This is a genomic window from Micrococcales bacterium (genome assembly GCA_016703125.1).
GTDB lineage: Bacteria > Actinomycetota > Actinomycetes > S36-B12 > UBA10799 > JADKAV01.
Genome location: JADJCR010000008.1, coordinates 57,672 through 113,905, shown reverse-complemented (window position 1 = coordinate 113,905; position 56,234 = coordinate 57,672). Strand labels below are relative to the sequence as shown.

Annotated in this window: 58 protein-coding genes and 4 pseudogenes (1 of these 62 only partly in view); 19 read left to right on the top strand and 43 right to left on the bottom strand. The window is 69.1% G+C overall.

Annotation, left to right across the window (positions count from 1 at the left end):
* Positions 1-403: 403 nt before the first annotated feature.
* Positions 404-547, bottom strand: a complete 144-nt coding sequence (locus tag IPG68_13080; GenBank protein ID MBK6764141.1) for a hypothetical protein — start codon at positions 545-547, stop codon at positions 404-406.
* Between the two features lie 93 nt (positions 548-640).
* Between IPG68_13080 and fabG the strand changes: the two genes are divergently transcribed.
* Positions 641-1,390, top strand: coding sequence for a 3-oxoacyl-ACP reductase FabG (gene fabG, locus IPG68_13075; GenBank protein MBK6764140.1), 750 nt, complete (start codon positions 641-643; stop codon positions 1,388-1,390).
* Between the two features lies 1 nt (position 1,391).
* On the opposite strand, the gene IPG68_13070 is transcribed toward fabG, so the two are convergent.
* The 4 genes from IPG68_13070 to IPG68_13055 are packed head-to-tail and all read right to left on the bottom strand — an operon-like array spanning position 1,392 to position 4,221.
* Positions 1,392-2,357 carry a DMT family transporter gene (locus IPG68_13070; protein ID MBK6764139.1) on the bottom strand — a complete coding sequence of 322 codons (966 nt, stop codon included), beginning with the start codon at positions 2,355-2,357 and terminating at the stop codon, positions 1,392-1,394.
* 19 nt (positions 2,358-2,376) lie between these two features.
* The gene (locus tag IPG68_13065) at positions 2,377-2,844 is read right to left on the bottom strand and encodes a nuclear transport factor 2 family protein (GenBank protein ID MBK6764138.1); all 468 of its coding nucleotides are present in this window, start codon (positions 2,842-2,844) and stop codon (positions 2,377-2,379) included.
* 45 nt (positions 2,845-2,889) lie between these two features.
* Complete coding sequence (locus IPG68_13060) at positions 2,890-3,582, bottom strand: M15 family metallopeptidase (GenBank protein MBK6764137.1); 693 nt, start codon at positions 3,580-3,582, stop codon at positions 2,890-2,892.
* Between the two features lie 51 nt (positions 3,583-3,633).
* Positions 3,634-4,221, bottom strand: coding sequence for an EamA family transporter (locus tag IPG68_13055; protein MBK6764136.1), 588 nt, complete (start codon positions 4,219-4,221; stop codon positions 3,634-3,636).
* A gap of 390 nt (positions 4,222-4,611) precedes the next feature.
* Between IPG68_13055 and IPG68_13050 the strand changes: the two genes are divergently transcribed.
* Complete coding sequence (locus IPG68_13050) at positions 4,612-6,690, top strand: alpha/beta-hydrolase family protein (GenBank protein MBK6764135.1); 2,079 nt, start codon at positions 4,612-4,614, stop codon at positions 6,688-6,690.
* Positions 6,691-6,728: 38 nt separating this feature from the next.
* Here the strand turns inward: IPG68_13050 and IPG68_13045 are convergent, their stop codons facing one another.
* A complete protein-coding gene (locus tag IPG68_13045; GenBank protein ID MBK6764134.1) occupies positions 6,729-7,529 on the bottom strand; it encodes an ABC transporter permease in 801 nt (266 codons plus the stop codon).
* Positions 7,526-8,509: an ATP-binding cassette domain-containing protein gene (locus tag IPG68_13040; GenBank protein ID MBK6764133.1), complete on the bottom strand. Its 984-nt coding sequence runs from the start codon at positions 8,507-8,509 to the stop codon at positions 7,526-7,528. Before IPG68_13040 ends, IPG68_13045 begins: the two co-directional genes overlap by 4 nt.
* Positions 8,510-9,066: 557 nt before the next feature.
* On the opposite strand from IPG68_13040, the gene IPG68_13035 reads away from it, so the two are divergent.
* A complete protein-coding gene (locus IPG68_13035; protein ID MBK6764132.1) occupies positions 9,067-9,438 on the top strand; it encodes a transglycosylase family protein in 372 nt (123 codons plus the stop codon).
* A 97-nt stretch (positions 9,439-9,535) separates the two neighbouring features.
* Positions 9,536-9,877, top strand: a complete 342-nt coding sequence (gene trxA / locus IPG68_13030) for a thioredoxin (protein ID MBK6764131.1) — start codon at positions 9,536-9,538, stop codon at positions 9,875-9,877.
* Between the two features lie 7 nt (positions 9,878-9,884).
* Here trxA and IPG68_13025 read toward each other — a convergent pair whose 3' ends face one another.
* Positions 9,885-10,061 (bottom strand): hypothetical protein, encoded by a 177-nt coding sequence (locus tag IPG68_13025; GenBank protein MBK6764130.1) that lies wholly within the window; start codon positions 10,059-10,061, stop codon positions 9,885-9,887.
* Positions 10,062-10,172: 111 nt separating this feature from the next.
* Complete coding sequence (locus IPG68_13020) at positions 10,173-10,367, bottom strand: DUF3073 domain-containing protein (protein ID MBK6764129.1); 195 nt, start codon at positions 10,365-10,367, stop codon at positions 10,173-10,175.
* A 238-nt stretch (positions 10,368-10,605) separates the two neighbouring features.
* On the opposite strand from IPG68_13020, the gene IPG68_13015 reads away from it, so the two are divergent.
* Positions 10,606-10,830, top strand: coding sequence for a helix-turn-helix domain-containing protein (locus IPG68_13015; protein MBK6764128.1), 225 nt, complete (start codon positions 10,606-10,608; stop codon positions 10,828-10,830).
* On the opposite strand, the gene IPG68_13010 is transcribed toward IPG68_13015, so the two are convergent.
* The 5 genes from IPG68_13010 to IPG68_12990 form a co-directional block, all read right to left on the bottom strand.
* Positions 10,831-11,526 carry a hypothetical protein gene (locus IPG68_13010; protein ID MBK6764127.1) on the bottom strand — a complete coding sequence of 232 codons (696 nt, stop codon included), beginning with the start codon at positions 11,524-11,526 and terminating at the stop codon, positions 10,831-10,833.
* Between the two features lie 5 nt (positions 11,527-11,531).
* Positions 11,532-12,053 carry a hypothetical protein gene (locus IPG68_13005; GenBank protein ID MBK6764126.1) on the bottom strand — a complete coding sequence of 174 codons (522 nt, stop codon included), beginning with the start codon at positions 12,051-12,053 and terminating at the stop codon, positions 11,532-11,534.
* 24 nt (positions 12,054-12,077) lie between these two features.
* Complete coding sequence (locus IPG68_13000; protein MBK6764125.1) at positions 12,078-12,227, bottom strand: hypothetical protein; 150 nt, start codon at positions 12,225-12,227, stop codon at positions 12,078-12,080.
* A 74-nt stretch (positions 12,228-12,301) separates the two neighbouring features.
* On the bottom strand, positions 12,302-13,357 hold the full coding sequence (locus tag IPG68_12995) for a phosphoribosylformylglycinamidine cyclo-ligase (protein MBK6764124.1): 1,056 nt from the start codon (positions 13,355-13,357) through the stop codon (positions 12,302-12,304).
* The gene (locus IPG68_12990) at positions 13,354-14,820 is read right to left on the bottom strand and encodes an amidophosphoribosyltransferase (GenBank protein ID MBK6764123.1); all 1,467 of its coding nucleotides are present in this window, start codon (positions 14,818-14,820) and stop codon (positions 13,354-13,356) included. Before IPG68_12990 ends, IPG68_12995 begins: the two co-directional genes overlap by 4 nt.
* Positions 14,821-14,990: 170 nt before the next feature.
* On the opposite strand from IPG68_12990, the gene IPG68_12985 reads away from it, so the two are divergent.
* Together IPG68_12985 and IPG68_12980 are read left to right on the top strand one after the other, a co-directional pair.
* A complete protein-coding gene (locus IPG68_12985) occupies positions 14,991-16,223 on the top strand; it encodes a Virginiamycin B lyase (protein MBK6764122.1) in 1,233 nt (410 codons plus the stop codon).
* An 8-nt stretch (positions 16,224-16,231) separates the two neighbouring features.
* Positions 16,232-16,585, top strand: a complete 354-nt coding sequence (locus IPG68_12980) for a hypothetical protein (GenBank protein ID MBK6764121.1) — start codon at positions 16,232-16,234, stop codon at positions 16,583-16,585.
* A 23-nt stretch (positions 16,586-16,608) separates the two neighbouring features.
* On the opposite strand, the gene IPG68_12975 is transcribed toward IPG68_12980, so the two are convergent.
* The 6 genes from IPG68_12975 to IPG68_12950 all read right to left on the bottom strand — a co-directional run bounded on the left by IPG68_12975 (position 16,609) and on the right by IPG68_12950 (position 22,144).
* Entirely contained in the window at positions 16,609-16,917 is a 309-nt protein-coding gene (locus tag IPG68_12975) for a hypothetical protein (protein ID MBK6764120.1), read from the bottom strand.
* A gap of 139 nt (positions 16,918-17,056) precedes the next feature.
* A complete protein-coding gene (locus IPG68_12970; GenBank protein ID MBK6764119.1) occupies positions 17,057-17,680 on the bottom strand; it encodes a GNAT family N-acetyltransferase in 624 nt (207 codons plus the stop codon).
* Complete coding sequence (gene purL / locus IPG68_12965; GenBank protein ID MBK6764118.1) at positions 17,677-19,908, bottom strand: phosphoribosylformylglycinamidine synthase subunit PurL; 2,232 nt, start codon at positions 19,906-19,908, stop codon at positions 17,677-17,679. Before purL ends, IPG68_12970 begins: the two co-directional genes overlap by 4 nt.
* Positions 19,909-20,049: 141 nt before the next feature.
* Positions 20,050-20,736, bottom strand: a complete 687-nt coding sequence (gene purQ / locus IPG68_12960) for a phosphoribosylformylglycinamidine synthase subunit PurQ (GenBank protein MBK6764117.1) — start codon at positions 20,734-20,736, stop codon at positions 20,050-20,052.
* Positions 20,723-21,589, bottom strand: coding sequence for a universal stress protein (locus tag IPG68_12955; GenBank protein ID MBK6764116.1), 867 nt, complete (start codon positions 21,587-21,589; stop codon positions 20,723-20,725). The genes purQ and IPG68_12955 overlap by 14 nt, the downstream gene beginning before the upstream one ends.
* 75 nt (positions 21,590-21,664) lie before the next feature.
* On the bottom strand, positions 21,665-22,144 hold the full coding sequence (locus tag IPG68_12950; GenBank protein ID MBK6764115.1) for a GNAT family N-acetyltransferase: 480 nt from the start codon (positions 22,142-22,144) through the stop codon (positions 21,665-21,667).
* Positions 22,145-22,166: 22 nt separating this feature from the next.
* Here IPG68_12950 and IPG68_12945 point away from each other — a divergent pair, with 22 nt between their 5' ends.
* Positions 22,167-22,646 carry a nitroreductase family deazaflavin-dependent oxidoreductase gene (locus tag IPG68_12945; protein ID MBK6764114.1) on the top strand — a complete coding sequence of 160 codons (480 nt, stop codon included), beginning with the start codon at positions 22,167-22,169 and terminating at the stop codon, positions 22,644-22,646.
* On the opposite strand, the gene IPG68_12940 is transcribed toward IPG68_12945, so the two are convergent.
* The 7 genes and pseudogenes from IPG68_12940 to IPG68_12910 form a co-directional block, all read right to left on the bottom strand.
* Positions 22,643-23,356 carry a TSUP family transporter gene (locus IPG68_12940; GenBank protein ID MBK6764113.1) on the bottom strand — a complete coding sequence of 238 codons (714 nt, stop codon included), beginning with the start codon at positions 23,354-23,356 and terminating at the stop codon, positions 22,643-22,645. The two genes, IPG68_12945 and IPG68_12940, sit on opposite strands and share 4 nt — an antisense overlap.
* Before the next feature lie 47 nt (positions 23,357-23,403).
* Positions 23,404-23,646, bottom strand: a complete 243-nt coding sequence (gene purS / locus IPG68_12935) for a phosphoribosylformylglycinamidine synthase subunit PurS (GenBank protein ID MBK6764112.1) — start codon at positions 23,644-23,646, stop codon at positions 23,404-23,406.
* 47 nt (positions 23,647-23,693) lie between these two features.
* The gene (locus tag IPG68_12930) at positions 23,694-23,855 is read right to left on the bottom strand and encodes a DUF2252 family protein (protein ID MBK6764111.1); all 162 of its coding nucleotides are present in this window, start codon (positions 23,853-23,855) and stop codon (positions 23,694-23,696) included.
* Positions 23,852-24,307 (bottom strand): DUF2252 family protein, encoded by a 456-nt coding sequence (locus IPG68_12925; protein ID MBK6764110.1) that lies wholly within the window; start codon positions 24,305-24,307, stop codon positions 23,852-23,854. The genes IPG68_12930 and IPG68_12925 overlap by 4 nt, the downstream gene beginning before the upstream one ends.
* Positions 24,280-25,047 carry a DUF2252 family protein gene (locus IPG68_12920; protein MBK6764109.1) on the bottom strand — a complete coding sequence of 256 codons (768 nt, stop codon included), beginning with the start codon at positions 25,045-25,047 and terminating at the stop codon, positions 24,280-24,282. Before IPG68_12920 ends, IPG68_12925 begins: the two co-directional genes overlap by 28 nt.
* Positions 25,048-25,096: 49 nt before the next feature.
* Complete coding sequence (gene galE / locus IPG68_12915) at positions 25,097-26,053, bottom strand: UDP-glucose 4-epimerase GalE (protein ID MBK6764108.1); 957 nt, start codon at positions 26,051-26,053, stop codon at positions 25,097-25,099.
* Positions 26,050-26,912 (bottom strand): annotated as a pseudogene (locus IPG68_12910) (phosphoribosylaminoimidazolesuccinocarboxamide synthase). Before IPG68_12910 ends, galE begins: the two are co-directional and overlap by 4 nt.
* 205 nt (positions 26,913-27,117) lie before the next feature.
* Here IPG68_12910 and IPG68_12905 point away from each other — a divergent pair.
* Positions 27,118-27,780 carry a phosphatase PAP2 family protein gene (locus IPG68_12905; protein MBK6764107.1) on the top strand — a complete coding sequence of 221 codons (663 nt, stop codon included), beginning with the start codon at positions 27,118-27,120 and terminating at the stop codon, positions 27,778-27,780.
* Here IPG68_12905 and IPG68_12900 read toward each other — a convergent pair.
* The 5 genes and pseudogenes from IPG68_12900 to fbaA form a co-directional block, all read right to left on the bottom strand.
* Positions 27,728-29,140, bottom strand: coding sequence for an adenylosuccinate lyase (locus IPG68_12900; protein MBK6764106.1), 1,413 nt, complete (start codon positions 29,138-29,140; stop codon positions 27,728-27,730). The two genes, IPG68_12905 and IPG68_12900, sit on opposite strands and share 53 nt — an antisense overlap.
* Positions 29,137-30,366 (bottom strand): phosphoribosylamine--glycine ligase, encoded by a 1,230-nt coding sequence (purD, locus tag IPG68_12895; protein MBK6764105.1) that lies wholly within the window; start codon positions 30,364-30,366, stop codon positions 29,137-29,139. Before purD ends, IPG68_12900 begins: the two co-directional genes overlap by 4 nt.
* A 115-nt stretch (positions 30,367-30,481) precedes the next feature.
* Positions 30,482-31,767: pseudogene (locus IPG68_12890) on the bottom strand (adenylosuccinate synthase).
* A gap of 202 nt (positions 31,768-31,969) precedes the next feature.
* A complete protein-coding gene (locus IPG68_12885) occupies positions 31,970-32,371 on the bottom strand; it encodes a pyridoxamine 5'-phosphate oxidase family protein (GenBank protein ID MBK6764104.1) in 402 nt (133 codons plus the stop codon).
* Between the two features lie 121 nt (positions 32,372-32,492).
* Complete coding sequence (gene fbaA, locus IPG68_12880; protein MBK6764103.1) at positions 32,493-33,515, bottom strand: class II fructose-bisphosphate aldolase; 1,023 nt, start codon at positions 33,513-33,515, stop codon at positions 32,493-32,495.
* 62 nt (positions 33,516-33,577) lie between these two features.
* Here fbaA and IPG68_12875 point away from each other — a divergent pair, with 62 nt between their 5' ends.
* Positions 33,578-34,153 (top strand): rRNA methyltransferase, encoded by a 576-nt coding sequence (locus IPG68_12875; GenBank protein MBK6764102.1) that lies wholly within the window; start codon positions 33,578-33,580, stop codon positions 34,151-34,153.
* Between the two features lie 22 nt (positions 34,154-34,175).
* On the opposite strand, the gene IPG68_12870 is transcribed toward IPG68_12875, so the two are convergent.
* Positions 34,176-34,826 carry a VTT domain-containing protein gene (locus IPG68_12870; GenBank protein ID MBK6764101.1) on the bottom strand — a complete coding sequence of 217 codons (651 nt, stop codon included), beginning with the start codon at positions 34,824-34,826 and terminating at the stop codon, positions 34,176-34,178.
* An 84-nt stretch (positions 34,827-34,910) separates the two neighbouring features.
* Between IPG68_12870 and IPG68_12865 the strand changes: the two genes are divergently transcribed.
* Together IPG68_12865 and IPG68_12860 are read left to right on the top strand one after the other, a co-directional pair.
* A complete protein-coding gene (locus IPG68_12865) occupies positions 34,911-35,438 on the top strand; it encodes an orotate phosphoribosyltransferase (protein ID MBK6764100.1) in 528 nt (175 codons plus the stop codon).
* On the top strand, positions 35,435-35,908 hold the full coding sequence (locus tag IPG68_12860; protein ID MBK6764099.1) for a hypothetical protein: 474 nt from the start codon (positions 35,435-35,437) through the stop codon (positions 35,906-35,908). Before IPG68_12865 ends, IPG68_12860 begins: the two co-directional genes overlap by 4 nt.
* Positions 35,909-35,910: 2 nt before the next feature.
* On the opposite strand, the gene IPG68_12855 is transcribed toward IPG68_12860, so the two are convergent.
* A complete protein-coding gene (locus IPG68_12855) occupies positions 35,911-36,930 on the bottom strand; it encodes an NAD-dependent epimerase/dehydratase family protein (protein MBK6764098.1) in 1,020 nt (339 codons plus the stop codon).
* On the bottom strand, positions 36,930-37,661 hold the full coding sequence (locus IPG68_12850) for an SDR family NAD(P)-dependent oxidoreductase (protein ID MBK6764097.1): 732 nt from the start codon (positions 37,659-37,661) through the stop codon (positions 36,930-36,932). Before IPG68_12850 ends, IPG68_12855 begins: the two co-directional genes overlap by 1 nt.
* Positions 37,662-37,721: 60 nt before the next feature.
* Here IPG68_12850 and IPG68_12845 point away from each other — a divergent pair, with 60 nt between their 5' ends.
* From IPG68_12845 to IPG68_12830, 4 genes are read left to right on the top strand one after another with little or no spacing between them, the layout of a single operon-like run.
* Entirely contained in the window at positions 37,722-38,882 is a 1,161-nt protein-coding gene (locus tag IPG68_12845; protein MBK6764096.1) for an aminotransferase class I/II-fold pyridoxal phosphate-dependent enzyme, read from the top strand.
* 60 nt (positions 38,883-38,942) lie between these two features.
* Positions 38,943-40,088: a CoA transferase gene (locus IPG68_12840; GenBank protein ID MBK6764095.1), complete on the top strand. Its 1,146-nt coding sequence runs from the start codon at positions 38,943-38,945 to the stop codon at positions 40,086-40,088.
* The gene (locus tag IPG68_12835; GenBank protein MBK6764094.1) at positions 40,085-40,723 is read left to right on the top strand and encodes a GntR family transcriptional regulator; all 639 of its coding nucleotides are present in this window, start codon (positions 40,085-40,087) and stop codon (positions 40,721-40,723) included. Before IPG68_12840 ends, IPG68_12835 begins: the two co-directional genes overlap by 4 nt.
* A gap of 18 nt (positions 40,724-40,741) precedes the next feature.
* Complete coding sequence (locus tag IPG68_12830) at positions 40,742-41,917, top strand: acyl-CoA dehydrogenase family protein (protein ID MBK6764093.1); 1,176 nt, start codon at positions 40,742-40,744, stop codon at positions 41,915-41,917.
* A 196-nt stretch (positions 41,918-42,113) separates the two neighbouring features.
* Here the strand turns inward: IPG68_12830 and IPG68_12825 are convergent, their stop codons facing one another.
* The 3 genes and pseudogenes from IPG68_12825 to IPG68_12815 form a co-directional block, all read right to left on the bottom strand.
* Positions 42,114-43,325, bottom strand: coding sequence for an ABC transporter permease (locus IPG68_12825; GenBank protein ID MBK6764092.1), 1,212 nt, complete (start codon positions 43,323-43,325; stop codon positions 42,114-42,116).
* Entirely contained in the window at positions 43,322-44,467 is a 1,146-nt protein-coding gene (locus IPG68_12820; GenBank protein MBK6764091.1) for an ABC transporter permease, read from the bottom strand. The genes IPG68_12825 and IPG68_12820 overlap by 4 nt, the downstream gene beginning before the upstream one ends.
* Positions 44,467-45,407 (bottom strand): annotated as a pseudogene (locus tag IPG68_12815) (ABC transporter ATP-binding protein). The gene IPG68_12820 and the pseudogene IPG68_12815 overlap by 1 nt, the downstream one beginning before the upstream one ends.
* Before the next feature lie 314 nt (positions 45,408-45,721).
* Between IPG68_12815 and IPG68_12810 the strand changes: the two are divergent.
* From IPG68_12810 to IPG68_12800, 3 genes are read left to right on the top strand one after another with little or no spacing between them, the layout of a single operon-like run.
* Entirely contained in the window at positions 45,722-47,083 is a 1,362-nt protein-coding gene (locus tag IPG68_12810; protein MBK6764090.1) for a DNA-3-methyladenine glycosylase 2 family protein, read from the top strand.
* Between the two features lie 2 nt (positions 47,084-47,085).
* Complete coding sequence (locus IPG68_12805; protein ID MBK6764089.1) at positions 47,086-47,559, top strand: methylated-DNA--[protein]-cysteine S-methyltransferase; 474 nt, start codon at positions 47,086-47,088, stop codon at positions 47,557-47,559.
* A gap of 21 nt (positions 47,560-47,580) precedes the next feature.
* Positions 47,581-49,275 carry a hypothetical protein gene (locus tag IPG68_12800; protein ID MBK6764088.1) on the top strand — a complete coding sequence of 565 codons (1,695 nt, stop codon included), beginning with the start codon at positions 47,581-47,583 and terminating at the stop codon, positions 49,273-49,275.
* On the opposite strand, the gene IPG68_12795 is transcribed toward IPG68_12800, so the two are convergent.
* The 5 genes and pseudogenes from IPG68_12795 to IPG68_12775 form a co-directional block, all read right to left on the bottom strand.
* Positions 49,268-50,374, bottom strand: coding sequence for an endonuclease/exonuclease/phosphatase family protein (locus tag IPG68_12795; GenBank protein ID MBK6764087.1), 1,107 nt, complete (start codon positions 50,372-50,374; stop codon positions 49,268-49,270). The two genes, IPG68_12800 and IPG68_12795, sit on opposite strands and share 8 nt — an antisense overlap.
* An 84-nt stretch (positions 50,375-50,458) precedes the next feature.
* Positions 50,459-52,993 (bottom strand): ATP-dependent chaperone ClpB, encoded by a 2,535-nt coding sequence (gene clpB, locus IPG68_12790; protein MBK6764086.1) that lies wholly within the window; start codon positions 52,991-52,993, stop codon positions 50,459-50,461.
* A 168-nt stretch (positions 52,994-53,161) separates the two neighbouring features.
* A complete protein-coding gene (locus IPG68_12785) occupies positions 53,162-55,090 on the bottom strand; it encodes a S8 family serine peptidase (GenBank protein ID MBK6764085.1) in 1,929 nt (642 codons plus the stop codon).
* Positions 55,091-55,698: 608 nt separating this feature from the next.
* Positions 55,699-55,890 (bottom strand): hypothetical protein, encoded by a 192-nt coding sequence (locus IPG68_12780; GenBank protein MBK6764084.1) that lies wholly within the window; start codon positions 55,888-55,890, stop codon positions 55,699-55,701.
* A gap of 266 nt (positions 55,891-56,156) precedes the next feature.
* Positions 56,157-56,234, bottom strand: a pseudogene (locus tag IPG68_12775) (M20/M25/M40 family metallo-hydrolase); it runs 1,449 nt beyond the window's last position.

Genomic DNA, 56,234 nt, shown 5'->3' with positions numbered 1-56,234 from the left:
ACGGACACCCGGGAGCGTTACGGACCGGTTGGATCGCTCCCAAACGCCCGAACCTCTCCCGCCTACGGCTGGCCGGCGCCGCCGGTGACCCCCGCCAACACCGGGGAGCGAAAAGCACCGGTTGGATCGCTCCCAAACGCCCGAACCTCTCCCGGCTTCAGCTGGCCGACCCCGATGTGCCGCTCGACGAGGTGCGAGCCTCATCCGGGAGAGTTGAGCCCTACCCGGGAGCGAAACGGACACCCGGGAGCGTTACGGACCGGTTGGATCGCTCCCAAACGCCCGAACCTCTCCCGCCTACGGCTGGCCGGCGCCGCCGGTGACCCCCGCCAACACCGGGGAGCGAAAAGCACCGGTTGGATCGCTCCCAAACGCCCGAACCTCTCCCGCCTTCAGCGCGGCGTCACGTGAACAGCGAAACCCCACCCGGGCCGACGAGCAGGCCCACCACGATGAGCACCACGCCCCACAGGACCTGCTTGCGGACGATCGCGAAGATGCCGCTGATGACGAGAATGACTGCCAAGATCCACAAGATGAATTCCATGTCCAGGCAATACCCGCCTTTTCCGGCCTCACACATCCCAGTGACCGGCCCGCGGAATAGGCTGACGGCAACGACTTCATCGGAGGGGACCCAATGACGCGCACTGCAATCGTCACCGGAGCGGCACGGGGCATCGGCGCCGCCGTGGCCAAGAAACTCGCCGCGGACGGCATGGCCGTGGCTGTGCTGGACCTCGATGAATCCGCGTGCCAGCCGGTGGTGGACGAGATTCGCGCGGCCGGTGGGCAGGCTCTGGCGGTCGGCGCGAATGTCGCCGATGAGACTGAGGTGGGCGCAGCGGTCGACCGCGTGGCGCAAGAACTCGGCGGACCGACCGTCCTGGTCAACAACGCCGGGATCATCCGCGACAACATGCTGCACAAGATGTCGGTGGACGATTGGGACGCGGTGATGAACGTCCACCTGCGCGGCGCGTTCCTGATGGCCAAGGCCGTGCAGCCCTACCAGCGCGAGGCCGAATGGGGCCGCGTCGTCAACCTGTCCAGCACCTCCGCGCTGGGTAACCGCGGGCAGGCCAACTACTCGGCGGCCAAGGCCGGGATGCAGGGGTTCACCAAGACCCTGGCGATTGAACTTGGCCGCTTCAACGTGACAGCCAATGCGATCGCCCCCGGGTTCATCCAGACCGACATGACCGCGGCGACCGCCGAGCGCATCGGCGTCGCCTTCGACGACTTCATCGCCATGGCCGCCTCGCAGATCCCCGTCGGCCGGGTGGGCCAGCCCGAGGACATCGCGAACACCGTCGCGTTCCTGGTCAGCGAGGGTGCCGGGTTCGTGTCCGGCCAGGTCATCTACGTCGCCGGCGGGCCGAAGGACTGAGTCAATCCATCGCTGCGACCCTGCGGCCGTCCAGGCGGCGGGCACCCGGATTCGTCGCGATGAGCACCGCCAGCACCACCAGCGCCAGCGAGGCCCACTGGGACCAGCCGAAACTCGCGGAACCCGTGGGCGCGATGAGGTCCATGAACACCGAGCCAAGCAGTTGCCCGGCGATGGACAGCAGCCCGAAGATCAACACGCCAACGCCCCGCACAGCCCAGGCCGCCAAAGCGATGAAGGCCACGCCGATGGGTCCGCCGAGGTAGAGCCACCACTGCCCCGGCAGACTGCCCAGCGAGATGGCGCCCGCCCCGAGGCCGACGGCGCTGGCCAGCAGCAATGCGCTGAACCCGACGATGAAATTCACCCCGGTGGCCACCATGGGCTCGCCGCTCACCGACGCCACCCGGCCATTGACCGCCTGCTGCACCGCGATCCCGAAACCCGCCGACACGGCGAGCAGCACGATCCAGGAGACCGCGTGGATCCCGGCGTGCAGCCCCGACACGACGACCGCCGTCAGCGCCACGCCGGCAGCCAGCACGCGGCGAGCATTGACCGGCAACTTGCCGGCGGGGCTCAATCCCGCGCGGTCGACCAGCAGCGATCCGGACACCTGCCCGGCCACCACGCCTACCGTGAATACCGTCACCCCGACCGACGGGACCACCAGGCCCTGGGTGGTGACCAGCCAGGCCCCGCCGATCCCACCGAGCACGTGCCACCACTTCAGCCGGCCGGAGCGCAGGATTGCCGGCAGCGCCGCCATCGCAGCCCGCAGCGGGGCGCGGCCTGCCAGGATCCCCCAGGCCAGCACCAAGCCGGTTCCGAAACTGATGGTCGCTGCGACCAGTCCGCTGCCCACATGCGCGGCAAGTTCGGCGTTGATCCGGGACTGCACGGCCACCATGGTTCCGACGAGCACTGCGGCCGCGACGGTGACGAGGCGATGTCTGCCGGCGGTCACGTGACCAGTATCCGCGCCGCTAGGAACGGCGCTTCTCGAACCCGTCGAGTTGCCGGTTCGCCAGCCGCTGCATGACGAACGGAAGGACCGGGGTCCGGCCCAGGACCCCACCAACCGGGCCGAAGGCCTGGCCGGCCCAGCGCGCGAAGTCGAACGTGTCGGTGTGCCGGCTGATGAGACCGTCGCGCAGTTCGAACCGGGCGTCGATCACGTTGTGCACCTTCCGGCCGGTGGCGCCGAAGGTGTAGTCGGCCTCCCAGTGCGCTCTGCCGGCCCCGCCGTCAACTTCGATGCCCGAGGCCCGGACCTCGAGGTCCTTGCCGGCCCGGCACAACATGCGCCACATGTTCTTGGCCCGTTCCCCGCGCAGTTCGCCGAACGCAGGGTCGCGGAACACCACGTCGTCGGAGTAGCACGCGGCCATCGTCTCCGCGTCTCGCTGCGCGAAAGCGTCGTAGAAGCGGTGGATCACATCGGCGTCAGTCACCTGCTCACCCTACGGCGCCGCGAATCCGCGGGTTCAGCGCGAGTCTCACCCCGACCACGGGAACGACGGGTAGCCGGTGTCGAAGTGCTGGTAGTCCGGTGTGGGGATGTCCTGCCATATCCAGCCGCGCTTCGTGAACGCCCGCCAGACCTTCCCGCCCTCCAGAATCTTGCCCTTGCCACGGGTGCGGGTGATGTGTTGCGTACTGGGCATGAAGCAATCGCAGCGCGGATCGAACCAGGGGTTCTCCAGCGGATTGATATCGACGGCTCGGCCGTTGGCGTGCGGCGAAGAGTAGGCGCTGGCATTGGCCTGATCGGCCTGGCGGCAGTTGTACGCCGACGTGTTGTCCGCGGCCATGCTGGCGTCGTCGTCGCCGTCGAAGTGCTCGATCGGTTTCATGGAACGGATCGGGAAGCCCGCCTTGAAGATGTCGGTGAAGATCGCGGCCACATCTTCGGCGACGTCGCGGTTGACCACCAGCACCCCGCGACGCACATGGCCACGCCAGTTGTGGAAATTGACCTCCACCCGGCGCAGATCGGCGCGCGTCGCCGGGCACCCGGTCCGCACCACGCCAGCTTTGCGCATCGCCCGCCACTGCGCGTCCGGTATGCGCCGGATCTGCGGATCTGCGCGGGCGGGAGTCGGGGCCGGCGAGGTGACCGAAGGTGAGGTATCCGCCGGCGGCGGTGCCGGCGTGCTGCAGGCCGCCAATAGCACGGCAGCCGCGATCATCGGGAAGCGCACGCTCCCATCATGGCCGCAGACCGACCTGCCATCCCGCAATCAGCGGGCTGCGCGCCGTTCCCCGAGGCCCACGGCAGCCAGCCCACCGAGTACCAGCGCGACCCCCAGCCAGCCGGCGGCACTCACCTGCTCCCCGAGGATCAGCACCCCAAGCAGCGTCCCACCCACCGGCTCGAGCAGGGTGAGGGTCGCGATGTGCCCGGGCTGCAGGACCGGCAACCCCAGCCCGAACAGGGTGTACGCCAAAGAGGTGGCTGCCAGTCCGAGCCACAAGGCCAGCGCCGCGCCGCCCGGGGTGAACACCCACCCAGCACCGGCGAGGAAGGGCACCAGGAACAGCGCCCCGATGGCGAACGGCGCGGCCATGACCACGCTGGTGGGGTGGCCCTCCCGGGCGACTTTGGCCCCGAAGACGGTGTAGATCGCGTACATACCGCCGGCCATGATCGCCGACAGGACCCCGAGCCCGGCGGCATCCCCACCGCCGGTGAGCAACGCAAGGCCCGCTACCGCCACTGCCGTCGCGCCGGCCCACAGCCACCCCGGGGCGCCCTCGCCCACCGCCCATCCGAGCAAGCCCGCCAGCAACGGTGCTGAGCCCAGGGCGACGAGTGTCCCCACCGCCACGCCGGTCTGCTCGACCCCCAGGAAGAAGAACGCCTGGTAGCCCGGCGACGCCGGCGGACATCAGCCACACCACCGGCCGCCGCAGCAGCGTCACGAGTTCGGCGCGCCATCCGCGCCACAACACGAACGCGACCATTCCCGCCGCGCCGACGAGCAGGCGCACAGCTGCCACCGACGGCGGCCACGCATCCGGGACTAGCAGTTCGGCGGAGGTGCCCGACGTGGAGAACAGGGCGGCGGCGGCCAGGACTCCCAGTACCCCGCGGCCGACCTCGCTGCGCAGGCCGGCGCCGCGGGCTTGCTGGTCGACCACCGCATCAGCCTAGTGACGGGCCAGCGAAGCCCCCTGTCACAGGGCGTCACCGGCCGCGACCCACCAGAATGATCGGCATGCGCCTGGCGAGCACCGTGTTCGGAGGACTGATCCGGCACTTCACCACAGACCAAGCTGTGCGCGCCGGTGTGATCACTGCGGCATGGGCCGCTGCCGCGAGTTACTCGCGCGGCCTGCTGCCCCGGACGTCCGTCCAGCAGGCGGCTGCCCTGGGCGTCAGCGCAACCGCGTACTACGCCTTGGGGACCACCACCTGGGCCACGGTGTCCAGCATCTCGGCAGGCTTACCGGGTTCCCGGCCTGGCCCGCGCGCCCGCCTCGTCGCAGCCACTGTGAGCGCCGCAGGTGGCAAGGCCGGAGAGGTGGCCCTGCGCCCGCGCAGTGGTGACAACCTCGTCGCCGGCATCGCCTGGTCGGAACTCAAGCTGTTGTCGGTGGCGGGACTGGCGGGTGGGCTGGTGACCATCAGCGACCTCGTCGCCCACGATCTGCTCAAGTTGCGCCGCACCGCCGCCACCACGCTGCTGCTCGACCTTGGGATGGGCACCGTCATGGCCGGTGGCACCTTGGTCCGCCGGATGCGCCGCGGCCGCCGGTACGAAACCGACAACCGCTTGCTCAACGCGGTCAAGCAGACCGAGGACGGGACCTCGATGGCGGCCCGCGCGCGCACCGCGGCAGTCGCCACCGCGACCGTCGCCGGGTCGGCGGTGGGCCTGGCCACGCTGGCCCTCACCGAGCAGACCGGGGCACACCTGATCACCAGTGGAGTCAATGCCCTGGCGGGCACGGACCTCGAGGAGTTCAGCGACTTCATCGGTCACGGCGTGATGTTCACCGGGTTCGCCGGGCTGGGCGTCATCGGCCTGCGACAGGTCCGCGGGCTGACGCAGAAGAAGTCGGAGGTCCTCGAACCTGCCTACCGCGAGCACCCCACCTCCCCCTACGTGTCGTGCGGGCCCACCAGCGAAGTGCCCTTCGACGCCATCGGCAAGGAGGGCCGCCGCTTCGTCGTCATGCGTTTGAGCCCGGCGGAGATCGAGCAGGTCATGGGCGGTAACGCCGTCGAGCCCGTGCGCGTTGTCATCCCCCGTGAAGGTTCGGTTTCGCAACGCGCGGAGCTGGCGGTACGGGAGCTCGCTGCCACCGGTGGCCTGCAGCGCAGCGTCATCTGCATCGCCTCGCCCACCGGCGTCGGGTACGTGAACTACGTGATGGCTGAGGCTCTCGAGTACCTGACGCGCGGCGACTGCGCCGTCGTCGTGCCCCAGTACGCCTACGTCCCCAGCGCACTGGCGCTGAACAAGACCACCGAGGGCGTGGCACTGCAGACCGCGGTGATCGAGGCGGTCAACCGCCGTCTCGATGAGTTGCACCCGACCAAGCGCCCCCGAGTGGTGCAGTTCGGTGAGAGCCTGGGCGCACAGGTGGCCGCCGATGTCGCCGGGCCAGAGGGCGTGCCCCGCTTCGACGCGACCGGCCTGGACGCCGGGCTCTACCTGGGTGTTCCCTTCCGCAGTTCGCTCTGGAAGGCGTGGATGCGTGACCCCGAGCAGATGTCCGACGGCGGTAGATTGATCAACGTCTTCGAGGCCGGCGAGATCGGCACCGGCAGCCGGCGGCACGTGATGATCAACCACCACGACGACCCCATCAACAAGTTCTCCTACGAGATGGTCGTCCAGCGACCGTGGTGGTTCGGCCCACCGGAGACCAGACCGCCAAAGGTCCCGCGGGAGACGCTTTTCCGCCCGGTCATCAGTTTCGTCGTCGCGCTGATCGACCTGGTCAACGGCATGGACTCCAAGCCGGGGGAGTTCCGGCTACTGGCCCACGACTACCGCATCGACCTCGCACAGGCTCTCGAGAAGACCTATGCGCTACCCGCCACCGCAGACCAGCGCGACCTGATCGAATCGGCACTGCGCCGCCGCGAGCACGAGTGGGCGGAGAAGCGCCTCATCGCCCGTACCGGGGAGAAAGCCCTGCGCCAACTGCGCGACACGATCAACTCCTGGGGTCAGGAGACGGTGAACATCCAGTTCGACGAGAACCCGGGGGATGAGGCGTCCTCGCGGTTGATCGACTACCTGAACGCCCGCCTGGGTCAGTCGGGCAGCTCAAGCGTTCCGTAGCCGCGATCTACTGGACTGCAGTTGGCAGATAGCCGGGCCTAGCGACTCGCGTTGCGGTATTTGCGGATGGCCAAGGGCGCGAAGATGACCAGCAGCACGACCATCCACACAATGGTCACGAGGATGGGGTACTGCCCGGGAATGCCGTCTCCCACGTAGGGGTTCGGGTTGCCGAACAACTCACGGGTGGCTGCCGTCAGCGTGCTCACCGGGTTCCACTCCGCGATCGGTTGCAGGACCGGCGGCAGGGAGGCGGGCGGTACGAAAACGTTCGACACGAATGTCAGCGGGAAGATCGTGACGAAGGTGAGTTGCTGCGCGGTCTCGGTGTTCGGCACGGACAGCCCGATCCAGATCCCCAGCCACGCCATGACGTGGGCGAACGCCAGGAGCAGTACCACGGCGAGCAGGAACTGCGCCAGGCCGTTGTGCACGCGCCAGCCCACGGCGACGCCTGCGACCATGAGCACCACGAGAATCCCGGCCTGGTAGATGGTGTCGGCCACCGTACGCCCGGACAGCACAGCGGATCGGGACATCGGCAGCGAGCGGAACCGGTCGATCAGGCCCTTGCCCATGTCGTCGGTCATGCCCACCGCAGTCGTCGCAGACGCGAAGGCGATCGTCTGGGCGAAGATGCCCGGCATGAGGAACTCCTTGTAGCTGCCGCCATCGGGCAGCGGGATCGCCCCGCCGAACACGAACGCGAACAGCAGCACGAACATGATCGACTGCAGAACTGCGAAGATGGCCAGTTCCGGGATCCTCGGGATGCGCTTGAGGTTGCGCCACGTGATGACCAGAGCGTCCGAGACCGCAGTGTTCTCATGGGTGCTCATGCGTTCTCCTCCACCTGGTCGTCGGCTGTGTGGTGCCCCGTCAGTGCCAGGAACACGTCATCGAGGGTTGGTCTGCGCAAGGTCACGTCGTCGATGGCCACACCCGCCTCACCCAGCGCCTGTACGACGGCCACCAGTTGCTGGGCACCCCCGGTCGAGGAAGCGGTGAGGCGCCGGGTGTGCTCGTCGAGTTCCACCTCGCCGGTCACCATCGTCGCCAGCAACTCCCGTGCGGGGCCCACGTGCGACCTGTCGCGCACCACGACCTCGATGCGCTCACCACCCACCTGCGCCTTCAACTCGTCGGCCGTGCCCTGCGCGATGATCTTCCCGGTGTCGACCACGGCGATGGTGTCCGCGAGTTCGTCGGCCTCTTCGAGGTACTGCGTAGTGAGCAGCAGGGTGGTGCCGTCGCGCACCAGATCCCGGATGACGTCCCACATGCCGAGCCGGCTGCGCGGGTCCAGTCCGGTGGTGGGCTCGTCGAGGAACAGCAGGTTGGGCTGTCCGATGAGTGCAGCCGCCAGGTCCAATCGGCGGCGCATCCCCCCCGAGTAGGTCTTGATGGTGCGACTGGCGGCGTCGGTGAGACTGAACTGCCCCAACAACTCCTCTGCGCGCTGCTGTGCCGGGGCCTTGGACAAGCCGTACAGCCGGCCGAACATGTAGAGGTTCTCCCAGCCGGTGAGGTTCTCGTCTACGGCCGCGTACTGGCCCGACAGCCCGATGGCGCGGCGCACGTCCTGCGCCTGCGTGACCACGTCGAATCCGGCTACCCGGGCCGTGCCGCTGTCCGGGCGCAGCAGCGTCGTGAGGATCCGCACCGTGGTGGTCTTCCCCGCGCCGTTGGGGCCCAGCAGACCCAGCACCGTCCCCTGCGGCACCTCCAGATCGACCCCGTCGAGGGCACGCACCTCGCTGGAGCCGCGCTTCGCCCGGTAGATCTTGGTCAGGCCCTCGGCCTGGATGGCACTGGTCATGAAGCCGACCCTAAGCGGCACCCGTGACACCGCGCCACGTCATTTTCCACCGCCCCCGGCGGGGAGGGGCGGGGAGCACCCGCCGGCGTCCCTGCAACCCAGGGCGGGAGAGACCCGGACAGCCGGGAGCGAAACGCACCGGTTGGATCGCTCCCCGTCGTACGCACCTCTCCCCGATGCAGCTGGCGGCCGACGCCGGCCACTCTCGTCCACAGCCCCACGCCGCCCCACAACGGATTCCGTAGACTGGACCTCAGTGCGAGGTGATACTCGTCACACACTCCCCACGAGCACGGGTGCTATTCGTCACACTCGGTTGAGGTACCCCCACCGTCTGTGTCACCGTCGAAGAGTCGCGTCGGAGAAGTCTTCGATGCTGCGAGGGCCCCGGCCCTCGTTGACCGCCCCACGGACCGCGGCGCAGTAACGGCCGCGTGAGGGGACGTCCGACCAAGGAAAATGTCTTGCGTAAAGCAGTAGCAATGCCTCTTGCCGCCCTGGCCATCGCCGGGATCGGCGCCTCGACGGCCGCCCCGGCCCTGGCCTCCTCCCCGACGGTGGCCAGCAAGGACTCCGACCGCGGGAAGGACCGCGCTTCGCGCTCGAAGCCGGCGTCCTACCCGATCCAGGTCAAGTACGTGACCCGGTACAAGCTCGGCCCCAAGCAGCTCAGGGAGATCGCTGCGTCGAAGGCCTGGGCCAACGGCTGGAAACCGCGTAAGGTCCGCCAGTGCGAATCCGGCGGCAACTACGGCATCAACACCGGCAACGGGTACTACGGTGCCTACCAGTTCGCGGCCGGCACCTGGCTCGGCGTCGGTGGCGCCAAGTACGCCCGCTACGCCCACCAGGCGCCGAAGTTCGCCCAGGACCACATGGCCTACCGGCTGTGGAAGCGGTCCGGGTGGGGCCCCTGGGGTTGCGCCTGATCCACCGCCGAGGACTCCCGGTGCCCGTTGGGGCCCGGGAGTCCTCGCGTGTCTGGTGCCGGGAATGCCCCGCCCCCGCTAGCGCGTTGCAACCATCGTGACGACCACTGAACTCACCGATGTGAACTTTCAGGATCAGACGGCCGGCAAGGTCGTGGTGATCGATTTCTGGGCGGACTGGTGCGGCCCGTGCCGTTCGTTCGCCCCGGTGTTCAGCAAGGTTTCCGGGACCTACGAGGACGTGGTGTTCGGGAAGGTCGATGTGGACGCCAACCCGGCGCTGGCCCAGGCTTTCGGCGTCAGTGCCATCCCCACGTTGGTCGTGATGCGCAACAACGAGGTCTTGTTCTCCCAGGCGGGGGCGCTGAACGAAGCCAGCCTGCGCGCGACCGTCGACAAGGCCCTCCAAGGGCCCAGGCGAATGACGTTCCGCTTCTAGCGCAGCGTCAGAGGACGCTGATGCGAGCGTCCGGCGCCAGATGCAGCTCGAAGCGCCGCGCCGAGACCTGGCTGACGGCGTCGATCACGACCTTGCCGTACTCCTCGCAGAAGTGAAACACCACGAGGTGATCGCCGTCGAAGTTGATGGTGTCGCCGTTTCGTACCTGATCTGCCCTAACCACATCTCTAAGGATCGGCTATAACCGGGGTGATCTCGATCACAAACCGCCAAGGATCGGGTCACGGAACGGTCACGAAGTCCTACGGGGCGGCTAGCGGCGCAGAACGGCGGGTCAGCGACTGGCGTCCTCGTCCTGCGTCGCGTACTCGTCGTAGTCCTCAAACTCGTCGAGGTCGTCGGCACTGTCCGGCGACTTCGACTGTCCGCTCAGTTCGGCTTGCAGAGCAGCAAGGTCCGTCTGCGGCGTGTTGTACTTCAGTTCACGCGCAACCTTCGTCTGCTTGGCCTTTGCACGGCCGCGCCCCATATGGCTCGACCCCCTCGCCCGGGATACGTCCCGAAGGTCAGTTGACAGTTTCCAATGCTGGGCATCGAGCCCACACGCCAAACCTTACCCCGTGGCGGGCGAGATTCGCACCTCCCCCACCCGGATTACGCGCACGGCGAGCAGGCGTTGGGCGGGCCGGGAGCGCCACCCGGTTGCCGCGGTCCGGGATGGGTGCGAGACTCGAGGCCGACCCTCTTATCGGACAAATGGAGCGACGATGAGCGCCAACCTCAGCAACCCCGAGGAACTCCTGACCCCGTCCGAGGTCGCCGCCCTCTTCCGCGTGGACCCCAAGACGGTGACCCGCTGGGCCAAGGCCGGCAAGCTCTCCTGCGTCAAGACCCTCGGCGGGCACCGCCGCTACCTCGCCAGCGAGGTCAACGCCCTGCTCGAAGGTTCGCTGCCCCAGCCGCGCACACCCGGCCCGCAGATGGGCATCTGACTACACCACCTTGAGAGGTCCCGGGTAGTCCGGCGGGGCCGTTACGGCCACCAACGGGATGAGGTAACCGGTGAAGGCCGGCTCGGCCGTGCAGACCTCCGCGGAGTTCAGGTAGTACCGCGTCTGGTTCAGCACGGAACTCGCCGGCCCGTTGACCTTGTAGGCGCGGGCCGGTAACAAACTCGTGGCGGTCGACCCCCGGCTCACCACCCGGAAGGTGGGGTCCTGCGCAACGATGTCGCGCTCGATGGTGTCCGTGGCGGCCGCGAACGGGGTGCCCGTGCACGCGGCGTTGTCGAAGTACGGGATCGCCCCTCCTGGGATCAGCCATCCGTTCGGGTAGTAGAAGTACAACCCGCCTTCGATGAGGACCGGGAAGACGGGGATCGGGTAGTTCGGGGTCCCCATCGACCGCCCGATGATGGTCCCCTTGCCGTCCACCACGTAGCCGAAGCTGTTCGCCGGGCCCACCGGCCCGTCCGGCCCCATCCCCCCGGTCGGTCCGGCCTTGGTCCAGGTGCGCTTCTTCCAGCCCTTCTTGCACTTCTTCGACTTCCCGAGCAGCAGACGCATCTCACCGGTGGACTTCTTCACACAGGCCGTGTACTTCTTCGCCGCTGAGGCCGGTTGCGTGACCGCTAGTCCGCCGCCGGCGAGCAGGGCAGCGGCGGCCCCCGTCGCGATGATCTTCTTCATGCCCGTCAGCCGATCGTGAGCGGTCCGGGCACATCCGGCGGCGCCGCCACCGGACTCAGCGCGACCAGGGTCCCGTTGTACGGTCCGCCGTCAGCCACGCACGCGCCAGCACTGTTCAATTCGTACAGCTGCACCGCCACAGCGTTCTCCGTGGTGGTGGTGAACTGCCACGCCAGTGCGGGCCCGAGGGTGGGCGACGTCCGGCGGTACACCATCCGGGTGGGGCCACCGGCAGATCCGGTCAGGAGTTGCGCGGTCAAGGGCGAATTGGCATCCATGTACGCCGCGCCGGTGCAGGCGTTGTCCTTGAATTTCGGGGACCCGATGCCGAGCGGGTAGAGCAGACCGCTTGGAGTGTAGGTATACGCGCCCCCATCGATCTGCACGAACAGCAGGGGGTAGCCCTGCGGGAGGATGCCGAGGAACGTACCCAGCGTCGCCCCGGTCCCGTCCTTGACCTTGAGGTTGGGGCCCTGTGCACCCTGGTTACCCTGCGGGCCAGTCGCGCCCTGCTCGTTCCAGGACACCTTCTTCCAGCCCTTCTTGCACTTCTACTTGGTGAGCAAACGCATCTCACCGGACTTCTTCTTCACGCCGACCTTGACCGTCTTCGCCTGCGCCGCGGGCACCTGAACCCCGGCCACCATGCCGCCGGCCACGATGGCCGTGGCCACGGTGATCCGCACGAGCCTTCCGAACATGAGGCACCTCCTCGGTGGGTGTTCAGCACCCTACGCATTCGGCGGGGCCGGTGTCCATCGGCTGCGTCAACTACCTACGCGAGGTGGACCGAGCCGCCGGCGCCGCCCTTGGCCGGTGCGTCCGAGACGTCGGCGTCGGTGCGGGTCCGGACCTGCCCGCAGACCCAGGCCTCGACGCCGCGCTGTGCGAACATCGCCAGCACCGGGTCCGGATCGGGGACGACGGCCACCATGCCCACACCCATGTTGAAGGTGCGTTCCGCATCGGGTCGGGTGACGCCGGCGCCGAGCAGGACTTCGAACACCGGCGGCAGGTCCCAGGTGCTGCGCTCGATGTCGGCGTGCAGATGATCGGGCAGCACCCGCGCGAGGTTGCTCGCCAGCCCACCCCCGGTCACATGCGAGAACGCGTGGACGAGGTCGGCCCGCGCCAGCGTGAGGCAGTCGCGGGTGTAGATGCGCGTGGGCTCGAGCAACTCCTCACCCAACGTCCGCCCGAATTCGGGCACGTCGGTGCCGATGTCCCACTGCGCGAAGAACACCTTGCGGGCCAACGAGTACCCGTTGGAGTGCAGCCCGGAACTGGCCATGGCCACGACGGCGTCTCCGGGCCGCACCCGTTCCGGGCCCAGCAGCCGATCGGCTTCCACCACTGCGGTGCCGGCCCCGGCAAGGTCGTACTCGTCGGGCTGCATGAGCCCCGGGTGCTCGGCGGTCTCGCCCCCCAGCAGGGCGCAGCCCGCCTGTTCGCAGCCGGTGGTGATGCCGCTGACGATCGCCGCGATCCGTTCCGGAACGACCTTGCCGGTGGCGATGTAGTCGGTCATGAACAACGGCTCGGCCCCGCAAACCACCAGGTCGTCCACGACCATGGCGACGAGGTCGATGCCGATGGTGTCGTGCACGTCCATCATGCGCGCCACAGCGATCTTGGTCCCGACGCCGTCGGTCGCGGTGGCCAGCAGGGGGCGGCGGTAGCCGGCGAGCGCGGAGGCATCGAACAGCCCGGCGAAACCACCGAGACCCCCGACGACCTCCGGCCGCATCGTGGCGGCGACGCGCTCGCGCATCAACTCGACCGCGCGCTCCCCGGCTTCGACATCGACTCCGGCGTCGGCGTAGTCACTCACCCAGACACCTCGAGCACGTGCTTGGACCGCAGCTCCGGATCGGCCAGCGCCACCGGGTACTCGCCGTCGAAGCAGGCCCGGCACAGCTGGTCCGTGGCGACCCCGGTCGCCTCGATGAGCCCCTCGAGGGAGACATAACTCAGGGAGTCCGCCCCGATGGACGTGCGGATGTCATCGACCGACAGCCCGGGGGCGATGAGTTCGGCGCGGGAGGCGAAGTCGATGCCGTAGTAGCAGGGCCATTGCACGGGCGGCGAGGAGATGCGCACGTGCACCTCGCGGGCGCCCGCCTCCCGCAGCATCCGCGCGATCGCCCGTTGCGTGTTGCCGCGCACGATGGAGTCATCGACGACGACCAGCCGCTTGCCGGAGATCACCTCAGCCAGCGGGTTGAGTTTGAGCCGCAGGCCGAGCTGTCGGATCGTCTGGGAGGGCTGGATGAAGGTGCGTCCCACGTAGGCGTTCTTCACCAGGCCCTGTGCGAAGGGCAGCCCCGACTGCTGTGCGAAGCCGATGGCCGCCGGCGTGCCGCTCTCCGGCACCGGGATCACGAGGTCGGCGTCGGCCGGCGCTTCGATCGCGAGCTTGCGGCCCACTGCGGCGCGCACCCCGTGGACGCTGCGCGCGTTGAGAATGGAGTCCGGGCGCGCGAGGTAGACGTACTCGAATAGGCAACCCTTTGGCGCCGGGCGCGCGAACATCGTCGAACGCACCCCGTTGTCATCGATGGCGACCAGCTCGCCGGGCTCGATGTCCCGCACGTAAGAGGCGCCCACGATGTCCAGCGCAGCAGTCTCGCTGGCGACGACCCAGCCACTGGCCAGGCGGCCCAGCGACAACGGCCGGATGCCCTGCGGGTCCCGCGCAGCGTAGAGGGTGTGCTCGTCAAGGAAGACCAAGGAGAAGGCCCCCCGCATGAGCGGCAGTTCGGCCATGGCCGCCTGTTCGATGCTCTTTCCGGGATGGGCAGCCAGCAGGCCGGTGATGAGGTCGGTGTCGGACGTCGCGATCACCGTGCTGTCCAAGGGCAACTCGCCGGTGTCCAGGGTGGCCAGCCGTTCGGCCAGTTCGTGGGTGTTGGTGAGGTTCCCGTTGTGGCCGAGGGCGAGGTGCCCGGTCGCGGTGGTCCGGAACGTCGGCTGGGCGTTCTCCCAGACGCTGGACCCCGTCGTGGAATAGCGGGCGTGGCCGATCGCGATGTGGCCCCGCAGGGAGTCGAGCAGTGAGTCGGAGAAGACCTGCGAGACCAGCCCCATGTCCTTGTAGACCAGCACTTGGCGGCCGTCGCTGGTGGCGATCCCCGCCGACTCCTGGCCGCGGTGCTGCAAGGCGTACAGCCCGTAGTACGTCAGTTTGGCGACGTCCTCACCGGATGCCCAGACCCCGAAGACCCCACAGGCGTCCTGCGGGCCTTTCTCGCCGGGGAGCAGTTCGTGGTTCAATCGCCCATAGCCGCGCGCCACCTGTTCAGTGTGGCACACCACCCCGGGGCCCGATCATGCGTCTGAGCCATCGGTGCGGACGTAGACTGGAGGCACAACCACCGCATGTGGGGCAGTGCGGTGACCGTTTCGACTCGCGGTGGGGACGATTCGCCGCACCCCGCAGGCGGGTGAAACGGAAGGGCACCCTGATGTCCGGCTCGACTTTCCCCCGCATCCTGCTCACTATCCTCTTCGGCCTCGGGCTGGTGATCGCGCCCGCGCAGGCCGCCGCACCGCCAGGTGTGATCACCGAGTACGACCTGCCCGCAGGCAGTGAGGCCTCAGAGATCGCCGCCGGGCCGGACGGCAACCTCTGGTTCACAGAGAACGACCGCCACATGATCGGGCGGATCACCCCGGGCGGCAGCGTCACCGAGTTCCCCCTGGCCACCGGTGCCGAGCCACTGGGAATCGCCGCGGGGCCTGACGGGAACATGTGGTTCACCGAGTACGGGGCACAGGCGATCGGGAAGATCACGATGACCGGGGTGGTCTCCGAGTACGCGCTCACGCCGGGCCGCGGCCCCGCCGACATCACTGCCGGACCGGACGGGAACATGTGGTTCACCGAGGCCAACGGCAACCGGATCGGGAAGATCACGCCCGCGGGCATCATCACGGAGTTTCCACTGCCCGACACGTGGGTCCTGCCCAACGGGATCACGGCCGGGCCCGATGGCAACCTCTGGTTCACAGCCAACAACATGATCGCCCGGCTGACCCCGGCCGGCGACTTCACGGGCTTCCCGCTCGTGGGCGTCGGTGACGTTCCGTTCAGCATCGCGACCGGGCCGGACGGGAACCTGTGGTTCACCGAGTACCAGGGCGACGCCATCGCCCGGATCACCCCCGCAGGCGTCATCACCGAGCAGGACCTCGACACCAGCGGCGCCGACTACCCGTATGGCATCGCCACCGGGCCGGACGGCAACCTCTGGTTCGCCGCGTCCGGGACCAACGCCATCGGGCGGATCACGCCCGGCGGCACCATGACCCAGTTCCCCACCCCCACCACGAACAGCTCCCCCTGGGGGATCGCCGCCGGGCCGGACGGGAGCATGTGGTTCACCGAGTTCGACGGCGACAAGATCGGGCGGATCACGTCCGGCATCGCGGTCGCGGACCGCAAACCGGCGCTGAACGGCACCGGACAGGTCGGCCTCCCATGGTCTGCGACGCCGACGTGTGGGGACCGGCGTCCAGCGTCACGATCGGCTGGCAGCGCGATGGCACACCCATACCGGGGCAGACCGGGCTGGCTTACACACCGGTGGACGGTGATCTCGGTTCGGCGATCACCTGCACCAGCACCGCTCGGCTGCCCGGCATGCTCACCTCCTTGCAAGCGACGAGCAATGCGATCACGGCTGTGGCGCAGGTAACAGGTCCCGTGGGGCCGCCCGGACCCCCCGGGGAGACCGGACCGACCGGTCCTCCCGGGGACATCGGCCCGACCGGACCGCCAGGACAGAACGGCACCGTCACCCTGGCCGCGGTGTGGGCGCCGGGGGCGAAGTCCGTCAGGGCCGGCATGACCCTGAAGGTCCAATACGGCGTCACCAACGCAGCAGCGCTCACCGCCCAACTCAAGGGCAAGAAGACCCTCACCAAGCAGGTCCAGGCCAAGGCCGGCACCAACACCCTGAAATGGAAAATGCCCAAGAACCTGAAGGCGGGCAAGTACACCCTGCGGTTGCTCTACCAGGGCACCAGCCGGGCCAGCACGAAGGTGAAGGTCCGTTGAGCGGAGGAAGTGGAGAACGGGTGCTATCCCGCCGGTTCGCCACTTCCAGCCCGTGGGATCAGCGGGAGCCACGCGGAGAGGTCACTGCGCTCGCCGCTGGCCGCCACCCGGCCGGCGTCCACGGCATCGGACCACGTCAGGTCCCCGCTCACCAGACCGAGCCACGTCGCGGCGTCACATTCCACGAGAGCCCGCGGCGTCCCCCGCCGGTGCTCCCCGCCGGGGACGGCCTGCACCGCCCCATAGGGCGGGACACGGATCTCCACGGACCGGCCCGGAGCGGCGGCGGCGAATGCTGCGAGCGCGGCCTTGACCTCCTCGCGAATGCTCACACTGACGAGGCTACGGGCGTGGCGAGGATTCGTCGCTGCAGCGACGGATGGCCATCACGCCCGTAGTCACTGGCCAACGATCCGGCGGTACCGCGGCTTCCAGATCGCGGCGAGTCAGTCTGCCCGTCGGGCGGCGCGGTCATGCTCCGGTGGTACTCCGCGGGAGGCCGCGTGGCCCATCCAGCGCGGACAACTGCCGGCCGTCGGCGTCGAAATTCGCCGGGGCGAGCCAGGACTGCAGCAGTGCGCGCCGGGCGGGCCACTCCCGGTCGAGCAGGGAGAACCACGCGGTGTCCCGATTCTCCCCTTTGACAATCTTGTGCTGGCGGAATACCCCCTCGAAGGTGAAGCCGAACCGCAGCGCCGCCGCCTTCGACGCCTCATTGCGGTCGTCGCACTTCCACTCCACCCGGCGCGCACCCAGGCCGAAGAGGTGGTCGACGAGCAGGAACAGCGCCTCGGTGGAGGCGGGGGTGCGCTGCATCTGCGGGCCCCAGAGGATGTGCCCGATCTCCGCCACCGCATTCGGCAGGTCGATCCGCAGCACCGCCGCCCGTCCCACTGCGTGTCCGTGCACCACCGCGGCGAAGAAGAGCGGGTCCGTGCTGGCCATGGCGGCGGGGAACCAGTCGTCGAAGTCGTCCGGGCGTTCCGGGAGATACCGGAAACCGTCGGTGATGCCGGCAATTTCCGCGTGCCCAGGCCCCAGCGGCTCGAGGCGCACGTACCGCCCCGCCAGAGGGACCGGCACAACCGGTCTCATGCGAACAGCGCAGGCAGCACCCCGGCCGCGCGTCGTGCCATCTCGTCGATGCCGACATTCACGTCGCCGATCTGCAGGACCGGCCCGAGCCCGGAATCCACCACACCGATCCGCTCGCACGGGAACCGGCGGGCACCGCACATCTCGGTGAACCGCAGTTCCTCCGAGCGCGGCACAACGACCAGGGCCCGGGCCGCCGACTCGGAGAACAGGAACGTGAAGGGGTCCACGCCGTCCGGCACCCAGGTCCGCGCACCGGAACCGGCACGCATCGCCATCTCGGCCAGGGCCAGCCCGACCCCGCCGTCGCCGACGTCGTGGGCTGCGGTGAGCATCCCGTCCCGCGAACCCGCCACCAGGATCTCGGCGAGGACCCGTTCGGCCTGCAGGTCGACCAGCGGGGGGGTGCCGGTGAGGATCCCCTGCAGCGTCGCGACCGCGGAGCCACCGAACTCGGGCCTCGTCGCGCCCAGCAGGTAGATCAACTCCCCGTCGGGCCCCCAGGCCATCGGGGTGCGCCGGGCGACGTCGTCGAAGACCCCCAGCACCCCGACGACAGGCGTGGGGTGGATCGCCGCATCCCCGGTCTGGTTGTAGAAACTGACGTTCCCGCCGGTCACCGGGATCCGCAGCTCCTGACACGCGTCGGCCAGGCCGGTGACAGCCTGCGCGAACTGCCACATCACCGCGGGATCCTCCGGGGAGCCGAAGTTCAAGCAGTTGGTCACGGCCAGCGGTACCGCCCCGGTGGCAGCGACGTTGCGGTAGGCCTCGGCCAGGGCCAGTTGCGTGCCGGCGTACGGGTCGAGTTCGACGAAGCGCGCGTTGCAGTCGGTCGCGATGGCCACGCCGCGGCCGGTCTGCTCATCAACCCTCAACACCCCGGCGTCCTCGGGCTGCGCGAGCGCGGTGTTGCCCCGCACGTACCGGTCGTACTGATCGGTGACCCAGGCCTTCGACCCGTGGTTGGGGGAGGCCAGCAGCGACAGCAGGGTCTCGTGCGGGTCGGTGTGCTCGGGCTCTGTGGGGATCGCCTGCCGGGCCTTGAGCGGGGCGGGCTCGGCCAACGGCCGGTGATAGACCGGGCCGTCATGGGCCACGGTGCGCGGCGGCACGTCCACGACGACCTCGCCGTGCCACTCGATGACCAGCCGGTCGCCGTCGGTCACCTCGCCGATGACGGTGGCGGTGACACCCCACTTGCGGCAGATGGCCATGAACTCGCCGCGGTTCGTGGGCGTGACGACGGCGCACATGCGCTCCTGCGACTCGCTCATGAGGATCTCCTCAGGACTCAGCGTCGCGTCGCGCAGCGGCACCCGGTCCAGCCACACATGCATGCCGCCATCACCGTTGGAGGCCATCTCGGAAGTGGCGCAACTCAATCCCGCGCCGCCGAGGTCCTGGATGCCCTCGATGAGCCCGGCATGCAGCAGTTCCAGCGTGCACTCGATGAGCAGTTTCTCAGTGAACGGGTCCCCGACCTGGACCGCCGGGCGTTTGCTCGGGCCGGTCTCGTCGAAGCTCTCGCTGGCCAGCACACTCACGCCGCCGATGCCGTCACCGCCGGTGAGCGCTCCGTAGAGGACCACGAGGTTGCCGGTACCGCGGGCGCTGCTGACGTGGATGTCCTCGTGGCGCATGGCCCCCACGCACAGGGCGTTGACCAGCGGGTTGGTCTGGTAGCAGGGGTCGAACACCGTCTCGCCGCCGATGTTCGGCAGGCCGAGGCAGTTGCCGTAGCCGCCCACACCGGCAACCACGCCATGCACCACCCGGGCAGTGTCGGCCTGCCCGGGATCGCCGAACCGGAGCTGGTCCATGACCGCCAGCGGCCGGGCACCCATGCTGAGGATGTCGCGGACGATGCCGCCGACGCCGGTGGCGGCGCCCTGGTACGGCTCGATGTAGCTCGGGTGGTTGTGGCTCTCCACTTTGAACGTGACGGCCCAGCCGTCGCCGATGTCCACGACCCCCGCGTTCTCCCCGATCCCGACCAACAGCGCCTCGGATTCGGGGGCCTTCTCACCGAACTGTCGCAGGTGGACCTTGCTCGACTTGTACGAGCAGTGCTCGCTCCACATGACCGAGTACATGGCCAGTTCCGAACTGGTCGGTCTGCGGCCCAGGATGTCTCGGATCCGCTTGTACTCGTCGGGCTTCAGGCCGAGTTCGGCGAAGGGCTGCGGCTGGTCGGGGGTCTGGGCGGCGTGCTCGACCGAATCCATGGCTCTGAGTCTAGGTGGCCGCGCCTCGCGTCCCGATGCCACGCCCACCCGGGAGAGACCCGCACAACGGGGAGAGACAAAGACCGGTTGGATCACTCGGCGAACGTACGCGTCACCAACACCTTGCCCCGCAGTGCCCGGCTACACCCCGGCGCGCTCCAACAGCGAGGTGAACAAACCGAGGCCGTCGGTGCCCGGCCCGGTCAGTGGATCGATCGCGTGCTCGGGGTGCGGCATCAGGCCCACGACGTTGCCGGCCGCGTTGGTGATCCCGGCGATGTCCCGCCGCGAGCCGTTGGGGTTCCCGCCGACATAGCGGAAGACCACGCGGCCCTCCCCTTCGAGACGGTCGAGCGTGGCGTCATCGGCCATGTAGGCGCCCTCGCCGTTCTTCACCGGCACGACGATCTCCTGGTCCGTCGCGAAGCCTTGGGTCCACGCCGTCTGCGTGTTCTCGACGCGCAACGCCTGATCGCGGCACACGAAATGCAGGCTCTGATTACGCACCAGGGCGCCGGGCAGCAGATGCGCCTCGCAGAGGATCTGGAAACCGTTGCAGATGCCCAGCACCGGCAGGCCGCGCTCAGCGGCGTCGCTGATCTCCTGCATCACCGGGGCGAACCGGGCGATGGCACCGCACCTGAGGTAGTCGCCGTAGGAGAATCCGCCGGGTAGCACCACCGCATCCACTCCGCGCAGGTCGTGGTCGGCGTGCCACAGGGTCACCGCCTCACCACCGGCGTAACGCACCGCCCGCGCGGCATCGACATCGTCCAGCGTCCCGGGGAAGGTGACTACTCCTACGCGCACACCCTCACGGTACGACAGCCACCGAGCAGGCGGCCTTGTGCACCACCGCGTGGCTGACCGAACCGAGCAGCAGCCCGCGGAACCCACCGAGTCCACGCGAGCCGACCACGAGCAGGACAGCCCCCTCGCTGGCCTTCACCAGGGCCTTCACGGGCGACCCCTTGACGACCTCCTGGCGGACCTTGACGTCCGGGAAGTTCTCGCGGAAGCCAGCCATCGCCTCGGAGGTGTCGCGCAACTCCGCATTGCCGTAGTCGCGGATCAGCACCTCGGGCTCGTAACTGGGCACCTCGACCATCGACCACGTCGGCGGGATCTCCCAGCTGTGCAGCACATGCAGCGGCTCGTGGCTGAAACTGGCCTGCTCGAAGGCCCATTCCAGGGCTTTGAGGGAGTGTGGTGACCCATCCACACCCACGACGATCCCGTCGGCCCCCTTCGCCGAGGGGCGCACCACGACGGTGCTGCAGCGCGCATGGGTGGCCACCTGCCGCGAGACACTGCCCAGCAGGAATCCCGTGAGCCCGCCGGAACCGTGACTTCCCACCACGGCCAGTTCGGCACCGTCCGAGCGTTTGACGAGGGCGGCAGCGGTACGCCCGACGACGATCTCGCCGACGGCGTTGACACCCATGTCCGCGGCGATCTGCACCCCCTGGTCATTGGTCGCCCGCGCCTCGCCGCGCAACTCCTCAACCAGTTCCTCCTGCAACGACCCGGGGGCTCCGATACCCAAGTCGGCCGCGGGCATCGTCCAGGTGGTGAGGACTTCCAGCGTGCGTCCGCGGTCCTTGGCGGCCTGCGCCGCCCACTGCAGTGCGTGGGCCGAGCCTTCCGACCCGTCATATCCGACGATCACCGAACCTGACATCTCTCCACCCTCCGTCCGACCACGCCGACCGGTCACCGTCAGGCGCCTGACGCCGACAAACCCTCCAGCCCCAGTCTACGCCCGCGCCATCGGGCGTAGCCGGGTCCGATTGTCCGCGCGCAGGCTCAGCACGACGTAGTGATGGGGGCCGATGCCGGGCTTGTCCCACTGGTCGCCGACCACCCGCCAGCCGCCGCGTCGGTACAGCCCCAGCGCGGCCGTCCGGGCAGTCGCCCACACCCCGCCGGCCCCAGCCCCCCGGGCCGTCGCCACGGCAGCCGAGAGCAGATCCGCTCCCACCCCGCCGCGGTGCTCGGGCAGCACCGCCATGGAGCGCAACTGCCAGTGCGGGCGGGGCAGGGGCGCCAGATCCGCACGCAGCCACGGTGCCGGTCCGACCGAGACTGCCCCGACCACCTGACCGTCGACGTCTGCCGCGAGGTGCCGCCACGAGGCCGGATGTGGCCGGTCCCCGGGCAGCGGGCCGTGCGGGCGCAACACCAGCGTCTGCACCCCGCGCACCTCGTCCGGGGACGCCGGTCGGACCCGCATCACAGCCTCACAGTAGTTTCAGGCCATGGCATATCGAGACGTCATGCGTTGGCTGGGACATCAGAAGTGGTTCGCGTGGACCGCCGCGCGGATGGCGCCGCTGGACGCGAAGGTGGTGAAGCGGACCGGAGGCCGCTTCGGGCTGCTGGGCAACTACGGCCTGCCGCAGTGCCTGCTCACGACGACCGGCCGCAAGTCGGGCCAGCAGCGCACCGTCACCCTGCTCTACGGGACGCGCGCGCCCGACGAATTCGTGCTGATCGGGTCGAACTTCGGGCAGAAGCACCACCCCGCGTGGGCGCTGAACCTCGAAGCCAGCCCCGAGTGCGTGTTCACCGTCGAGGACATTCCCCGTGACATGACTGCGCGGATGGTCACCGATGACGCCGAGCGCGAGCAGATCTGGCAGTTGATGTACGAGATCTGGCCGGCATACAACGCGTACCGGGGGCGTGCGGGCCGGGACATCAAGGTCTTCGTCCTCACCCCCGCATCCCAGCCCTAGACGTTCGCGAAGACCAGGCCGAGCCCACCAAGACCGGCCACGACCAGCACCGCGAGGCGGGCCGCCCGCGCCGGGATCCGCCCGGCCACGGCAGCCCCGGACGCCGTGCCCAGAACCAGTGCGGCGAGCATCCACCACGGCGGCTGCACGTACCCGATGATCAGCGCCGTGACCACGTTCTGGATGAGGAAGAAGAACTGCAGGGTCGCGCGCGAGTGCTCGGGCGTCCACCCGGCATTGGTCGCGTACATACCCACCGGTGGACCGCCCACGCCGCCCACCACATTCAGGACGGCGGAGGCCACGCCGGTCGCGATGCCGCCGCGGATGCCCCGCAGACCCGGCCACACCACCCCTCGCGCAAGGAAGAGGACGCCGATCAGCACGGCGATGCCGGCGCCCACAGCCACCACCGAGGTGTCCACGCCCGCCAGTGCCGCCACCACGACCGGCGTGGCGATGAGGGTGGGGATCAGCAGCCCGACGGCGTCGCGCACGCCGACGTGACGCCACTGATGGGTCAGGGGGAGCAGCGAGGCGACGGCGGCCAGTACGACGATGATCGCCACCCCGTCGTGCGGCCCGAACATGGCCAGCGTCGCCGGCGCCGCGATCAGGGAGAAGCCGAGCCCAGTGAGCGACTGGGCGAACGCTCCGGCAGCGAGCGCCACGGCGACCAGGACCGGTAGCCACTGCGCGAGATCCGGCACCGCTCACCCCCTCCACCGCCCCAGGCGGGAGTGAACAGAGTCGTCGCTCACTCCACAATCAGTATGTGATTCTCGATCACCGGGTTGGCCAGCAGGGTCTCGGCGAGGTGCTCGAGTTCGATGCGGCGCTCAGCGGTGATCGGCCCGTCCACCTCGATCTCGAAGCGCTTGCCCTGTCGCACGGATACGACACCTTCGAAGCCCAGGCGCCCCATGGCGGCCTGCACGGCCTGCCCCTGCGGGTCGAGCAGTTCGGCTTTCGGCATGACTTCGACGATGATTCGCGGCACGGCACAACTGTAGGCGCAGACCCTGGCATCCGGCGGTACGGGACCGGTCAGTCGGTTCCCGACGCCTGCTCGTCGGCGACGAACTTCGCGAACTGCGAGTAGTCGGCCTCCACCACGTCGGCGTACCGCACGGCGTAACGGGCGACGGCTTTGACGAACGAGTCGGAGTTGCCGAGGTAGGCGTCGATGGCGATCCGGTCGCCGGTCACCGCGTGGGAACGCGCGAGGGTGAAACCGCACAGCCGGGCGAAGCGCGGCAGCGTTCCGCGCTGGTCCGCTGGAACGCCGCCAGCACCGGCCGCAACTGGCTGATGCAGTAGTCCCGGTCCTGCCAGCGGCTGTAGCCGAGCAGCGGGTCTGGCTCCGACTGGATCAGGGCCTGACCAAGAGCGATCCGGCGGGCCTGGTTGCCGCGGTGGCGGAACTCCGGCAACACGTAAGGCTGCAGAACCGACTGCCGGGCCTCTTTGAGCTGCAACGCCAGCCACTCGTGTCGCCGGGCGCCCTGCAGCAGCACGATGAAACTGCGCAGGCCCACATCTGAGACGCCCCGCACGAGAATGGCCACGTCGACGATCCGGTACTCCGTGAGCATCTGCTGGATTTCGGGCGACACGGACGCGTAGTAGCCGCTCATGACCGCAGTGATCCCGTCATGCACCTCGACCGCCTCGCCCTCGGACAGCCACTCGGTGAGCGCGTGGATCGGGGGGTCGTGGCGCAGGCGTGGCGCGGCCGCATCGGGTTCGACGATGGCCGCGTACGCCATCGGCTCGTCCGTGAAGGCCAGGGGCGCTTCCTCATCACATCCGACGGCAATGCGCGGGTCAGCTCGCTGTCGGGGATGCCCGCGAACCACAGGTTGAGCCGGTCCTGGGCTGCGGCCCAGGCGATCCCCCGGCGGTACCCGTCGACGGCAGCCCGCGCCACCGCCCGCTGGTCCTTCCCCGCGGCCCCACGCGCACGGGCCGCCAGTGCCATGCCGGCAGCCATACGTTTGACGTCCCACTCCCACGGGGCCCGCAGCGTCTCGTCGAAGTACCCGACATCGAAGACCGCGCCACCACCCGGGGTCCGGTAGTACCCGAAACTGCCGGCGTCGACGTCCCCGCTGGCCTGCACGTTGACCTCTGAGACCGGCGTGACGGCCAGGTCCGCGGCCATCACCACGTCGCTGCCGCGGAAGTACGAGTGGGCGTCGACGGCCATCCGCTGGTGGCGCACGGGGATCAGGGCGGGCAGCCGTTCGGCGTCCTGCTCGAGCACCAGTCGCAACGGGTCGGGCCTGACCTGGGAGCGGTACAGATCCGCGTGGGCGTCGTGCGGCACGCGGCTGCGGGCGTCGATGCCGCGCTGGATGCGCTCGTCGAGCGATCCCGCGGTCTTCAGCGACTGCCACATGCGACCGAGTGTACGGACGGTTCGCGGGTCATGGCCCGCGGCGCGGACGTCAGGCGTCCCAGGCACGCCAGGCGCTGTCGACCATCTGCCGCAGGTCGTGGGTGGCCCGCCAGCCCAGCGCGGCGCGGATCTTGTCCACGGTGGCGACCAGTTGCGCCGGGTCGCCTGGCCGCCGGGGGCCGACCTGCGCGCGGACATCGCGGCCGACCACCTCGGCGATCACGTTCATGACCTCGAACACCGAGACGCCCTGCCCGCGACCGACGTTGTAGATCTCGCCGACCGGCTCGGCTTCGCACGCCGCGGCCGCTGCGACATGCGCGTCCGCCAGGTCCGCCACGTGGATGTAGTCGCGGATGCACGAGCCGTCGGGGGTCGGGTAGTCGTCGCCGAAGACCTGCGGGCGATCCCCGTCGGACAGCGCCCGGAACACCATCGGGATGAGGTTGAATACGCTGGCGTCGCCCAGTTCCGGGCTGGCGGCACCGGCCACGTTGAAGTACCGCAGGGAGATCCAGGACAGGTCCCGGTTGACCGCGGCGTTTCGCGTCATCCACTCCCCGATGACCTTCGTCTGCCCGTACGGCGATTCGGGCGCCAGCGCCGCGCCCTCATCGACGAACTCCGCCGAGGGCGTGCCGTACACCGCTGCCGACGAGGAGTACACGAAGCACCTGGTGCCGGTTTCGGTCATGGCCTCCAGCAGCGACAGCATGCCGTCGACGTTCTCCCGGTAGTAGTACTCGGGCCGCTCGACAGACTCCCCCACCGCCTTCTTGGCGGCCAGGTGCACGACACCGGTCACGTTGTGGTCTCGCAGGGTTGCGGTCACCGCGGCCGTGTCGCCGACGCTGGCCTGGACCAGCGGTGCGCCGGCGGGCACCTTCCGCGCCAGCCCCGTGGACAGGTCGTCGAGAACCACCACGTCCCGGCCGCTGGCCTGCAACGACCGCAGCACGTGGGCGCCGATGTAGCCGGCACCGCCGGTCAGCAGCCAGGTGGTCATGCGAACACCTCCCCGGTCAGGATCTCGTAGGCCCGGACGTACTTGGCCCGGGTGCGCTCGACGATGTCGTCCGGCAGTGGTGGCGGCGGTTGGTCCCCGGCGGGATCCCAACCGGACTCAGGCGCAGCCAGTCGCGCACGAACTGCTTGTCGTAACTCGGCGGGGCACTGTCCACCGCCCAGGCGGCCGCATCCCAGTACCTCGACGAGTCGGGCGTCAACACCTCGTCGGCCAGCACCAGGGCGCCGTCCGGGCGCACGCCGAACTCGAACTTCGTGTCGGCCAGCAGCAGCCCCCTGTCGGCGGCCACCTCCTGACCCCGCTGGTAGATGGCCAGGGACAGCTCCCGGACCGCGACTGCCTGCTCGCGGCCGAGCAGGGCGACGACCTGGTCGAAACGGATGTTCTCATCGTGGTCACCGATCGCGGCCTTGGTCGCCGGCGTGAAGATCGGTTCGGGCAGGCGTTGCGATTCCAGCAGGCCCGACGGCAGGGCCACGCCGCACACGGCGCCGGACGCGCGGTAGTCGGACCAGCCCGACCCACTCAGGTACCCGCGCACGACGCACTCGACCGGCAGCATGGCCAGGCGCTGGCACACCAGGGCCCGGCCTGCCACCCGCGCGGGCACATCCGTGGAGATCACGTGGTTGTCCACGATGTCGCGCACTTGGTGGAACCACCACAAGGACATCCGCGTGAGGATCCGGCCCTTGTCGGGGATCGGGGTCGGCAACACCCAGTCGTAGGCGCTGATCCGGTCGGAGGCCACGAACAGCAACTCGTCGTCGCGGGCGTACAAGTCACGGACCTTGCCGGAGTACACGTGCTCCCAGCCAGGGATGAGGTCGGCGGTCACCACCCCACGCTAACGTCGCGAGTTGGCCCGTCCGGCAGGGCGGTTGGCGATGGAGCGCCGGCCCGCCTCGGAGTGGGCGGGAGTGATCGGTACAGCCGGGAGCGGTTCTGCACGGGTGGATCGCTCCCGGGCGTACGGAGCTCTCCCGCCTTCCCGTACGGTCCCCCCGGCCGGAGGCCCCGTCGATCCGGCAGACTCGTGCGGGATGGACCGCCGCCTCGCCGCCCTTGCCGCCGTCTTCTGGCTCGCGGCCAGTGCCCTCGCGTGCCGGGTCGTCAACACGTCGACGGTCCCGCTCATCGACGTACGCATCGCCACCGCGGCGCACGACCTCGCTGTGGCCAACCCGTGGTTGGCCGGCGTGGCCACGTTCTTCGCCGTGATGGGAAGCGCGGCGGTGCTCACACCGCTGACCGTGGCCGTGGTGATCGTGCTCGCGCGCGCCGGTCGCGTGTGGTGGGCCGCGTGGGTGGGGGCGTGCGGACTCGGCGGAGTCGTGGTCTCGGAGATCGTCAAGTACTCCGTCGACCGGGCGCGGCCGGTGTGGCCGGATCCATTCGTGACCCTGACGTCCCCGTCGTTCCCCAGCGGCCACAGCATGGCCGGCATCTACGGCTACGTGGTGTTCGGGGTGGTGGCCTGGCACCTGCTGTCCTGGCGCTGGCCCGCGGTGGTACTCATCGCCTTCGGCGTCCTCATGGGACCAAGTCGCGTCCTGCTCGGCGTCCACTGGCCCACCGACGTGCTGGCCGGGTGGCTGCTGGCAGCGGCGTGGTGCTGCACAGCCGGCGTCATCGTCCGACGGGTGCGTGCGGCTAGAGGATCGCCCCCGGCGCGTACGCCGCCGCCTGCGGGTACTCCCCGGTGATCTCCCCCACGACCGCGACGATGCGCTGCACCTGACTGGCCGCAGCGCCGGTGAACTCCAGCGGCGCACCCATGAGCGCCTCGAGTTGCTGGGCGTTCAAGGGCAGTCGCTCGTCGTCGGCCAGGCGCTGGATCAAGGCCGGGTCGGCACCGGTCTGGCGCATGTCCAGAGCGGCCGCAACGGCGTTCTCCTTGATCACCTCGTGCGCGGTTTCCCGGCCGGCGCCGGCGCGCACGGCGGCCATGAGGATCTTCGTGGTAGCCAGGAACGGCAGGTACTTGTCGAGTTCCTTGCCCACCACTGCGTCGAACACCCCGAACTCGTCGAGCACCGTGAGCATCGTCTCCAGCATCCCGTCGATGGCGAAGAAGGCGTCGGGCAGCATGACCCGGCGGACCACCGAGCAGGACACGTCGCCTTCGTTCCACTGCGAACCGGCGAGATCGGCGGCCATCGTCTGGTAGCCGCGCAACAGCACCATGAAGCCGTTGACCCGCTCGCAGGACCGCGTGTTCATTTTGTGCGGCATGGCGCTCGACCCGACCTGTCCGGCGCGGAAGCCCTCGGTGACCAGGTCATGGCCGGCCATCAGCCGGATGGTGGTGGCCAGGCTCGAAGGTCCGGCGCCCAATTGCACCAGCATGCCGATGACCTCGTGGTCCAGCGACCGGGGATAGACCTGGCCCACCGAGGTGAGCACCTGCGCGAAACCCAGGTGCCCGGCGACGCGCAGTTCCAGGTCGCCCAGGGCCTGCTCGGAGCCGAGCAGGTCGAGCATGTCCTGCGCCGTCCCGACCGGACCCTTGATCCCCCGCAGCGGGTAATCGGCCAGCAGGTGCTGCAGGCTGCGGAACGCGACGAGGACCTCGTCCGCGGCCGTAGCGAACCGCTTGCCCAGCGTGGTGGTCTGTGCGGCGACGTTGTGCGAGCGTCCGGTGAGGGCCAGCGCCTCGTGCTCGGCGGCCAACCGGGCAAGGCGGGCAAGCAGCGCCACGCTCTTGTCGCGCACGAGCAGCAATGCCTGCCGGACCTGCATCTGCTCGACGTTCTCGGTCAGATCCCGACTGGTCATGCCCTTGTGGATGTGCTCGTGACCGGCGAGTGCGCAGAACTCGTCGATGCGCGCCTTCACGTCGTGGCGGGTCACCCGTTCCCGCGCGGCGATGGACTCCAGATCGACGTCGTCCACGACCCGCTCGTAGTCCTCGATGACCCCGGCGGGCACGTCCACACCGAGGTCGGCCTGGGCCCGCAGCACGGCCAACCACAGACGTCGCTCGGCGATGATCTTGTTGCGCGCCGACCAGATGTCGGTCATCGCCGGGGACGCGTAGCGGGTCGCCAGGACGTTGGGGATCATCGGCTGGCCTCCAGGGCGATGTCGGTTCGGTAGTGGCTTCCCGGCAACTGGATGCCGCGCAGCGTCTCGTAAGCGCGTTCGCGGGCGCCGGCCAGGTCATGGGCCACGGCCACGACGTTGAGCACACGGCCACCGGCCGAAACGGTCTGCCCGTCTCGCTGCGCGGTGCCGGCGTGCAGGACACCGGGCACATCGGCGCCGCTGATGACGTCTCCGGTGCGCGGCGCCTGTGGGTATCCGGCCGCGGCGAGCACCACGGTGACCGCGACGCCGGCGCGCCATCGCAGCGGGGGATGAGCCGCCAGTTCACCACGGGCCGCCGCGGCGAGCAGACCTCCCAGCGGCGTCTCGAGCAAGGCCAGCACGGCCTGCGTCTCCGGATCGCCGAAGCGGGCGTTGAACTCGATCACCTTGGGACCTTTGCTGGTCAGCGCCAGGCCGACGTAGAGCACGCCGGTGTACGGGGTGCCGCGAGCGGCCATCTCATCGACGGCCGGTTGCGCCACGTGTTCCACCGTCCAGCGGGCCAGATCCGGGTCCGCCCAGGGCAACGGGCAGTAGGCCCCCATGCCGCCGGTGTTCGGCCCGGCGTCGCCGTCGCCGACGCGCTTGAAGTCCTGGGCGGGCAGCAGGGGGACCACGGTGGTGCCGTCGCTGATGCAGAAGACGCTGGCCTCGGGCCCGTCGAGGAACTCCTCGATGAGGACCGCACCGCCTTTGGCCAGGCAGGCCTCACCGTGCAGCAAGGCTTCGGTGTGGTCCCCGGTGACCACCACCCCTTTGCCTGCAGCCAGGCCGTCGTCCTTGACGACGTAGGGCGGGCCGAAGGCGTGCAGTTCCCGGGGGAGATCGGCGGCGTCGGTCACCGTCCGCGACTGCGCGGTGGGGATCCCTGCGGCGTGCATGATCTGCTTGGCGAAGTCCTTGCTGCCCTCCAGCCGGGCAGCTGCCGCGGTGGGGCCGAACGCGAGGATCCCCGTGGCCCGGCAAGCGTCCACCGCCCCGGCGACCAGGGGCGCCTCAGGGCCGATCACGACCAGGTCGAAGCCGCGGGCCAGGCCGGCGACGGCACCCGCATCGGTCACGTCGACGGGCTCGGTGCGCACTGCCTGCGCGATGCCCGCATTGCCGGGGGCCGCAACCACTTCGGTCACGTCCGGGTCGGCCAGTAAGGACAGGACGAGGGCGTGCTCCCGGGCTCCGGAGCCGATCACCAGTACGCGCACGCCTCAAGGGTATGGGGTGGCCGACAGCTCACTCACGCGACGTTGGGTGGGGTTCATGCAGTGCGATGAGCATCAACCAACTGCACGAGTGCCATCCAACGCGCCGGGAAGGCCTTCAGTCCACCAGGTCGTGCACCAGGATCGTCTCGGCGCGGTCCTGACCCACGCCGATGGCCGAGATCCGGCACCGGGCCTGCTCCTCCAGGAAGCGGACGTAGGCCCGTGCGGTGGCTGGTAGGTCGCGCACGGTCCGTGCGCCGCTGATGTCCTCGTCCCATCCGGGCAGGTACTCGTACACCGGAGTCGCGGCAGCGAAATCACGCTGGTTCATGGGGATGTCCTCGAAACGCTGCCCGTCCACCTCGTAGGCCACACAGACCGGGATCTGCTCCCACCCGGTGAGGACGTCGAGTTTGGTGAGGAAGATGTCGGTCAAGCCGTTGATGCGACTGGCGTTGCGGGCGATCGGGCCGTCGAACCACCCGCACCGGCGGTCCCGGCCGGTCGTCACACCGACCTCGCCGCCCACCGAGCGCAGCCGCTCGCCGTCGGCGTCGAACAACTCCGTCGGGAAGGGACCGGCCCCCACCCGCGTGGTGTAGGCCTTCAGGATCCCCAGGACCCGCGAGATCCGGGTCGGGCCGATCCCGCTGCCCGCACACGCGCCACCGGCGGTCGGGTTCGAGGAGGTGACGAAGGGGTACGTGCCGTGATCGATGTCCAGCAGCGTCCCCTGTGACCCCTCGAGCAGGATGTACTTGCCCTGATCGAGGGCGTTGTTCAACAGCAGGCCGGTGTCCTGCACGTGGCGGGCGAACAACGGCGCGTACGACAGCACTGCTCGCACACCAGATCCACGTCGATGGCCCGCCGGTTGAAGATCTTCACGAGAACCTGGTTGCGATGATGCAAGGCTCCGGCGACCATGTCGCGCAGCCCCTCCGGGTCGAAGAGGTCCTGCACGCGGACGCCGATGCGGGAGACCTTGTCCATGTAGGTCGGCCCGATGCCCCGCCCGGTGGTGCCGATCTTCTTCTTGCCCGCGAAACGCTCGGTGACCTTGTCCAACTCCACGTGGTACGGCGCGATGATGTGCGCGTTCGCGCTGATGACCAGCCGGTCGGTGTCGATGCCGCGCTCCTGCAGACCCTGCATCTCCCGCTGCAGGACCGCTGGGTCGATGACCACTCCGTTGGCGATGACCGGGATGCAGGTGGGGGTGAGGATGCCGGAGGGAAGCAGGTGCAGCGCGTACTTCTCGTCGCCGATGACGACGGTGTGCCCGGCGTTGTTGCCCCCCTGGTAACGCACGACGTAGTCGACGCGCTCGCCGAGGATGTCCGTCGCTTTGCCCTTGCCTTCGTCGCCCCACTGAGCGCCGACGAGCACGATCGCTGGCATGTGGCCTCCCTCGTTCCCCAGATGAACCTACCCCACCCGCGAGACCCACCGGGGGCCTCGGCTACTGCGCACTCCTGCTGCGCTTCGGCTCACGTCAGTGATCGTGTTGAACAAGCGGTCGTCGGTCAGGCAAGGCACGTTCTGCGCACCGCGTCAGCCACAGATGGATCGCCTCCGGTCCCGCATCAGGTTGCTGGGCAGGCTAGGCGTGCCGGCCCTCCGCCACGAACTTCCGACCGCTCAAGTGGCTGGGTTCGATCGACACGTACTGGGTCTTCGGCTCGATGTTCCACGGGAACAGCGGCAAGGACTCAGCTGCCTCCACCTCGGCATCGTGGCTGAGCACCCGGGCCATGCCGGCCAGGACCACGGACCACGCCTCGTTGGTCGGCTCGTCGTACCCGTCGATCTCGAACGCCACCTCGCGGTGGGCCATGACCGACGCGAGCTTACTGCCCTCGGCGGTCTTGAACATGATCTCCCCGTCGTGGACGAGGTAGTTCACCGGGAAGATGTCGGGTCGGCCGGCGACGACCACCGCGAGCCTCCCGATCTGGCCGGATTTCAGATGGTCCCAGCACTGCTCGTCGGTAAGAACATCCATAGCCGCATCCTTCCACGCACACGGCGTTCCCGGTGGCCGGACCCCGACATCGGAGCGGAGCAAGCCGGGCACACCACCGGCGCGGCCCCTTGTGAGGGCCGCGCCGGTGAGTGGGAGTTCGTCAGCGCATCTTGGTGCCGGACGAGCGCAGGTCCTCACAGGCACGCACGACCCGATCGGACATCCCCTGCTCGCCGGCCTTGCCCCATGCACGCGGGTCGTACTGCTTCTTGTTTCCGACGTCCCCGTCGATCTTGAGCACGCCGTCATAGTTCTTGAACATCCAGTCGGCGACGGGACGGCTGAATGCGTACTGGGTGTCGGTGTCGACGTTCATCTTCACGACGCCGTAGTCGAGGGCCTCGCGGATCTCCTCCAGCAACGAGCCGGACCCGCCGTGGAAGACCAGGTCGAAGGGCTTGTCCACCCCGTACTTCGCCCCAACGGAGTCCTGGATCTGCTTGAGGATGCTCGGAGTGAGCACCACGTTGCCGGGCTTGTAGACCCCGTGCACGTTGCCGAAGGTGGCGGCGACCATGTAGCGGCCGCGCTCGCCCAGGCCGAGTTTGGCCGCCGTGGCCAGACCGTCCTCCGGGGTCGAGAAGAGCTTGGCGTCGTGCGTGGCCTCGATGCCGTCCTCCTCGCCGCCGACCACGCCGATCTCGAGCTCCATGATGATGTTCGCCTGGTGGCACTTGTCGAGCATCTCCTCGGCGATGTCGAGGTTCTCGGCCAGCGGGATGGCCGAACCGTCCCACATGTGCGACTGGAACAGCGGCAGTTTGCCGGCCTTCACCCGCTCGATGGAGATGTCGACCAGCGGCCGCATGCAGCCGTCGAGCTTCTGCATCGGACAGTGGTCGGTGTGCAGGGCGATGTTCACCGGGTACTTGTCCGCCACGACGTTGGCGAACTCGGCCAGCGCGACGGCGCCGGTCACCATGTCCTTGACGTACTGGCCGGAGGCGAACTCCGCACCGCCCCAGGAGAACTGGATGATCCCGTCGCTCTCAGCCGTTGCGAAGCCGCGCAGGGCGGCGATCAGCGTCTGCGACGACGTCACATTGATCGCGGGGTAGGCGAACTGACCGGCCTTGGCGCGGTCGAGCATCTCGGCATAAACCTCAGGGGTAGCAATGGGCATGGCCCTAAGGTTAGTCGCAATCGCGACGCAGTGGCGAGGCCCGTGGTGACTACCCTGTGGCCATGACCGTCGGGCCGCACCCGTTGCCGTGGCCCGACGACCCCAGACTGGATCCGGCGCTGCTCGCCGAAGGGGACACCCGCAATGTGGAGGACCGCTTCCGCTACTGGCGCCGCGAGGCGATCATCGCCGAGCTCGACACGACCCGGCACGGCCTGCACGTGGCCATCGAGAACTTCCAGCACGACTTCAACATCGGGTCGGTCGTGCGCACCGCGAACGCATTCAACGTCGCGGCTGTGCACATCGTCGGCAAGCGGCGCTGGAACCGGCGCGGAGCGATGGTCACCGACCGCTACCTGCACGTGGCGCATCACGATCACCCGGCGGACCTGCTGGGGCTGGGCGTGCCCGTGCTCGGGATCGACAACCTTGCGGGGTCTGTGCCGCTGGAGGGCGCGGCGATGCCGGCGGCGTGTGTGCTGCTCTTCGGCCAGGAGGGGCCGGGGTTGAGCCCGGAGTCACTGGCTGTGTGCGAGCGGGTGCTGCACATCACGCAGTACGGGTCGACCCGGTCGATCAACGCGGGTGCCGCGGCCGCGATCGCCATGTGGGCCTGGGCGCTGCAGCACGCGTGATCGGGGCTGACACCACCCGCGGCTACTCCGGGACACTCGCAGCTGCGGCCTCGCGCTTGTGCCGGATGTACTCGTACACGATGGGCAGCACGCTCACGAACACGACCCCGATGAGGATCAACTCGATGTGCTCCTTCACGAACGGCACGTTGCCGAGCAGGTAGCCGAGGTACGTGACGCCCGCGCCCCAAAGGAGCCCACCGATGGCCGAGTACGTCATGTACACGCGGAAGTCCATGCGCCCCACCCCAGCCATGGCCGTGATGAACGTGCGCACGATCGGCACGAACCGCGCCAGCACCACGGCGCGCGGACCGTAACGCTCGAAGAACTGATGGGTCTTGTCCACGTACTCCTTCTTGAACAACCGGGAGTCGGGCCGGCTGAAAAGCCGCGGCCCGGCCTTGTAGCCGATCCAGTAGCCGGTGGCGTTGCCGATCACGGCGGCCAGCGCGAGCAGCAGCGCCGCCAGCCAGATCGGAGTGTCGATGAAACCCTGCGCGATGAACAACCCGGTGATGAACAGCAGGGAGTCGCCCGGGAGGAAGAAGCCGATCAGCAGCCCGCACTCGGCGAAGATGATGAGGATCACGCCGATGAGGGCCAGCGGGCCGAGCCACGTGAGGATGTTCTCCGGATCGAGGAAATCCAGCAGCGCGACAAGGTCAGCCATGCTCACGACGGTACCTGAGCCGCATGCGGCCACCTGGCGGTCGGCGCCGTGGCGCCTGGCGACCGAACAATTAGGCTGGCCTGTGTGAGCGACCTGGAGCGGTTGAAGCAACAGATCCTGGACAAGGCCGTGGTCCACGGCAAGGTCACCCTGTCCTCGGGCAGGCAGGCCGACTACTACGTGGACCTGCGGCGCGTGACACTCGATCACGAGGCCGCACCACTGGTGGGCTCGGTGATGCGCGACCTGACCGCCGACCTGGCCTATGACGCGGTGGGGGGCCTGACTCTCGGGGCGGATCCCGTGGCCACCGCCATGCTGCACGCACCCGGTCAGCCGCTGGACGCTTTCGTGGTGCGCAAGCAGGGAAAGGCGCACGGGCTTCAGCGCCGCATCGAGGGCCCGGACGTCGCCGGGCGCCGGGTGCTGGCCGTCGAGGACACCTCCACCACCGGCTCCAGCGTCCTGGCCGCCGTCGAGGCGCTGCAGGAGGCCGGTGCGACGGTTGCCGCGGTGGCCGTCATCGTCGACCGCGGGGCCGGGGACGCCGTGCGGGCAGCCGGGCTGGAGTACCGAGCTGCCCTGAGTCTGGCCGACCTCGGACTGGCATGAGCCCGAGCATCACGATCGCGCTGCTGCCGCCGGTGCCGGGCGAGGACTGGCCCCGCCGTGAGGTCGCCGCGGAAATGGCGGCCTACAACCACCGGGTCCGGATCGTCCCCGATCTGGGCGAGAGCACCGTGGACGGCGATCTGGATCTGGCCGGCGCCTGGGTCGCGCACTGCGCCCTGGAACTGGCCACCGATCCGGGCCGGCCGCCGGTGCTGCTCGTGGCACACGGCACGGCGGGACGCATGCTGGCCGCACTCGGCTTCGCACAGAGGGCGTCCAGGCGGCGGGTGGTCGGTTACGTCATCGTCGAAGGGGAACTGCCCCGGCAGGGTGTGCAGGACTGGCCGGATGCGCCCGTGACGTACATCGGCGAGCAGGAGGGCCACCTGGCGGATCTCCGGGGCTGGGACGTGCTGCCCGCCGACGATCTGGCAGGCCGGCTACGGGCCGTCGCCGCTGACTGCTTCTGAGTTCACTGCCCCGCCGCGGCAAGCAGTTCCTGTTCGGTCTGCGGGTCGATGCCATGGACCGCGGCGCGAGAAGTCGGCTCCCAGTCCAACCCCTCCTTCTGCAACCACGTCCAGGTGTCGGCGACGGTCTGCGCAAGGGGCCGCGGCGCGAACCCGTAGTCGAACGCCGCCCGGCCGTCCACCGACCACAGCCCCGCGTTGTCCGGCGCCGCGGGCACCCACAGCGGCAGTCCCCGCCACGGTTCCACGCCGGCAGCCACCAGATCATCGTCGGACACGAACACGGGGGTGCCACCGGTGACTTCGGCGACGCTGCCAGCCAGATCTCCCCACGTGTACTGCCCCGGTGGCGTGACGACGTCGTACCGACCCGGTCGGCCGGTCTCCGCGCACGTCAGCACGAACTCCGCGAGGTCGCGCACGTCGACGTACTGGAACCCCATGTCCGGCGAGCCGCCCACGACGAATCCGTCACCACGGGCACTACGGCGCAGGTAGTCGGGCAGGCGCCCGAGGTCCTCGTTGGGGCCCAGCACCACCCCGGGCCTCAGGACGAGGGTGTTGATCTCCCCGAAGATGGTCTCCACCGCGCGTTCGACGCCGGCCTTGAGCCTGCCGTACAGCATCATGTCGGTGCTCGGGCCCTCAGTGATGCCGGTGTCGTAGATGGGCGAGCCGGATTCGACCGGTTCGGCGGGCCACTGTCTGTGGGCCGTGACCGTGGAGACCACCGCGTAGCCGGGTGCGATGTCCTTGAGGATGCGCGCACTCATCAGGGCGTGGGACGGCGCGTAGCAGGCGGGGTCGATGATGAGGTCCGCGCCGCCACGGTCGTCGATCATCTTCGCGAGCTGGCGCAGGTCGGAGATCATCGTGCGGTCGCCGCGCACGGCCAGCGCCCCGCTGGGCGGAGGTCCGCTCTGGCCGCGGTTGAAAACCACGACGTCGTACCCGCGCCGGTGCGCGGCAGCACAGATAGCACGGCCCACGAACCGGGTGCCTCCGAGCACGACCAGACGCATCAGCGACCCTCCTCCCGAATCCCCGCAACGGTGCGCAGAATACGCCGGGGCGTGTGCCGCGCCGCCAACGACACCGCTCGGTACCGCAGGCTCGGGATCGACAGCACGGTGCCCCGCTCGCAGTCCCGGATGCCCTGCCGCGCCACCCGCCCGGCGTCCAGCCACATCAAACCCGGCCCGCCGATGTCCATGGCGGCCCGCTCGTGGAACTCGGTGCGGGTGAAGCCGGGGCACAGCGCTGTGACGTGGATGCCGGCCGGGGTCTGTGCCGCCAGCCCCTCGGAGAACACCGTCACCCAGGCCTTGGCCGCCGAGTAGGTCCCCAACGGCACCCAGCCGGCGATGCTGGAGGTGTTCAGGATCCGGCCGTGACCTCGCGCGAGCATCCCGGGCAGTGCCGCGTGAGTCAGGCGCATGACCGCCGTCACAAGGACGTCGAGCAGCTCCTGCTCCTCCGCCACCGAGGACTGGTCGAACGACGTGTTGAGTCCGTAGCCGGCATTGTTCACCAGCCAGTCCACGCCCTCGGCCGCCTGCTCCACGACCGCAAGTTGCGCCCGGTCGGACAGGTCCGCTGTCAGCACCTCGGCATCGCCCAACTCGGTCGCCAACTCCGTGAGCCGCGTCTCGTCGCGCGACACAAGGATCAGATGATGACCCTGCAGTGCCAACTCGACCGCGATCTCCCGGCCGATCCCGGCGGTCGGACCCGTTACCAACGCAACTCCCACGATTGGGAATCCTGCTCCCCAACGCGACGTGACGCCACCGGAGGACATCACAATCGAGCCATGTCCGATCCACTGGTCCGGCGCATGCGCCCCTACGAGCGCACGATCTTCGGGGAGATGTCCGGCCTCGCCTCGCGACTCGGCGCGGTCAACCTCGGGCAGGGGTTCCCGGACACGGGTGGCCCGCCGCAGGTCCGGAAGGTGGCACAACGGGCCATCGCGGAGGGTCGCGGCGACCAGTACCCACCGGCGCACGGAGACCCCGACCTGCGCGCGGCGATCGTCGAACACCAGCGGCGGTTCTACGGTCTGCCGGTCGATGACGATGGCGTCGTCGTGACCACCGGTGCCTCTGAAGCCATCGCCGCGGCCATCCTGGCGCTGGTCGAACCCGGTGAGCAGGTGATGGTGCTCGATCCGTATTTCGACCTGTACGCAGCCACCATCGCGCTGGCCGGTGCCGAACGGATCGCCGTGCCGCTGACTGCCGAGACGCTGCGGCCCGATGTGGCGGCGATGCAACGGGCGCTCACCAGCGGCACGCGCATGCTGTTGCTGAACAGCCCCCACAACCCGACCGGAGTCGTGTTCACCGGTGCCGAGCTGGCCGAGCTCGCCCGCTTCGCCGTGGCCAACGACCTGCTGGTGCTGGCCGATGAGGCCTACGAGCACTTGTGGTTCGACGACAACACCCACGTCCCGATCGCAACGCTGCCCGGCATGTGGGAACGCACCGTCACGGTCGGCTCCGGCGGCAAGTCGTTCTCCTTCACCGGCTGGAAGGTGGGTTGGGCCAGCGGTCCGGCCGATCTCATCGCAGCGGTAAGGGTCGTCCGGCAACACCTGTCGTACGTCTCCGGTGGGCCCTTCCAGCCCGCGATCGCCGCCGGCCTGCGCCTGCCCGATGCGTACTTCGATGGCTTCCGGGCCGACCTCGCCGGGAAGCGGGACCGCCTGTGCGAGGGGCTGAGCGCACTCGGGATGCGGGTCATCGCCCCGCAGGGCACATACTTCGCCACAACGGATGTGCGCCCGCTCGGCTTCACCGACGGTGATCAGTTCTGCCATCGCATGCCGCACGAGGCGGGGGTGGTGGCGATCCCGCTGTCGGCGCTCAGCGACCACCCGCAGGTGAGCGCGCCGTTCGTCCGGTGGGCATTCTGCAAGCGCGAAGAGGTGCTTGACGAGGCCCTGCGCCGCCTGCGCGGATGGCTGGGTTGACCCACTACTCGACTCTTTGTATACAATCTGAGCATTATTGCATGCAAGGAGACTGTGACCATGGCCGCTCTCGACGGGGTGCTCGTCGCGGACTTCACCCGCGTGCTGGCCGGACCGTACGCCACGATGCTGCTGGCCGACCTCGGTGCCACGGTGGTCAAGGTGGAGCGTCCCGGCGCAGGAGACGACACGCGGGCCTGGGGACCGCCCTTCACCGCCGACGGCCAATCCACGTACTTCCAGGCCGTGAACCGCAACAAGATGTCGATCGCCCTGGACCTCGGGGGGCCAGGCGACGTGGCGTTGGCACAGGATCTGGCCGCGGCCTGCGACGTGCTGGTCGAGAACTACAAACCCGGCGGCCTGCGGCGCTTCGGTCTTGACTATGACACGGTGGCCACGCAGAACCCCGACGTCGTCTACTGCTCGATCAGCGGCTTCGGCACCGGCGCCGGGCGCGACCTGCCCGGGTACGACCTGCTCGTGCAGGCCATGGGTGGTCTGATGAGCATCACGGGGATCGACGAGCCCACCAAGGCCGGGGTTGCGGTGGTCGACGTGCTCACCGGACTGCACGCAGCAGTGGGGATCTTGGCGGCCCTGCGACACCGGGACCACGGGGGCACGGGCCAGCACCTCGAGGTCACTCTGCTCGGTGCGCTGCTGTCGTCGCTGGTGAACCAGTCGTCGGCCTACGCCGGCGCAGGCGTGGTGCCGGACCTGATGGGCAACGCCCACCCCTCGATCGCCCCGTACGAGGTCTTCGCCACCGCCGACCGTCCGATGGTGATCGCGGTGGGCAACGACACCCAGTTCGCCCGGCTCGTCGCCGTGCTCGGCTCGCCGGAACTGGCCGGCGACTACCCCACCAACACCACCCGCGTTGCCCACCGGGAGGAACTCAAGGGCCTACTGGAGGGCCTGCTGGCGGCCCGCGGGGCCGACGACTGGCAGGCCGCACTCACCGCAGCCGGTGTGCCCTGCGGCCCTATCAACGATGTCGCGCAGGGTGTGGCGCTGGCCGCTGACCTCGGGCTCGGGCCCGTCGTTGCGCTTGCGGACTCCCGTCGCCCGCAGCCCGTTGCGCAAGTGGCGAACCCGGTGCGTTACTCCCGGACACCCGCGGAGTACCGCACCGCCCCGCCGGAAGTCGGCGAGGACCGCGAGCAGGTGCTGGCCCTGCTGAAGGACCGGAGCGGCCGATGAGCACCGCCCAGCAACGTGTGCTCGACGCGCTGCGATCCGACATCCTCAGCGGCGAGCTGGCTCCCGGCGAGCAGTTGATCCAGGAGGTCGTCGCCGAACGGTACGCGGTCAGCCGGGTCCCCGTGCGCGAGGCACTGCAGTTGCTGACCGCCGAGGGGCTGGTCACGCACTTCCCCCATCGCGGCTACTTCGTGACGGAGTTGAGCGTCACCGACCTGCAGGAGGTCTACCGCGTGCGCAGCCTGCTCGAGGAGGAGGCGATCCGCACCGCGGTGCCCACCCTGCGCGACGAGGATGTCGCCGAGTTGGAGCGACTGGCACAGGCCGTGTCGGAAGCCAGCGGCCTCGCCGCCGTCACCGACGCCAACCGGCGCTTCCACTTCGCGCTGTTCGAGGCCGCCGGCATGCCCCGGCTGACCCGCCTGTTGCGGCAGTTGTGGGACACTTCCGACGTCTACCGCACGCTGTACTTCCAGCAGTCGGGCAACCGTGAGCGGGTGCGGGAAGAACACGCCGCGATGATCGAGGCCCTGCGCCGCCGGGATGTCCCCGAGACCATCCGCCTGCACGACCTGCACCGCGACCACTCCGTGGCGTGGGTGCGTTCCCACTTGCTCCGGCAACGGACCGCCTGAGCCAACCGAGGAGAAGTCATGAGCAAAGCACCCCAGAGCCCCTTCCAGTTGTTCGACATCGATCACCTCCTCAGCGAGGAGGAGCGGGCGATCCGCGACGTGGTGCGCGACTACGTCGAGACCCGCATCAAGCCGCAGGTGGCCGACTGGTTCGAGGCCGGCGAAATCCCGGCCCGCGAGTTGGCCTTGGAGCTCGGCGAGCTCGGCGTGCTGGGCATGCACTTGGAGGGCTACGGCTGCCAGGGGACATCGGCTGTTGCCTACGGCCTGGCCTGTCTGGAACTGGAGGCCGGCGACTCGGGCATCCGCTCGCTGGTCAGCGTGCAGGGGTCGCTGGCGATGTACGCGATCCACGCGTTCGGGTCCGAGGCGCAGAAGCAGCGGTGGTTGCCGGGCATGGCCGCTGGCGAGAAGATCGGCTGCTTCGGCCTCACCGAGCCGGACTTCGGGTCCAACCCCGGCGGCATGCTCACCAGCGCCAAGCGGGACGGCGACGACTGGGTCCTGAACGGCACGAAGATGTGGATCACCAACGGCAACGTCGCCGACGTGGCGGTCGTCTGGGCGCGCACCGATGAGGGCATCCGCGGCTTCGTGGTTCCGACGGACACCCCGGGCTTCAGCGCGCACCTCATTCACAAGAAGTTGTCCCTGCGGGCCTCCGTCACCAGCGAGTTGGTCCTCGACGAGGTGCGGCTGCCAGCCGACGCGGTCCTGCCCGGCGTGGTGGGCCTGCGCGGACCGCTGTCATGCCTCAACGAGGCGCGCTTCGGCATCGTGTTTGGCACGCTGGGCGCGGCTCGCGACTGCCTGGAGACGGCCGTGGACTACAGCATCAGCCGCGAGCAGTTCGACAGGCCGATCGCCGGGTTCCAGCTGACCCAGCGCAAGCTTGCGGACATGGCCTTGGAGTTGGGCAAGGGCACGCTGCTCGCGCTGCACCTCGGCCGGCTCAAGGACGAGCACCTCATCCGGCCCGAACAGGTGAGCCTGGGCAAACTGAACAACGCGCGGGAGGCACTGAACATCGCGCGGGAGTGCCGCGGCATCCTCGGTGGCAACGGGATCACTTTGGAGTACCCGGTGATCCGGCACATGAACAACCTCGAGTCGGTGTTCACTTACGAGGGCACGAACGAGATGCACACACTGGTGATCGGCGAGGCCCTGACCGGGGTTGCGGCCTACCGCTAAGGGCGCCCGACCGTGGCGAGGCCCGCAGGGGGGGAGCACCGGTTGCATCGCTCCCCAAACGCCCGCACCTCTCCCGCCTACAGTTGGCTGGCGCCGCAGCCCACAGACCCACACCCGGGAGGGAAAAGCACCGGTTGCATCGCTCCCAAACGCCCGCACCTCTCCCGCCTGGCGGGCGCGCCGGTAACCCCCACCTCTACCCGGGAGCGAAACGGACACCCGGGAGCGAAAAAGACCGGTTGCATCGCTCCCAAACGCCCGCACCTCTCCCGCCTACAGCTGGCTGGCGCCGACAGCCCACAGACCCACACCCGGGAGCGAAAAAGACCGGTTGCATCGCTCCCAAACGCCCGCACCTCTCCCGCCCACAGCTGGCTGGCCGCCCAACGGCTCCCGTCGCCCCGCCGCGCGGCTGGCCCCGGAGCGGCGTCAGGTGCCCGATGCGCTGCATGGCCGGGCCGACCACCGACAGCGGCCACATCGTGCCGCCGAGCATCCCGAGCACTATGCCCCCCGGCACCGCCACGGCCACGGCCTGGGCGGGCGTACGGGCGACGGCGCCCAGCAGCATTCCCGCCGCCGAGGCGATCACCGAGTAGATGAACACGAGCGTAAGGACCGCCACCGGATCACCGAAGGAGATGCCGAACGACACCCGCCCGAGAATGAGCAGGATGGCGGCCTGCACCAGTGCGATGAAGAAGCGCGACAGACCCAGCCCCGATAGGTAGACCGCCAGGCCGTGCGGCGCCGCCAGCGTCCGCTGGAATACCCCGAGCTGGCGGGCCTGCACGAGCGCGGCCGCACCCAGTAGCCCGTTGAGGAACGTGAACAGCATCAACTGCGACGGCACCGCCGAGGCGAACCGGTTGGCATCCATCGCGTTCACTGCACCTATGCTGCGCGTGGCCACGTCGACCGCCGGGACGTCGGCCATCGCCTCGTCCACTGCCGCCTGCACCTTCGGGACCGGCACCTCGCCGGACAGCACATCGACCGCGGTCGCCCGGGTCCCGATCTGCGCCGCCGCGGCGTTGACCGTGGAAACCACCACTCCGGCACCGGTCGAGGCCTGCTGCACGTAGATCTGCACCGGCTGCCCGTCCGCGGGCACCGCCACCCCGCCTCCGAGCAGGCCCATGCGGATGTCGCGGTACAACTGCGTGGGCTCGGTGTACTCCTGGACATCCAGTGCCGGGGACTGCTCGAGTTCGGCCACCAGACTCGTTCCCAGCGGGCCGGGATCCTGCGCCAGCAGTCCCACCGGCAGCCGTTCCGAACTCTGCCCGAAGCTGAGCCCGATCAGCAGCACGAGCACCACGGGCAGCGCGATCGTGGTGAACAGCGCGATCCGGTCGCGGAAGTACCGCGTCCACTCCACGCGCGCCGTCGCCAGTGTCGGCCTCATGCCAGCACCCTGTTGCGCAGGGCCACCAGTCCGATGACCGCGCACCCGACACCGACACCGACCAGCAACAGCACCTGCGGCAACACCTCGACCACCTCGGCCTGCGCTGCCGCCAGGTCGACCAGAGCGGACAGTGCCTGCCCGTTGGGGGTGAACAACCGCAGGTCGGACAGGGTCCCGGAGGCCCCGTAGAAGAACGTGCCACCGGCGATGGCGAACAGCAGCGCAAGGATGGTCGTCAGCGCGTCGGCCTGGTTCTCCGTGCGCGCAAGGCCGGTGATGAGCAGCGAGATCCCAGCGATCGCCGTGACGGCGGCGACGATCACCAGGAACACTCCCACCGGATCGCCCCAGTAAGCGCCGAAGCCGATCCAGGTGATCAGCCACACCGCGGTCATGCTGACGACACCGACGATCATCACCCCCACGGTCTTGCCCAGCAGGACGGCCGCCGGTGCCACCGGGCCCGCCAGGATGCGCGGCAGGGTCCCCTCGTCGCGCTCGACGATGATGGACCGGGCACCATTGCCGATGATGAAGAACAGGAACAGCATCGCGATCCCAGGGGCGAAGTACGCCATGACGGAGAACGTGCCGCTCACTTCCCCCTGTTCCACGACGATCGGGACGGGGGCGCTCACCGCCTTCTGGATGACGGCCCCGGCATCGAGCCCCATGGCCGTCGCAGCCACAGCGGTGACCCGGGCCGTCTGCAGATCGGCCGCCACGCCCGTGGCAACGGACTCCGCCACCGACTGCGCCAGCGGGTCGGTCGCGCGTCCCACCACATCGAGCTGCGCGGGATCCCCGGACAACACGTCCTCGGACAGCCCCGCGGGCAGCACGACCACTGCGTCGTACGCCCCGGAGTCCAAGGCCTGATCCACATCGCCGTCCAGGCTGGAGAAGGCGATACCGTCGCCACCGGCACCGGTGAGGCCCTGGGCGATCTGACCCGAAAGACCGGAGCCATCCCGGTCGACGATCCCGATCGTCACGTTCAAGGTGAACCCGGTGCCGAACGCCGCCCCCACGACCAGGGCGATGACGATAGGCGCCACCACCGCCTGGATCAGGATGGACCGGTCGCGGATGGACCGCCGCAGTCCGAGAGCGGCGATGAGCCACACGTCGCGCCACATCAGTCCCGCAGCGCCTTTCCCGTCAGGTGCAGGAACACAGCCTCGAGGTCGGGCTCGGCGACATCGACGCCGGTAACGTCCACATGCCGGTACTGCGCTGCCTGGACCGCAGGTGCGATCAAGGCCGGCCCCGGGCGGCCACCACGGCCACCTGGCCGTCAACGGTCTTCACGGTGGTCACCCCGGGCATCGCCTCGAGGTCGTCGACCCAGCCCCGCACCTGCTCCGGCACACCGGTGATGCGCATCGTCACCGTGCTGCTCTCGCCGAGGCGGTCGACGAGTTCGTCCCGGGTCCCCTCGGCGATGAGCTGGCCGGAATCGATGATGCCGACGCGGTCGCACAGCCGCTCGGCCTCCTCCATGTAGTGCGTCGTGTACAGCACCGCCATACCGGAACCGCCGAGCGCCGCGACGGCCTCCAGGATGCTGTTGCGGCTCTGCGGGTCGACGCCGACCGTGGGCTCGTCGAGGATGAGCAACTGCGGCTCGTGCAGCAGGCCGACAGCGATGTTGGCCCGGCGCTTCATCCCTCCGGAGTACGTCTCGATGCGGTCCTTGGCACGGTCAGCCAGCCCGACGACGTCCAGCACATGCGCGATCCGCTCCTGCAACCTCGCGCCGTTGAGGTTCTGCAGTTGCCCGAAGAACCGCAGGTTCTCCACGGCGGACAGATCCGGGTACAGGGCGATGTCTTGTGGCACCAGGCCGATCAGTGACTTGCGGGCACCCGTCAACGGCTCGCCTAGCAGTCGCACCTCACCACTGTCTGCGGTGAGCAGTCCCGCGATCATGTTGATCGTCGTGGTCTTGCCGGCGCCGTTCGGCCCGAGCAGCCCGTACGTCTCGCCCGCTGCGATCCGGAACGACACCCCGTCGACTGCGGTCTGCTCGCCGAAGCGCCTCACCAGATCTCTCACCTGCAGTACGGGGAGATCCATGGCTGCAGTTTAACTCCGAGGCGCGGGCCGGCGGTCACCTCGCCGGGAGGCCCAGCGCCGCAAGACCGTCGCGCACACCAGCCACGAGGATGTCGGCGACGGGGCAGGCCTGCGGGTCGCTGACCAGTCACAGGTCCAGGCACCCGGCACAGGACAGCGACCCCAGGATCACTGTGAGGGGGCCCATCGACGGAACAACCGGGAAGACGTCGTGGACCTCCGACCGAACACCGCGACGACGGCCGCTGCGCGCCCCGGAACGCAATGTCCGAAAACCGCCAGAGCCAGAGCCTGGCGCGGGGCAGAATCGAGCCATGGAACCGCTCGACGCCGACGCCTGCTACCGCGCCGTGGCCAGTCGCGACGAGCGCTTCGACGGCTGGTTCGTCACCGCGGTGCGCACCACCGGCATCTACTGCCGTCCCAGTTGCCCGGCCATCACACCACGGCGGGGCAACGTCGAGTTCCACCGCACGGCCGCCGCTGCACAGGCTGCTGGATTCCGCGCCTGCAAACGGTGCCGACCCGACGCCTCCCCCGGCTCCCCGGAGTGGAACACCCGCGATGACCTCGTCGCCCGGGCCATGCGGCTGATCGCCGACGGGGTCGTGGACCGGGACGGGGTGGCGGGGCTGGCGAGTGCCCTCGGCTACACCCAGCGCCACGTGACGCGCATGCTCTCCGCGGAAGTCGGTGCCGGGCCCCTGGCCATCGCGCGGGCCAACCGTGCCCGCACCGCCCGCGTGCTGCTGGAGAACACCTCCATGTCCGCCGCGGACATCGCGTTCGCGGCGGGGTTCGGCAGTGTCCGGCAGTTCAACGACACGATCCGCGAGGTGTACGCAGCGACGCCGGGCGATCTGCGCCGAGGCCACCCCGAGCCGGGCGCGATCAGCCTGCGGCTGGCCACCCGGCGGCCGTTCGCCGGTGACGTCCTGTTGCGCTTCTTGGGCCAGCGGGCCATCCCGGGCGTGGAGACCTGGGACGGTGTGACGTTCACCCGCACCCTTCGCCTGCCGCGAGGCACCGGACACGCCGCTATCACCGCGCAGGAGGACCACTGCCGGGTCGAGTTGCGGATCGAGGATGTGCGCGACCTGGCGCCCGCCGTCAGCCGGTTGCGGCGCATGCTCGATCTGGACGCCGATCCACAGGCGATCAGCGAGGTGCTCGGCGAGACCTTGCCCGTGGCGCGCATCCCGGGGCTGCGCAGTCCCTGCGGTTTCGACCCGGCGGAGACCGCGATCCGGGCCGTGCTGGGCCAGCAGGTCAGCGTGGCCGCCGCCCGCACCGCCGCTGGCCGCCTGGCCCGCCACGGTCACTTCCCGCGTCCGGAGCAGATCGCCGCGCTCGACGAGGCCACACTGCAGATGCCGCGGCGTCGTGCCGCCACCGTGATCGAACTCGGGCGGCGACTGACTGCCGGCGAGGTGCGCCTCGACCCCGGCACCGATTGGGACGAGGCGGAACGCCAACTGCTCGCCATCCCCGGCGTCGGGCCGTGGACCGCCAAGTACATCCGGATGCGGGCCCTCGGGGATCCCGACGTGAGCCTGCCCACCGACCTCGGGATCGTCCGCGGCGCCGCGGCCCGCGGCCTCGATCCCGACGACCAGCGCTGGAAGCCGTGGCGCTCCTACGCGATGCACTACTTGTGGAACCTCGGAGAGGACTGAAGATGGCGTACTGCGACTACAAGAGCCCGATCGGGACGCTGACCCTGGTGGCGAACGATGCCGGGCTGCGGGCTGTCTGGTGGCCGGACGACCCGCGCGCAACCCTGACCGGCGAGGACGACCCCGATCACCCGGTCCTGCGGCAGGCGGTCGAAGAACTGGACGAGTACTTCGCCGGGCTGCGCACCACATTCGACGTCCCCCTGGATCCAGTCGGCACCGATTTCCAACTCGCCGCCTGGGACATCCTGCGGGGGATCCCCTACGGCCGCACGATCACCTACGGCGAGCAGGCGACCCGGCTCGGCGACCCCCGCAAGGCGCGCGCGGTCGGGGCGGCCAACGGCCGTAACCCGCTGTCCATCGTGGTCCCCTGCCACCGGGTGGTGGGCTCCACCGGGACCCTCACCGGATTCGCCGGCGGGATCGACACGAAGCAGTGGTTGCTGGACTTCGAACGGGCGCACGCGGCCTGACCTTGCGAATACCCTGGGAGCGTGAACCAGGCGGGCGTGACCTGCCCGCGCTGCGGTCAGCCGCTGACCGACGCGCAGATGGATGCCGCGGGGATGCTGACCTGCGAGTGCGGCTACCGCGGGTACGCCGGGTACTTGAGGGAGTACGCGTACCTGGACCAGCGGCGGCGGTGGCTGTGGGACCGGATCGCTGAGCAGTCACCGCCCCCGGATCCCGCCACAGCGTACGAGTACCGGATCTGGCCGGTCGCATCGGCTGCACCCGCGCCCGTCCCGCACCGCGGCGGTTCCACCCAGATGCTGCTCATCGGGCTCGGCGCGGGACTTCTGATCCTGGCCGGCCTGGTGTTCGTCGCCGTGGCCTGGGACGTGATCGGGCCGTACGGACAACTCGTGCTGATGTTCGTCGCGACACTGCTGGCCGCCGGCACCGCCCTGGCCCTGCGTCACCGCACGCCCCGGACGGCCGAAGCACTGGCCGTCGTCGCCTTCGCCCTGACCGTCATCATCGCCACCGCGGCACCGGCGCTGGGCGTGATCCGGACGGCATGGGCCGACACGGAACGTCCGTACTGGCTGCTCGTCACGCTCGGGCTGACCGCTGGTGGGCTGTTGTTCGGCCACGTGAGCGGACTGCAGGCCTGGACGTGGCTGGGGTGGTTGAGCGCCCCCTGGGCCCTGGGTGCCGCGCTGGGGGTCGCCACAGGGTTCCTGGACAACGGCCAGATGGAGACCACCGTGGCGGCGCTGACCTACTTGGCGCTCACGACCGGCCTGTTCTTCGCGGTGGCCGGACTGTCGGTCCCGCGCCTGCTCAGCGGAACACTCAGCCTGCTCGTGACGGTCGCGCTGACCCTCGGCTTGCTCACGCAGACCCCGCCGCTGGGAGCGATCGTCGTGATCGCCGCCGTCCTCTTGGTGGTGCTGGTCTTCGGCGAACGGATCACAGCGTCGGCCTACGTCGGATGGCCGCTGTTCGGCCTGTGGCTCACGCTGGTGGGCGGCCTGCTGCCGGAGTCCGGCTGGCTGGCGCTGGGCATGGCAGTGGCCGGCGCGGGGCTGCTCTTCTGGCTGGGCCGAACGCACGTGCTCCTGGGCATGCTCGCCGCCGGCACCCTGTGGACGTCGTGGGTGATGCACGACCCCGCGCACCTCGACGTCGTGGCTGCTGTGGCGGGGGTCGCCATGTTCGGGCTGGCGCTGCGCAGGCCTGCCGGCCCGGTGGCGTGGTTCGGCGCACTCAGCGTGGGAGTCGCCGTGCTGCTGCGGTGGGAGAGCGTGCCGTCGTTCGAGACGCCGACCCTCGTGCTCGCAGGACTACTGCTGATGGCCGGGCTCCTGCAGGCCCGGGCCGGCGAACAACGGTCGCTGATCGTCTACGGACCGGCAGTCACCTTCGCGCTGATCCCGAGCGCGCTGCTGGTGTGGGTGGACGTCTGGGCCCAGCCGGCCCTGATCCGCTTCGCCCTGGTCATGATCTGCGGCGTGGGGTTGCTGCTGTGGGGGGTCCACCGGCACCTGGCCGGACTGGTCGTGCCGAGCGCGGCAGCGGTGGCGATCGCCGCGACGGCTCAGGTCTTCGCGACGCTGGATCTGTTCCCCCGCTGGCTGGCGCTGGGGATCACCGGAGGGGTGCTACTCCTGGTCGGCGCGCGCCTGGAGTGGGTCCGCGGCAAGCGAGCCGAGACCAGCGCCTGGCTGCATTCGCTCACTTGAGCGCGTACTTGCCCACCACTCCCGCGTGATCGGAGTGCCAGTACCCGAAGGACTGCTCGCGGCCGACGACCCACGTCTTGAGACGCTTCACCTTCTTCGGCGTGGTGGTGAAGATCTGGTCGACGCGATGGTCGAAGTCGTCGATCGATCCGCCGGACTTGAGGTCGTAGGAGTCGTTGATGCAGCAACTCAGCGGGGTGATGGTGCCGATGTCCTTGAAGCCCGCCGCGGTCAATGCCTCGAACGCCTGCTCGTCACCGGGCACCAACCCCGGGAAGTCGGAGTTGAAGTCGCCCAGGGCGATGAGCGGACCCTTCACCTTCGCCATCGCCTTCGCGAACTCCTCGGCCTGCCGGGCGCGGATGCTCGGTACCTGCGTTCGGTCGTCGAACGCCTCCAGATGCGTGTTCGCGAAGGTGAACCATGGCCCGTCGCCCACCTTGGCGCGGGTCGACAGCCAGCCGCGGCGCGACGTGACGGTGACGAAGTTGGCGACCTTCGCCGTGAATGAGTTCTTCACCGTGTACTGCTTGCCGCGCAGGTCCTTGGTCTTGATGCCGACGCCTTTGCGCTTGAGGATGGCGTCGCGCATGGTCAGCCGGTAGTTCGCCTCCGCGCCGGATTTGCCCGTCTTCAGGTTGTTGTCGAGATCGGCCGGCGCCTCGAAGTCGAACTCGTTGTGGATCTTCACGATCTCGTACTTGACCTTGCCCTTGTTGACTTCCTTGAGAAGGATCTTCACGAAGTCCTGGACGACCTTCGTGGCGGTCGGCTCTTGGTTGTAGACGGCGTTGAGGTCGACCTTGCCCTTGCGCCACAGAGCCGCCTCCTGCAAGCCGATGAGGTCGGGCTTGCGCTGCTGAATCTCGGCGGCCAGGCCCTTGGCGCGGCGCGGGAAGTTCGTGGCCTCCACCTGCCGCACGATCTCGCCGATGGCGGTGAGGAACTCACTGCCGCTACCCGCCCGCAGGGCCGGGCCGAGGTCGGCCCCGAGGAAGACGTTGCGGGTCATGACCGTCACGTCGTCGGCGGCCTGGGCCGTCCCGGCACCGGTCATGGCGATGGCGCCGGCGGTTGCGGCGATGAGGACTGTGCGCATGGGGGTCACCCTAATGCGCGCCACGTCGGCGCGGGTCCCACGCGATCACATCTGGTCCGTTCGCGCGGGTCGCGCGCCAGCACCTCAGGCGAGGACCAGGTGGTCGCCCTCGACGTCGACGGTCACGGCCTGGCCATCCCGGACATCGCCGGACAGGATGGCCCGGGCGAGTTGGTCCCCGATCTCCTTCTGGACCAGGCGCCGCAGCGGCCGGGCACCGTAGATCGGGTCGAAGCCCTGCTCGGCCAACCATGTCTTCGCAGCGTCAGTGACGGCGAGGCTGATCCGCCGGCTGGCCAGCCGCTCGTCGAGAGCCGCCACCTGCAGGTCCACGATCTGTGCGAGCTCGGTCTGACTCAGTGGCTGGAACATCACCACATCGTCGAGCCGGTTGAGGAACTCCGGCTTGAAGGACTGCCGGACGACCGCCATGACCTGCTCCTGCCGCACCTCGAACGGGACGGTCTGCTCGATGAGGAACTGCGAACCCATGTTGGAGGTGAGCACCAGGATCGTGTTGCGGAAGTCCACGGTGCGGCCCTGGCCGTCGGTCAGCCGGCCGTCGTCGAGGACCTGCAGGAGGATGTCGAACACCTCCGGGTGGGCCTTCTCGACCTCGTCGAGCAACACCAGGCTGTACGGCCGGCGGCGCACGGCCTCGGTCAACTGGCCGCCCTCCTCGTAGCCGACGTAGCCGGGGGGTGCACCGACCAGCCGGGCTACGGAGTGCTTCTCGGAGTACTCGCTCATGTCGATGCGGATCATCGCCCGCTCGTCGTCGAAGAGGAACTCCGCGAGTGCCTTGGCCAGTTCGGTCTTGCCGACACCGGTCGGGCCCAGGAACAGGAACGAACCGGTGGGCCGGTTGGGGTCGGCAATGCCGGCACGGCTGCGCCGCACCGCGTCGGAGACTGCCCGCACCGCCTCCGCCTGCCCGATGACGCGCTGGCTGAGGTCATCCTCCATGCGCAGCAGCTTCTCGGTCTCACCCTCCATGAGACGGCCCGCGGGAATGCCGGTCCAGGCGCCGACCACCTCCGCCACGTCCTCGGCGGTGACCTCCTCGGACACCATGCCGCCCTCGGTGCCGCCCTGGTTCTCCAGTTCCCGCTCCAGTTCCGGCAGCTCCCCGTACTGGATGCGTGCAGCCTGCTCGAGGTCGCCGTCGCGTACCGCACGGTCTGCGATGTTGCGCAGTTCGTCGATACGGATCTTCAGATCACCGATGCGGTCGAGGTTGGCCTTCTCCAGATCCCATCGGGAGCGCAGGGCACGCAACTCCTCCTCGCGGTCGGCGAGGTCGCCGCGCAACTTGGCCAACCGCTCGACCGAGGCCGGGTCGGTCTCCTTCGCCAGGGCCATCTCCTCCATCTTCATGCGGTCGACCTGGCGCTGCAGTTTGTCGATCTCCTCCGGGCTGGAGTCGATCTCCATGCGCAGGCGCGACGCCGCCTCGTCGACGAGGTCGATGGCCTTGTCGGGCAGGAAGCGGGCCGTGATGTAGCGGTCGGACAGGGTCGCGGCGGCGACCAGCGCGGCGTCGGCGATGGCGACCTTGTGGTGCGCCTCGTACTTCTCCTTGAGCCCGCGCAGGATGCCGATGGTCTCCTCGACACTCGGCTCGCCGACCAGCACCTGCTGGAATCGGCGCTCGAGGGCGGGGTCCTTCTCGATGTGCTCGCGGTACTCGTCGAGCGTGGTGGCACCGACCATCCGCAACTCCCCACGGGCCAGCATGGGCTTGAGCATGTTGCCGGCGTCCATGGCACCCTCGCCGGTCGCGCCGGCCCCGACGACGGTGTGCAACTCGTCGATGAACGTGATGACCTGGCCGTCGGAGCTGGAAATCTCCTCGAGGACGGCCTTGAGCCGCTCCTCGAACTCGCCGCGGTACTTCGCACCGGCAACCATGCCGGGCAGGTCCAGGGAGATCAGGCTCTTGTTCCGCAGGCTCTCCGGGACGTCCCCGGCCACGATGCGCTGGGCGAGACCCTCGACAACCGCCGTCTTGCCGACGCCGGGTTCCCCGATGAGCACGGGGTTGTTCTTGGTCCGGCGGGAGAGCACCTGGATGACCCGGCGGATCTCGGCGTCGCGGCCGATGACCGGGTCGATCTTGCCCTCGCGGGCCCGCTCCGTGAGGTCGATTCCGTACTTCTCGAGCGCCTGGAAACTGGCTTCGGGGTCCTGGCTGGTGACCCGGCGGTCGCCGGCTACCTGACCCAGCGCGTCGAGCAGTTTCGCCGGCTCGACCGGCAACAGGTCCGCCTGCTTCTGGGCGATGCCGATCAGCAGGTGTTCGGTGGAGACGAAGGCGTCGCCGCGCTGGGTGGCGAGGTCCTGGCCGGCCTGCAGGACGGCGTGCATCGAGCGGGACAGTGTCGGCTGGCCCATCGAGGAGCCACTGGCCGCCGGCAGGGCCGACAGCGCCGCGCGGACATCAGCGTCGAGCGCGGGCCGGTTCACCCCGACGGTGTCGAGCAGGCTGACCGCGATGCCCTCACCCTGGGCAAGCAGAGCATGCAGAAGGTGCGCAGGGGTCACTTCGGAATGCCCGTCGGCTGCGGCTTGCCGGATCGCAGCCCCGAGCGCGTCCTGCGTTTTGGTGGTGAAGTCCATAACCACTATTGTGGCGGCGGTGGTCAGGTCATGTCAACAACTATGAGTCAGTTCGTATCAATGTTAATGAGCGCTGCCCACACGGATCGCAGCGCGCAGCACGGCCGTCCGAAGAGCCAAAGAAGCGCGTGCCTCCCGACGGCACAGCCCACCCACTTGGATCGGGCTCTAACTCTTGAACTTCTTGACCTTCACCGTCACCACCGGTGAAGGTCCAGCCGCATTCACAGCGACGATCCGCACCGTGAACTTCTTCTTGGGGCTGAGCTTCTTGATCTTCATGCTCGTGCCACTCGTGGACTTCGCCGTGCCCTTCCCGACCCGCACCTGATACGAGGTCGCGCCCGGAACCGCCTTCCACTTGATGGTGGCTGCCTTCTTGGCGCGCTTTACGGTGACGCTGGTCACCTTGGCCGGCTTCGCCAGGGCTGGCTTCACCTGCTCCGGGGGAATCGGTTGCACTTGCTCCGGCGGCACGGGAGCGTTGACGGTCCACGAGGCGCTGGCCGGGCTCGGGTCGGCGTTGGCCGCCGTGGACAGGTCGCGGGCGCGCACGTCGAAGGTGTGGCCGCCGTTGGTCAGCCCAGTCACGGCGAACGGTGACGAGCAGGCGGCGAAGGCTCCCGCATCCACCCGGCACTCGAATCCCACCGGCGTCTTGGCATCCGACGTGAAGGCGAACGTCGCCCCGGTGTCCGCGGTCGTCCCGGAGGGTGCCGACGTGATGGTGGTGTCCGGCGCTACGAGGGCGTCGACGGCGGCCAGCGCCTTGTCGGCATTGAGCCGCCCACCCGTAGCGATCGGGTACGTGCCGGTGTTCGGGTTGAACGTCGCCACCGGGTCGACCGACGACAGCAGCGCCTGCTTGAGCTGCATCGTTGTCGCCTCCGGCTCGTACGCCTTGAGCAGCGCCGTCGCTCCGGTCACGTGCGGCGTAGCCATCGACGTGCCCTGCAGGAACGCGTAGTCCTGGGAGGTCTCCTGACCCACCGGCACCCAACAACGGAACCCGAGGTTGTCGAGCCAGGCACCATTGCTGGTCGGCCCCGTCGCCCGGTTGTACGTGTAGCGTGCAGCGATCGTATGGGCGCCTGCCCCGACAACGTTGAAGGTGTCGGTGTACGAACCGTTCAACGAGCTGGACAGCGGTACGTTGATCGCCGGCACGCCGTCGACCAGGATCTCGAAGCGCAGGCTGTCACTGGTGACGCGGTCGAACCTGAGCCGCTGGTCGTACTTGCAGGTCGTGGCGCCGGACACGGCGATGCCCGGCGAGGTGAGCACCCGTGAGGTGTTCGTCGCCTGCGTTGCGGTGTCGTTGGTGATCACGAACGAGGACAGCGGCGAAGCGTTCGTGCGGATCCACCCGTTGTTGGTCCAGCCGGTCGGGAATCCGGGAGACTCGAAGTTGTCGGACCACGTGTCCCGGTAGGTGTACGTGCTGAGGGTCTCCGTGCCCGGAGCGGCGAGGTCCACCTTGACCTTGCCCCAGTTGGAGAAGGAGGCCCGCAGGTCGTTCTGGTCGCTGGCGGCCACGCAGACGACGTTGTCCACGGCGCCGGGGATACCGGAGGTCGTCGGATCCCATGAGCACGGGTAGGTGGTCTGCCCGTTGATCTCGACGTCCTGGCCATTGTTGCCGGCTGCGATCAGGAACAGGACGTTCGGGTTCGCCGCGAGGGCGTCCCTCACCAGAGCGTTGCTGCTGGTCCCACCCAAGGACATGTTGGCGATCGTGGCACCGTTGGCGCCGGCGTAGTTGATGGCGGCGATCTGCGACGAGAAGGGGCAGTAGACGCCGCCGCCGTTGATCGTGGGGGACCACCCGCAGACGCGCAGCGGCATCAGCGTCGCCTTCTGCGCGACTCCCGTGATGCCCTCGCCGTTGTTCCCCTCGGCCGCAATCGTCCCCGCGGTGTGGGTGCCGTGGCCACCCTGCGGGATGTCGTCGGTGGGGTTGTTGTCGAAGGCCAGCGGATTCAGATCGATGTTGGCACCGGCGAAGTCCATACCGAACGTGTCATCTACGTAGCCATTGCCGTCGTTGTCGATGCCGTCGGCGGGGGTCTCGCCGGTGTTGGTCCAGATCCGGTTCACCAGGTCGGGGTGCTGGGGGCGGATCCGTCGTCGAGGTCCGCGACCACCACGGCGTTGTCGCCGACGGTCTTCCCCACGCCTTGAGTGCGTCGATGTCGTCCCCGGGGCTGATGAGCCGACCCCGCGGATGTTGAGACCCTTGTTGTCCAGGCCCACAAATGGTTGAACAGCGGGTCGTTCGGTTCGTTGGCCTGCAGTTCGAGTAACCGTCGCGAGCGGCGTCAGCCACCGCCGGGTCGTCCTGAGCGCTGCCACGGCCGCGTCCGGGTCCTGCCCGTCGGTCAGCCCCAGAACCTGGAAACGCTTCCCGAGACTGGCGAATCCGGTGGCGTCGACGGATGCGCGCGCGTCGGAGCGGTCCGCCCGGCTCGACCCCGCTTCCCACCGCACAATCACCCGATCGCTGCTGGGCGCCGACGACGGTGAACTGTCCGGACCGAGGGATGGGGGCCCGTCGGACCCGCTGCAACGGCAGCGGTGGCAGGCAGCACGGACAGGCTGAGAGCGGCTCCAGCAAGCAGAACCAGGGGTGAGCGCATGTGCGGAGTATGGCAGCACCAGGGGCGGTCGAAGCGAGCAACCAACCGGACGGTTGATCCCGGCGCCATTCAGCGCCGCCCGGGCCGCCACACCACCAGCGCCGTCGAACGCTCCTCGTGCTCGTACCGTTGCAGGCGGGTGCGCAACTGCCGCACCTCCTCCTCCAGTTCCAGCACCCGGCGGATGCCCTCGCCGGCCCGAGCCGTGGCAGCGAGTACGGGGATCGTCCACCAGCCCCCCGGCCGCGGCAGTGCGGACACGGCTCGGCGAAGGCGTACCCGCCCGCGTTGCGGGAGGCCATCCCGGTGCCCTCACAGTCCGGGCATACGCGCGGCACCGTGCATCTGCGTGGTCAGGCCGCGCAACGACTCGGGGGACGAGATGTTGACGTCCGCCTCGACGTCCGCCCCGCGACGAGCACGCTGTTGCGCGCCCCAGCGCGGGGTGCGGCGGGCCGAGGCGGCGCACCTGCAACCGCTGCTTGGGGTGCCTGCCGTCGTGAGCCTTCACCCCAAGCCAGTGGTGATCACGACACCTTGTGGCTGCCGCGATTCTCCGACGCCGGTGCGTTGAAGTTGCCCTTGCCGCGCTTGCCGTTGAGTGA

What these genes read in the sequence shown, in the direction of transcription:
- IPG68_13045 (MBK6764134.1), bottom strand. Translation starts at nt 7,529, where the DNA reads ATGAGCACCCATGAGAACACTGCGGTCTCGGACGCTCTGGTCATCACG.
- clpB (MBK6764086.1), bottom strand. Translation starts at nt 52,993, where the DNA reads ATGGACTTCACCACCAAAACGCAGGACGCGCTCGGGGCTGCGATCCGG.
- IPG68_12855 (MBK6764098.1), bottom strand. Translation starts at nt 36,930, where the DNA reads ATGCGTCTGGTCGTGCTCGGAGGCACCCGGTTCGTGGGCCGTGCTATC.
- IPG68_13020 (MBK6764129.1), bottom strand. Translation starts at nt 10,367, where the DNA reads ATGGGGCGCGGCCGTGCAAAGGCCAAGCAGACGAAGGTTGCGCGTGAA.
- IPG68_12870 (MBK6764101.1), bottom strand. Translation starts at nt 34,826, where the DNA reads ATGGCTGACCTTGTCGCGCTGCTGGATTTCCTCGATCCGGAGAACATC.
- IPG68_12945 (MBK6764114.1), top strand. Translation starts at nt 22,167, where the DNA reads ATGGCATATCGAGACGTCATGCGTTGGCTGGGACATCAGAAGTGGTTC.
- IPG68_13040 (MBK6764133.1), bottom strand. Translation starts at nt 8,509, where the DNA reads ATGACCAGTGCCATCCAGGCCGAGGGCCTGACCAAGATCTACCGGGCG.
- IPG68_13000 (MBK6764125.1), bottom strand. Translation starts at nt 12,227, where the DNA reads ATGTTCGGAAGGCTCGTGCGGATCACCGTGGCCACGGCCATCGTGGCC.
- galE (MBK6764108.1), bottom strand. Translation starts at nt 26,053, where the DNA reads ATGACCACCTGGCTGCTGACCGGCGGTGCCGGCTACATCGGCGCCCAC.
- IPG68_13060 (MBK6764137.1), bottom strand. Translation starts at nt 3,582, where the DNA reads ATGATCGCGGCTGCCGTGCTATTGGCGGCCTGCAGCACGCCGGCACCG.
- IPG68_12860 (MBK6764099.1), top strand. Translation starts at nt 35,435, where the DNA reads ATGAGCCCGAGCATCACGATCGCGCTGCTGCCGCCGGTGCCGGGCGAG.
- IPG68_12900 (MBK6764106.1), bottom strand. Translation starts at nt 29,140, where the DNA reads ATGATCCCCAACGTCCTGGCGACCCGCTACGCGTCCCCGGCGATGACC.
- IPG68_12810 (MBK6764090.1), top strand. Translation starts at nt 45,722, where the DNA reads ATGGAACCGCTCGACGCCGACGCCTGCTACCGCGCCGTGGCCAGTCGC.
- IPG68_13050 (MBK6764135.1), top strand. Translation starts at nt 4,612, where the DNA reads ATGCGCCTGGCGAGCACCGTGTTCGGAGGACTGATCCGGCACTTCACC.
- IPG68_13010 (MBK6764127.1), bottom strand. Translation starts at nt 11,526, where the DNA reads ATGAAGAAGATCATCGCGACGGGGGCCGCCGCTGCCCTGCTCGCCGGC.
- IPG68_12805 (MBK6764089.1), top strand. Translation starts at nt 47,086, where the DNA reads ATGGCGTACTGCGACTACAAGAGCCCGATCGGGACGCTGACCCTGGTG.
- IPG68_12885 (MBK6764104.1), bottom strand. Translation starts at nt 32,371, where the DNA reads ATGGATGTTCTTACCGACGAGCAGTGCTGGGACCATCTGAAATCCGGC.
- IPG68_12835 (MBK6764094.1), top strand. Translation starts at nt 40,085, where the DNA reads ATGAGCACCGCCCAGCAACGTGTGCTCGACGCGCTGCGATCCGACATC.
- fabG (MBK6764140.1), top strand. Translation starts at nt 641, where the DNA reads ATGACGCGCACTGCAATCGTCACCGGAGCGGCACGGGGCATCGGCGCC.
- purL (MBK6764118.1), bottom strand. Translation starts at nt 19,908, where the DNA reads ATGGATTCGGTCGAGCACGCCGCCCAGACCCCCGACCAGCCGCAGCCC.
- IPG68_12840 (MBK6764095.1), top strand. Translation starts at nt 38,943, where the DNA reads ATGGCCGCTCTCGACGGGGTGCTCGTCGCGGACTTCACCCGCGTGCTG.
- IPG68_12820 (MBK6764091.1), bottom strand. Translation starts at nt 44,467, where the DNA reads ATGTGGCGCGACGTGTGGCTCATCGCCGCTCTCGGACTGCGGCGGTCC.
- IPG68_12970 (MBK6764119.1), bottom strand. Translation starts at nt 17,680, where the DNA reads ATGAGACCGGTTGTGCCGGTCCCTCTGGCGGGGCGGTACGTGCGCCTC.
- IPG68_12905 (MBK6764107.1), top strand. Translation starts at nt 27,118, where the DNA reads ATGGACCGCCGCCTCGCCGCCCTTGCCGCCGTCTTCTGGCTCGCGGCC.
- IPG68_13080 (MBK6764141.1), bottom strand. Translation starts at nt 547, where the DNA reads ATGGAATTCATCTTGTGGATCTTGGCAGTCATTCTCGTCATCAGCGGC.
- IPG68_12830 (MBK6764093.1), top strand. Translation starts at nt 40,742, where the DNA reads ATGAGCAAAGCACCCCAGAGCCCCTTCCAGTTGTTCGACATCGATCAC.
- fbaA (MBK6764103.1), bottom strand. Translation starts at nt 33,515, where the DNA reads ATGCCCATTGCTACCCCTGAGGTTTATGCCGAGATGCTCGACCGCGCC.
- IPG68_12920 (MBK6764109.1), bottom strand. Translation starts at nt 25,047, where the DNA reads ATGTGGCAGTCGCTGAAGACCGCGGGATCGCTCGACGAGCGCATCCAG.
- IPG68_12875 (MBK6764102.1), top strand. Translation starts at nt 33,578, where the DNA reads ATGACCGTCGGGCCGCACCCGTTGCCGTGGCCCGACGACCCCAGACTG.
- IPG68_12795 (MBK6764087.1), bottom strand. Translation starts at nt 50,374, where the DNA reads ATGCGCACAGTCCTCATCGCCGCAACCGCCGGCGCCATCGCCATGACC.
- IPG68_12845 (MBK6764096.1), top strand. Translation starts at nt 37,722, where the DNA reads ATGTCCGATCCACTGGTCCGGCGCATGCGCCCCTACGAGCGCACGATC.
- IPG68_12825 (MBK6764092.1), bottom strand. Translation starts at nt 43,325, where the DNA reads ATGAGGCCGACACTGGCGACGGCGCGCGTGGAGTGGACGCGGTACTTC.
- IPG68_12955 (MBK6764116.1), bottom strand. Translation starts at nt 21,589, where the DNA reads ATGTCAGGTTCGGTGATCGTCGGATATGACGGGTCGGAAGGCTCGGCC.
- IPG68_13015 (MBK6764128.1), top strand. Translation starts at nt 10,606, where the DNA reads ATGAGCGCCAACCTCAGCAACCCCGAGGAACTCCTGACCCCGTCCGAG.
- IPG68_12985 (MBK6764122.1), top strand. Translation starts at nt 14,991, where the DNA reads ATGTCCGGCTCGACTTTCCCCCGCATCCTGCTCACTATCCTCTTCGGC.